The sequence below is a fragment of the Arcicella lustrica genome (genome assembly GCF_034930985.1).
GTDB lineage: Bacteria > Bacteroidota > Bacteroidia > Cytophagales > Spirosomataceae > Arcicella > Arcicella lustrica.
In genome coordinates this window covers 1-57671 of sequence record NZ_JAYGIM010000015.1, presented here as the reverse complement: position 1 = coordinate 57671, position 57671 = coordinate 1, and the positions used below count along the sequence as shown (strand labels likewise).

Sequence of the window (57671 nt, the reverse complement as noted above, 5' to 3'; positions counted from 1 at the left end):
AAAGAAGGTTGAAAAGCAGCGACAAATTGTATGAAAAAAGTAATGATTAAGAATTTTTTATCTTTAAAAAAATTAAAGCCGAAAAGTAAAGGCATTGCATAGATGAAAATATAATTGGCATAAGAACCAATTTGAATAATCATCATCAAACCAAAAATTACTATCCAGATTTTTGGTACAAATTGCTGAATATTTAAATTCTTACTTAAATACGTTTGCCATAAAGCAAAAGAAAGAATGACGAAAAGCCCAAGCCAATTCAGAAGTTTGATATTATTAGTAAGATTTAATGACCAAATAAAAGGATTAGCGATCGACCAGAAATTAGGCGCCATCGGTTCTTGAGCAAGGCGAATAGGCATCAAGAAAGAAGTACCACCATAGTAAAATAAAAAGATAAGTACTGGCAAACCAACGATGCAATTACCAATGATAAATTTTATTTTATTATTGACCTTCAGAAATACTAAAGGAATAAATAACACAAAAAAGGCTTTGGTGGTTAATAATCCTAAACCTGTGATGATGCCTAATATCAAATCAGATTTTTTTCTTTGCCAACAATAAATCATCAAACAAGCGAAGCCCCACATCCAAATATCTTCTTGCCCACCAATAATACAAAAAACAAAAGGAGCTGGCAAGAGTAAGTAAATTAATGCTTTAAATAAATCAGAAGCTTGGTTTTTGGAAGAGAAAGTATTTAACGTAAGCCATAGAGTCAATAATTCTACTAAAACCATTGTTAAAGTTACAGCTTCGGCAGTATCCCAAATATATAATAACAAAGCGGTAATATATGGAAAGAAAGGCGAGTACAAGGATTCAAAATCTCTGTAAACCAATTTGAATTTACTGGCTTCTTGTGCTGATTTCCAGAAAATATAAACATCAGATTGTGCCTTTAGATGAAGTACAATATAAATGATAACAAATGGAATTATCCTAAACAAGACTGATATTAGCAGGAAAGATTTTAATTTTCCCAGATTACTAAAAAGTTGTTCTAGCGTTGTTCTGAATCTGAACGATAAGAAAGCAAGAAAGCAAAGTCCTGAGGCGATTAGTACTTTAAGGTAAACAATTCCATAAGTAGAGATGTCCATCATATTTTAAATATTATTATTTATACCGATAGGGTTTCTTTTTAGGTTTTTGATTTATTTGAAGGAAATCAAAGATAATGAGTAAGGAAAGATTTTAAATAAATTACTTGTTTAAGCATAGACAAATTTAGGGCTGTTTTATTTAAAAATTGAATTTTAATAAGTTTCAAGTAATAAAAATACATTGACGGCTTTTATTGGAAGACTAAATAAAATAAATAAACATTGAAAAATGAAGACAAAATTATATTTTTTCAAGATAGCTTTTGAAAGCAAGTGTTTAGCCTTATTTTTGAATTCTAAATTGGTTGTGTAGTTGTTTTTATTAGTTTTTAGTTGTTGATTTACCCAAATTTTATCAGAGTTAATCACAATTTGGCAAATAGCTATTTAACCATTTACCAAAAACAGTAAATTTTCCTATAATAATAAAAATGGCAGAAATCATAACCATGCCCAAAATGAGCGACACCATGACAGAAGGTGTTGTTGCAGAATGGCTCAAAAAAGTTGGTGACCCTTTAAAGACTGGTGACGGCTTGATTGCAGAAATCGAAACAGATAAAGCGACTATGGAGCTTGATTTGGACGAAAGAATGGATTTGAGCAATTTCAAAGATTGCCGAATTTTATACATTGGTTTAGAGAAAGGTAAGGCCGTACCAGTAGATAGCATTATCGCTATTATCGGTGAAAACGGTGAAGCTTACGAACATCTTTTGACTGGCGGTACTCCTGCCAAAGCGGATGTTCCTGCTACTCCAGAAGCACCAGCGGCAGTGGCTGAAACAGCTGCTCCAGCTGTAGATACTTCTAATATTAAAGCAGAAGTAATTGGAATGCCTAAGATGTCGGACACGATGATGGAAGGTACTTTGGTTACTTGGTTAAAGAAAGTTGGTGACTCAATTAAAGCGGGAGATGCTCTTTTGGCTGAAGTTGAAACCGATAAAGCTACAATGGAATTTGATTTAGATAATTTCATTGATGTTACTAAATACAATCCTTGTACTTTATTGTACATCGGTATTGAAGAAGGTAAAACAGTAAATGTAGATGATGTTATTGCAGTAATCGGAGAACCTGGTGCTGATTTCCAAGCTTTATTAAGTGGTGGAAAAACAGCTTCTGCTCCAGCAGCTGTGGCTCCTGTTGCTTCAGCAACGCCTGCACCAGCAGCAAAAGTAGAAGAAACTGTAGTTGTATCTGATGCAGATGGAAGAGTAAAAGCTTCTCCATTAGCAAAAGCTTTAGCGAAAGATAAAGGTATTAATATTGCACAAGTAAAAGGAACTGGTGAAAACGGTAGAGTAGTTAAAGCTGATGTTGATAGCTTTGTTCCAGCTGCGGCTGCACCGAAAGCAGAAGCACCAGCAAAAGCTGCTGCGGCTAAACCAGCTTTTGTTCCAGTAGTTACTGGCGAAGAAAGTTATGAAGAATTCCCAGTGAATCAGATGCGTAAAACGATTGCACGTCGTTTGGCAGAATCTAAATTCTCTGCTCCAGAATTCTATTTAACCATGGAAATCAACATGGATAAAGCAATGGCTGCAAGAGTATCAATGAATGAAATTTCACCAGTAAAAATTTCATTTAACGATATGGTAATCAAAGCTGCTGCTGCTGCCTTGACTAAACATCCAAAAGTGAATTCTTATTGGTTAGGCGATAAAATCAGAATTAATCATCACGTACATATTGGTATGGCTGTGGCTGTTGAAGATGGTTTATTAGTGCCAGTAATTCGTTTTGCTAACACTAAATCACTTTCTCAGATTTCTGCTGAAGCGAAAGATTTAGGTGGAAAAGCTAAAAATAAACAATTACAACCTAAGGATTGGGAAGGAAATACTTTCACTGTAAGTAATTTGGGTATGTTCGGTATCGACGAGTTTACTTCTATCATTAACCAACCAGAATCTTGTATTTTGGCAGTTGGTGGTATCAAGGAAACTGTTGGTGTGAAAAACGGACAATTCTATGCTACTAACGTAATGAAAGTAACACTTACTTGCGACCACCGTACAGTTGATGGTGCAACAGGAGCTGCTTTCTTACAGACTTTCAAACAATTATTGGAAGATCCATACAAATTGTTAGTCTAGTCTTTAGATACAATATAGTAAAAGCGGGTGAAGATTTATTTCTTCACCCGCTTTGTTTTTAGGAGATTCTGTTACTTAAAATTCAGGAAAGTATAAAAATAATCTTTATCAGCTTTGGGAATTTGTTTTAATGCTGTGTTTTTATAAGTAGGATTGGTTGTTTCCCAAGCGTCTGGAGTGATGTGTATTTCTTGATAAACACCATCTACATTGGCTCTGAGCCATACTTCAGTTGGTTCGATACCTTCGGTTCTCCAACACATAGCCTCTAGTTTTTTCTTTCCTACTTTTGTACGGCAAGGTAGAATATTTGGTGAATCTGCCCATTCTACAGCCTTATGTTTAACCCAATGAACATGGTCGTAACTTTGTTCGGTTTCCCAATATTGAGGAACCATGTCAAGATAAGCATCAGTACCACCATTTGTCATTAACATTTTTATTCCTGCAAAAAAACCAATGTAAGTATCATGTACTTTATTATCAATAAATGAATTTTTATCCCATTGATGTAAATCAACATTATTCATGTAATTGATTGTAACAATATCAAAAGCATAGCGTCTTCCTGCCATTCTGCCTCTATGTTCCATTACTGCATCTGGAACAATATTCCCATTAGCCAGTTTTACATAAGGATTTAAGCCTATTGGACCTTTATCAGCAATCACTTTGGTTAACATCTTATTTCGGCGATTATTAAGTTTGTATCTACAGTACCAAGATTGCCATTCGAGCAAAGTCCCTGCTCTGGCTAAGAAATGCTCAGTATTTCTCGTTACTCCGTATTTATTAATAATGATGCTATTTCCATTGCCTAAATCAAAATTTTCACCCTGTCTTGAAAATTCATTCGAATAAAACGAAACTTCGTTACTTGGAATAATATTGGGGTAATCAATCGGTCTTTTATTGACAACTCCCTTTGAAGGAATTGAAATAGGAGGGGTGGATGCTTGCCAATCTTCAGAGAATTTAGCTTTTCTACTGGTATAATTGCCTTCACTATCTGGATAATAGAACATTGCATTTGCGCCAGTATCTCTATCGTGAATATACCCCAACGTATTAATCGGTCCTCCATAATCAGAAGAAATATCGCCTGTAGTATTTTCAGCCATGCCGATAAGTAATGCTCTGTGAAGTTCATCACCATAATCGGCTGTTCCATCTTCAACATCAATCGCCACCAATCCTCTGTGTGATTTTCCTTTGATATTATCTCCCCAACCCATAGTAGCATCCAAAACAGTAGAACGTCCAAAATCATAAGCACCTTCTATACCAATACTAGACAATTTTTTACCACCTTCTAAGCTTCCCTCAAAAAATCTATGCTGATAAGGAATTGTACTAATAAACTCTTGATAACTTTTGCCAACTACAGGGTCAATGTCTTTTTGCCAAGCTCTTCCATGTTCCAAGTCATAAGAGTGAATATATTCAAGACCTCTTTTACCATTTCCATGATAAAATTCTGGTACAATAGTGGCATTGCCCATCAAACCAACGTCCCAAGGATTAAGGTGATTATCCGTAAAAGGCTTTCCCCAAAAATTCCACCATACAGCCCATTTCGGTCTGATATAACCTTGGGCATTTGTATAACTAGGTATTTTAAAAGTACCAATTAGGTTCAATGGAAGTTCATTTACTTTTGTTTGGATGGCGATTTCCTTTGCTACATTACTAATTGATAAAGGAGTATTGGTGATTGTTTTTGTAGGAAGTGGCAGTGTCTTTTTTGAAACATCATTAATCTTTTTATCCGATTGTTGTGCACATGAAACAAAAGAAATGAGAAAGAATAGCGAGAATGTTTTTTTCATTTTTAAAGGAATTAGATTCAATTCATAACTAAAATAGTAAATAGCTTTGCAATGTAAGCTTAAATTTTATTGATAACGAACAAGAAGACAAACTAGCGCATTTTTATTAAATATTAGAAACTGATTTTCTAGAAATAAGATTTTTTAAGAGAGAAAAAAGACCGAAGGATTTGAAAACTGTAGTAAATAAAAATAAAACGACACTTTCAGGATGAAAGTGTCGTTTTATTTTGCTGAAATAGCTCTTGTAGTCCGTACGGGAATCGAACCCGTGTTTCATCCGTGAAAGGGACGTGTCCTAACCCCTAGACGAACGGACCATTGTGGGGTATAATAAAATTTACTTTTAATGAACTTCAAACAATGTTTACCATTGTTTTTGTAGTCCGTACGGGAATCGAACCCGTGTTTCATCCGTGAAAGGGACGTGTCCTAACCCCTAGACGAACGGACCATTGGGTTATAATAATTTTCACTTTACTATCACAAAACATTTTTTGTGATTAGAATTAAAAACCCTCCATATTGATATGAAGGGCTTGTTAACTTCTTGTAGTCCGTACGGGAATCGAACCCGTGTTTCATCCGTGAAAGGGACGTGTCCTAACCCCTAGACGAACGGACCATTGGGTTAAAACGTTTTTGATGATGTGAGTATCATTGTTCGTTTTTCGTGGTGCAAAGGTAGGAGTAATTTTTTGAATACACAACCTCAAAATAAAAAAAAATCAACAAATTGTTAAAGTTGTTGATTATCAAAAGATTGCAAGATGAAATATTGTAATCTTTTTTTTAATAGTTTAGAAAGTAATATTCTACTTTTTTTAAATATAAATATATTCTAAATTTAAACTCATAAAATGCCATTTTTATAAATCAAATTTCCTTCCTAAATAATGATTCAGTCAAAAATAAACTCACTAAACTCAAAAATTGCTTGGGAAAAAATCCGTGCAGATACTGAGCTTTTCGGTAATTTCGAGAAAAATGTTTTGCCAGCTTACATGAATACTTGTAGATGGTTTGCTGGAAAAGCCAGAATTCAAAAGGCTTTTAAAGTAACAACAGCTTTGGAAATTCCGATTGAAGAATCAATGGCATTGTTGATGATTGTGACTGTTTCTTATGAAGATGGTGAGGTTGAAAATTATTTATTACCTGTTTCATTCATTGATGCGAGTCATAATAAAGATATTGCTCCAAAAGGAATTATTACTTTGGCATACATCAATAATAAAAGAGGAATTATTGTAGATGCGATTTATGATGAACGTTTTCGACAAGCAATATTTTACCATTTAGCACATGCTGAAAATATCGGGCAAGCCAATGGAAAAATAGATTTCACCCGTGGAAAGGGTTTTTTAGGAGAAGATATTAATGCTCCAATTTCCTCAAGAGTTTTACCTGTTGATTCTTCCAATTCTGCGATTGTTTTTGGTGACAAGTATTTCTTGAAACTTTACAGGAAATTGTTTACAGAAACCAATCCTGAAGTAGATATGGTTGAATTCATTACCGAACACTCTAATTTTGCTTTTATTCCTGCTTTTGCTGGGAGTTTGGTATGGAAAGAAGAAAGTCAGCCAGATATTACGCTTGGCATGATGCAGCGAATGGTAGAAAATCAAGCAGACAGTTGGGTACAAACGGGCGAACAATTGGAAGATTTTGTTGACGCTTTTATGGCAAAATCATTTTCGATTAAAGAAGAAGTATTTCAACAAGTAGAATTACTGGCGCAACGAACCGCTGAAATGCACTTGGCTTTGTACAATACTGAAGCTGATAAAATGTTTGTTCCTGTAAATTTTGATGATACATATCGTAAGTTTTTGCACGATAGATTAACCAACCTTTTAGATAAAAGATATAATCTGCTCATTGATAATTATACAAAAATCACAGATGCCGTGACCCGAAAATTAGCTTGGGATTTTATGGAAGCCAGAGAATTGATTGATGAATTTGCAGATGGAATTTTAACTAAACCAATTCTTTCTCAAAGAATCAGAATTCATGGAGATTATCATTTAGGACAAGTATTAGCTACACAAAACGATTATATTATTATTGATTTTGAAGGAGAGCCAGAAAGCTCTATTACCGACAGGAAAATTAAACATTCTCCTTTAAAAGATGTAGCTGGAATGATTAGGAGCTACCATTATGCTATTTCAGCAAAAATGTTGAATGATGCTATTGCATTAAAATTTGAACCTCATCGAGTACAAACGGTAGCAGACCGCTGGTATAAATTGATTCAGCAAACTTTTATGGATAAGTATTTGGATACTTTTGGGCATCCACATCCATTGTTCAAGAATAATAATGAAATAAATTTTTTAATGTTGATTTACTTATTAGAAAAAGCCGTTTACGAATTAGGCTATGAAATTAATTATAGACCCGATTGGGTTAAAATACCGTTGAAAGGAATTGTGAATGTGATTCGTGAAATTGAGAAATTAAAAATGTAAGATATTTAATTGGAAAAAACCTAAGCCTCAAACAAGCTTAGGTTTTTTTAAGTGTTTTTGAAGACAAAGTACTTTGACTTTTGTTTCATAATTCTTTCAAACAAGGTTTGTAATTGTTGTTTTTTAAATAGTATTAAGTAAAAAAAAGATTAGATATGTAAGTTTTTTTGTTTTTTGACCACGAACAGATTAATATTGTCCACAAAATTTGCTTCTTCAGAAGATTAAGCAAATTTCTTTCTCCAATTAAACTTAGCACTTTTTAGAAAGAAAACTAAGATTTTTATAAATGACAAAGTCGCAGCTTTTTGAGCAAATTTTACAAAAACAATCATATCTGTGTATTGGTTTAGATACTGATATTCAGAAGATTCCCCGACATTTACTTCAAACAAAAGACCCAATTTTTGAGTTTAACAAACAAATTATTGATGCTACTCATCAATATGCGGTTTCATATAAACCCAATATCGCTTTCTATGAGGCTTTTGGTGCTAAAGGCTGGGAAAGTCTTCAAAAAACATTAGAATACATTCCAAAAGAATGCTTTACTATTGCTGATGCAAAAAGAGGTGACATTGGAAATACTTCAGGTTTATATGCTAGAGCATTTTTTGATGAACAATCATCGGGATTAAACTTTGATTCTGTTACTGTGGCACCATACATGGGCGAAGACTCTGTAAAACCTTTTCTTGAATTCGCTGATAAATGGGTTATCTTGCTAGCGCTTACGTCAAATGCTGGAAGTAAAGACTTTCAAACACTTTCGTTAACAAATGAAAAACAACTTTTTGAGGAAGTTCTTACAAAATCTCAGGAGTGGGGCAGTTCAGAACAATTAATGTATGTAGTGGGTGCTACTAAAGCAGCAATGTTACAGAAAATTAGGAGTATTGTTCCTGAACACTTTTTATTAGTACCGGGTGTTGGAGCACAAGGAGGAAGTTTAGAAGAAGTATCTAAATTTGGGATGAATAAACAATGCGGTTTATTAGTTAATTCATCAAGAGCAATTATTTATGCCTCATCTGGTGAAGATTTTGCTGAGAAGGCAGCTCAAGAAGCGAAAAAAGTACAAACAGAAATGCAAACGTATTTGGCTACTTATTTATAAAAAAATTGGACTTTAAACCCATCAATATGCAAAATCAAAGTGAAATAAAACTTCTTGCTGAAGCTCCTTGGCATTTAACAGGGAATGCTTACGCAATGATTTATAAGTTTCCGAAAGAGTTTGTTATGGAAAATGGATTTATGGAAGATTTTCAAAAAAGTAGATTTTTAGGATATTTTGGAACAGTAATGTTAGTTGATTACCAATCTTCAAATGTTGGTAAATATCAAGAATTACTTTTTATTCCAGGTATGTTTACTTTTGATTGGGCAAAGGTATTTTCAATCAGTAAAATATATGTTTCTTCTGATGAAAGTGTTTTAAACGGAAGAAAAAATTGGGGAATTCCAAAAGAAAAAGCTGATTTTGAATGGTCAAATGAAGCAGATGGTAAAACAAGTGTAAAGGTAAGGTTAGATAATAAAATTATTTTTGAGGCAAAATTTAATAAAAACTTTTTGTCTATTCCATTAAAAAATAACTGGTTCACTTTTAAATTGGCTCAAAAATCAGATAATAATTTAATGATTACTCCTTTTAGTTTTAATGGAAAAATTAAACTTTCAAAAGTTAATAAAGTATTTGTTGATGGAACTCACTTTCCTGATGTTTCACGGTTATCACCATTATTAACTATTCAAGTAAGTAATTTTAAGATGAACTTTGAGGCTGCAAAGATGAAAGAAAATTATTTTTGATAATACTTATTGGTTTTATCTAATAAATAATCCCTGAAATTTTTGTTGATTGTAAAATGAGTTATATATTTGTTAAAGAGATTATTAATAAAGTTATGGTTGACAATTAAGAGCAGTTAATATTCTCTATACTTGTACTTAATAACATTCCGCCAAGTGTTAGGATAAGATAAGAAAAAGCTTACATCATTTTGATAGCTTTATTGATTTCTTCTTTTATAGAATCCTCTCAACTTGCGGTCTCAATCTAACATTACGAACAATTAATTTTCTGTGATTTACTTATAAAGTATTTCATCTAAAAATACGAGAAAAAATATTGGGCTATGCCCTAAAGATTACTACTTAGGCGGATTGTGTAAAGACTCGGAGCAATGCATCGAGTCTTTATTTTTTTATAAATTTCACAACCAGTAATAGACTTATTGATGAATATTTGATTAAGAAATCTAAATTAAAAGACACTTAAATCATCATATTTTTTCGCTCAAACAACAAATTCTTAAAATTCACATCAAAATTTTAGGTTTGAATGGCTAAATTCTTACTTCGTGTAATTCTTGTAAAAATCATAGCATTTTAAATACAACATCGGTGGATTTGTGTTAATTTTACTTAATCAAATAACAAAATTATGGCGGTAATTTACTATTTGATTACTACAGTAATATTTTTAGATTCTATTTTATGGCGGTAAAAAAGAGTTCTAAAATATTATTTACAGACAAGTAAATTTATTTTATTTGTTGTATGATGATTTTGAAAAGACCCTTGAATTGGCGGATTCATAGGTCTTTTTTTTGTTTACACTCTATAAAAAAAGGGATGATACTTTCTTTAGTATCATCCCTTTTTAGGTTATTTAACTTTAAGAATACTTGCTCCGAGTGGAGGTATCGTTAAAGAAATGGAATAGGCTTTTCCTTGCCAAGCAATTTCTTCAGCCATAATTACTGATTTATTGGTTTTTCCGCTTCCTCCGAAATGGTGTTCATCGGAATTCAAAACTTCATTCCAAATTCCTTGCATTGGCACGCCAATTCTATAATTATCTCTAGGAACCGGCGTCATATTCAAGATAATGATAAGCTGTTCTTTATTGACATTTCCTTTTCTTGCATATACAACGACTGAGTTATCTCTATCAGAAGTGTCAATCCATTCAAAACCTTCATGTGAGAATTGCTTTTCGTATAAAGCAGGCTCTGTTTTGTATAAATTATTTAGTGCTTTCATTAGGTTTTGGATACCTATATGCGGGGCATGGTCTAATAACCACCAATCTAATCCTTTTTCAAAATTCCATTCAGATGTTTGTCCGAACTCTCCACCCATAAAAATCAGATTTGTACCTGGGTGAGTAAACATGTATGAAAAGAGAAGCCTTAAATTCGCAAATCTTTGCCATTCATCGCCTGGCATTTTTCCTATTAAAGATTTTTTGCCATAAACAATCTCATCATGAGAAAGCGGAAGCATAAAATTTTCGGTGAATGCGTAAACTGTAGAGAATGTTAATTGGTCTTGATGATGACGACGATACATTGGGTCTCTTTGGAAGTAATTTAATGTATCATTCATCCATCCCATCATCCATTTCTGACCAAAGCCTAAACCTCCAGCATAAATCGGTCTTGAAACGCCCGTAAATGAAGTAGATTCTTCTGCGATAATTTGAATATCTGGAAACTGAGAGTAAATCGTTTCATTCAATTCTTTGAAAAGAGAGATGGCTTCAAGGTTGTGATTTCCTCCAAAAATATTAGGTTCCCACTCACCATGTTTTCTAGAATAATCTAAATAAAGCATTGAGGCAACGGCATCAACTCTTAAACCATCAGCATGGTAGCGTTCTAACCAATAAATAGCATTAGAAATCAAAAAGCTACGCACTTCGTTTCTACCATAATTGAAAATATAAGATTTCCAATCTGGATGATACCCTCTACGCATATCTGGGTGTTCGAATAAATGAGTTCCATCGTATTCGTATAACCCGTGTGCATCGCCCGGAAAATGAGAAGGAACCCAGTCGAGTAATACTCCAATATCGTTTTTATGGCATTCTTCTACCAAATACATGAAATCCTGAGGAGTTCCAAAGCGAGACGAAGGAGCAAAATATCCAAGTACTTGGTAACCCCACGAAGGCTCATAAGGGTGTTCCATAATTGGCATGAATTCGATGTGCGTGAAGCCCATTTCTTTCACATAATTCACTAATTGGTCTGCTAATTCTACGAAGGTAAGTTTTTCATTTCCTTCTTTTCTTCTCCAAGAACCCACATGTACTTCATAAACAGACATCGGTGAAGTCAAAGAGTTTTTTGTATGACGCTTTGCCATCCAGTCTGAATCTGTCCATTCATACCAGTTGTCCCAAACTACTGAAGCGGTACGTGGAGGTGTTTCAAAGTGTTGGGCATAAGGGTCCATTTTTTCAATAAAACGGTTATCCTGAGTTTGGATACAGAATTTGTAGGTTTCACCTTTACCCATGTAAGGAATAAAGCCTTCCCAAATACCTGAAGCATCCCAACGTACAAATAAATGATGGCTACCTTTATCCCAATAGTTAAAATTCCCGATGACAGATACCGATTTTGCTGAAGGAGCCCAAACTGCAAAATAAACACCTTGTACGCCCTGATATTCTGTAATGTGTGAGCCAAATTTTTCAAACAATCGGTAATGTTTTCCAGCTTTAAAGAGATCAATGTCGAAATCAGAAAAACGACTGAATACTTCTACATTTTTAAGAATTACTGGAGCACTTGGAGTCTGGATTACTTCTGGTACTTCTACAACTTCTTTTTTACTTACTTTTTTCTTAGTTGTTTCGGTTGGTTGAGTAGTTGTTTTGGACGTTTTTGCCATTTTAATTATGGTTAATGGATTTTTTGCAAAGCAAATTGATGTCTTTTTGTAAATATAAAATTTCTTTTGAAATAGATTCGGTTAAGCTCATAGAATTTTATTTCATCATTAGTTAGTGAAGCGTAAAATACCGATAATAAAATTGAAATGAGTTTGATTGTCCTTTTTTGTTTACAATTTCGTGGAATAGTCTATTTTTTTATCAAATATACAATATTTTGCCTTTTTTAGAGCTTGAATGGTAATTTTATAAAAATAGAAAAAAAGAAATGAGAAAAGGAACAGGAAGAAAGAAGCTTACTCATAGCATTGTAGGAATACTATGAGTAAGAATAGAAATTAGTTTTGACCAGCCAATAAATAAAGCACTGCCATTCTTACAGCAACACCATTTTCAACTTGGTCAAGGATAATTGAATGATGAGAATCTGCGGCATCAGAAGTAAGTTCAACCCCACGGTTTATTGGTCCCGGGTGCATAATGACGATTTCTTTGTTTAAATCATCCAGCATTTTTTTGTTGATACCGAAGTATAAAGAGTATTCTCTAAGCGTAGGGAAATACTTTATTTGTTGTCTTTCTAATTGGATTCTTAGTACGTTGGCTACATCGCACCAGGCCAACGTTTCTTTTACATTATGCGAAACTTTTACGCCTAATTCATTCACATAACGTGGAATCAAGGTTGATGGTCCACAAAGTGTTACTTCTGCTCCTTGTTTGCGAAGTGCAAAAATATTTGATAAGGCCACTCTTGAATGTAAAATATCACCAATAATTGCGATTTTCTTTCCAGCTAAATCTGTTCCTAATTTTTCACGCATTGAAAAAGAATCTAACAATGCTTGTGTTGGGTGTTCGTGGGTTCCATCTCCAGCATTGACAATATTGGCAGCAATATGTTTTGAAAGAAAATGAGGAGCGCCAGGACTAGCATGACGCATCACAATCATATCTACTTTCATTGCCAAAATATTATTTACGGTATCAAGAAGTGTTTCTCCTTTTTTAACAGAACTACCAGAAGCAGAGAAATTGATAGTATCAGCAGATAAACGTTTTTCAGCCAGTTCAAAAGAAAGCCTAGTACGTGTTGAGTTTTCAAAAAATACGTTTGCAATTGTTACATCACGTAGGGAAGGTACTTTTTTGATGGGGCGATTAATTACTTCTTTGAACTCCTTGGCAGTAGCCATAATGAGTTCGATGTCGTCGGGTGTTAAATCCTTAATCCCCAAAAGATGTCGAGTACTTAGTTTTTGCATGCTATTTTGTGATTAACCAAATGTTATCGGCTTCATGCCCTTGTTCTTTCCATTCTACTAATACTTTTTCGGTAGCAAGGGTATTTACTTTTTTACCAACATAATCAGGATTTATGGGTAAATCTCGGTTGTAAATTCTGTCAATCAATACACATAATTCAACCTTACTTGGACGCCCAAAAGCTGTCATAGCATCAAGTGCTGCTCTTACCATTCGGCCAGTTGCCAAAACATCATCAACTAAAATTACTTGTTTGTTTTCAATGATGAAAGGTACTTTGGTAGCATTGGCTTTCACTAACTCACGGCGACGATAATCATCACGATAGAAAGTAGCGTCTAAATAACCAATAGGAATTTTAACACCAGTAATTGATTCTAGTTCTTGATGTATTCTTTCAGCAAAGAAAATACCTCTTGGTTGTAAGCCAATAATCACAGAATTTTCGAAATTCTGATGATTCTCAATCAATTCTTGACAGAGACGACTAATGGTAATACCTAGTAGAGGACTGGATAGGATGAGTTTGTGTTGCATTGAGTTTTTGTGATTAATTGACCTCGATGCCAGAGAATCGTGTCACAAAGATAGTATCCTTTGCGGATTGCTGAATGATGGAAGTAGAAATTTTTATTTTATGATACTTCTGAACAATCACTAGCCATCAATTTATTGTAAATTCGAAAAAGATTTTTAAGAATCAAGTATGAAACATATTGTCATTGTAGGAAATGGAATTGCGGGAATTACTGCGGCTAGGCATATCAGAAAACTAAGCGATTACAAAATCACGGTTATTTCATCAGAATCAACACATTTTTTTTCAAGAACAGCACTCATGTATATTTATATGGGACAAATGAAGTACGAACATACCAAACCTTATGAAGATTGGTTTTGGGAGAAAAATCGTATTGAATTAAAGTATGATAAAGTGGAATCAATCAATATTGAAAGAAAAAATCTTCAGTTAACTAAAGAATTACTTGAGTACGATCAATTGATTTTAGCAACAGGTTCAAATTATAATACTTTGCCCAATATTAATCCTGATATAAAAGGAGTGCAAGGACTTTATCATTTACAAGATTTAGAGAAGTTAGAAGAGAATACTAAAAACATTAAAAAAGCAGTAATTGTAGGAGGGGGTTTGATTGGAGTAGAGTTAGCCGAAATGTTGATTTCTAGAAATATTGAAGTTACTTTTCTAATCCGTGAAAATACTTTCTGGGGAAATGTACTGCCGATTGAAGAGGCTAATATTGTTACTCAACATCTAGCGAAAATGGGTGTTAAAGTATTAATAAATACTGAATTAAAGGAGGTTTATTGTTCTGTAAATCAGTGTGTTGTTAGTGTTTTGACGTCAAAAGATGAAAAGATAGATTGTGAATTTGTTGGATTGACAATAGGAGTAAGTCCAAATGTTGATTTAGTGAAAAATACTTCAATTGAAAGTCGAAAAGGTATTTTAGTGAATGAGTATTTAGAAACGAGCGAGCCAGATATTTTTGCCATCGGCGATTGTATAGAACACAAAAATCCTCCGAATGAAAGAAAGGCGATTGAGCAGATTTGGTATTCTGGAAAATTAATGGGTGAAACTGTTGCGAAGAATATTTGTGGAAATACAACGAAGTATGAACCAGATATTTTTTACAATTCTGCTAAGTTTTTTGAGATAGAATACCAAGTTTATGGTAAAATAGCACAGGTACTGCCTGCGAATGAACGAACATTCTATTGGAAAAATCCAGAGAATAATAATTGTTTAAGAATTAATTATGATGCTGAAAGTGAAAGGATTATTGGAATTCATGCTTTGGGCATTCGTTTGAGACAAGCAACTTGTGAAAAATGGATTCGAAATAAAAGTACAATCAAATATGTGCTAGAACATTTAGACGAAGCCAATTTTAATCCAGAGTTTTCAAAACCTTTTATTAATGCTATACTTGAAAAGTATAATCTGGAGCATCCTGAAAAGCCCATTTTGATAAAAAAGAAGAAAAATATCGCAAATCTTATTTCAAGGATTTTTAATTAGACGCAATGAATAATAATTATATTTTTCAAAACCCAGCAACAAATAAAGGATGGCTTGGAATGCTGATTGGTAGTCTGCTAATTATCTTCTATATACTTCTTTACTGGTTTCCTGCATCCATTCAAGGGCTTATTTCTTTGACAGACCCGATAAGTATAATGCTCAAAGGAAAAGTTGCTGACCAATGGTTTTTCTATGGCTTTATTTACACGATTGCTATTTTAGGAATGGGAATCAGAATGATTCGTAAATATCGCCACAACAATTATCAAAAAATAAGAACCATTTCGGTAATGTTCTTTCAAACCTGTTTTGCTTTTTTAATTCCAGAATTACTTGCTCGTTTGAATTTACCTTATCAAGACTTTAAAAATATTTTTCCTTTAGATTATGCCTTCTTTTTTGATTATAACATCGAAAAGAAAATAGCTGCTGGTACAATTGGTTACTTTATGTTGGCTTGGGGTATTTTTCTGTTTATTGTTGGCGTTCCAGTAATGACTTATTTTTTCGGAAAACGATGGTATTGTTCTTGGGTTTGCGGTTGCGGAGGATTAGCAGAAACTGTAGGAGACCCATTCAGACAATTATCAGATAAATCTTTAAAAGCATGGAAAATTGAACGCTATTCAATTTATGGAATACTAGCTTTTTCTTTAATCATGACTGTAGGAGTACTTTATACTTTTTTTACCAAAGAGAGTAAACTCTTCGGAATTATTGATACCAATTTTATCCGATACATTTATGGCTTTTTGATTGGAAGTATTTTTGCTGGAGTGGTCGGAACTGGCTTTTATCCATTAATGGGCAACCGTGTTTGGTGTCGATTTGGTTGCCCTTTGGCAGCTTATTTAGGAATCGTTCAGCGATATAAATCAAGATACAGAATCAGCGTAAATGCTGGTCAATGTATTTCTTGCGGAAATTGCTCTACTTTTTGCGAAATGGGAATTGATGTAAGAGCTTATGCGCAAAAAGGACAAGATATTGTTAGGGCTTCTTGTGTTGGTTGTGGAATTTGTTCTGAGGTTTGCCCACGTGGAGTCCTAAATTTGGAAAATATCTCAGTAAAATAACTTAAGACACTTCACTAATAATTCTTCTGTGATAGTTAATTTGTCCGAGATGATAAGTAAGATGTCCATGTAAATGAATCAAGAAATACTCAGTACTCATTTCATAACCCAATACATTTTCTGGATAAGTATTTGATAATTGTTCGTGGCTTAATTGAGCAAGCGTAATTGTTACAGCTTCTAATGTTTCATTGATGGCTTGGAGTACTTCTTGTCGTGGAATATTCTTTGCTGAAAATTCATGTTCACGATTTCGGATATATTCAATGTTCCCTAGATTTTTGCCGATATAAGTCTTTAAGTTTCCTACTAAGTGCAACGCTAAATTTCCACCAGCGTTATTTGTTCCTTTTACTGTTTGCCAAATAAGATTTTCGTAAGGATACTGTTCTATTTCTTTGATAAGAACTTTCAAATCTCTTTGGAATAATGTTAATATTGCTTCTTTCATGTTAGGATGATTTTAAAAGACCTTTTCTTCAGAAATAAGAAAAGGTCTTTTTGTTTTCTAAATATCTTCAATTCTAAATAAGTGCATTGGCATAATGTGTGGATCTAAATCAATGAAGTTGTATTCGCCACGCCAAACATATTTTGCGCCAGTAATCAAATCATGGACGATATACTCTTGATCAGGATGTTTATGAATTAAATGTAAAGGAATTCTCACATTTCCTCCTTGACGATTGTGCGGGTCAAGATTAACGGCGCATAAAATCTTATTTCCGTTTGAATGCGTTTTCAAATAAGCTATTACTTGGTCATTCTGAATATCACAGAAAGTAATATTATTGGTTCTTTGTAAAGCTGAATTTTCAATCCTCGCTTCGTTGGTTTTGCGGATAACATGGGTTAGTTTATTTTCCATTTGCCAATCCCAATGTCTTATTTCGTATTTCTCAGAATTTTTGTACTCTTCTTTATTAGGATTCCCTTCGTTAATCATGTATTCATAAACAGGTCCGAAAATTCCATAGTTAGCCGAAAGCGTAGCTGCCATGAAGTAACGAATAATAAACATTGGCTCAAGCCCTGTTTGTAAGCACCAAGGAAGAATATCATGCGTATTCGACCAGAAGTTTGGACGCATATATAAAGCTTGTTCGGTTTTGGTCAATTCATTCATGTAGCCAATTAATTCCGCCTTTGTATTTCGCCAAGTATAATAAGTATAAGAATGTGTATAGCCCAATTTAGCCAATTGTGCCATTACTTTAGGTTTTGTAAATGCCTCAGCCAAGAAAATCATGTCAGGATAAACAGTTTGTGCTTCGGCAATAACCCATTCCCAAAATCCAAAAGCTTTAGTGTGTGGATTATCAACACGAATAATTCTGATTCCCCATTCAGCCCAAGTCATAATTACCATTTTCAATTCTTCCCAAAGTCCTTGCCAATTTTCAGATTCAAAATTGATTGGATAAATATCTTGGTACTTTTTCGGAGGATTTTCAGCATACTGAATTGTTCCATCAGGGCGAATCTTGAACCATTCTGGATGTTCCTTTGCCCAAGGATGGTCGGGAGAACATTGAATCGCTAAATCCAAAGCCAATTCAATTCCCATTTCGTTACAAGTAGCAATTAAATGTTTTAGGTCATCTAATGTTCCTAATTCTGGTAAAATAGCGGTGTGTCCGCCTAGTTCTGAGCCAATTCCATAAGGTACTCCCGGTTCGCCCTCTTCACAAGTGGTACTGTTATTTTTCCCTTTTCTGAATTGTTTACCGATTGGATGAATTGGCGGAATATATAAAACATCAAAACCTAATGATTTTAAACGAGGAAGTACATTTTCTTCGACATCTTTAAATGTTCCGTGCTGTCCTTTTTTAGAGGAAGCAGAACGTGGAAACATAGAATACCAAGATGAGAATGCTGCTTTTTCTCTATCAACCCAGAGTTTTAGTTCTTTATGAGTAGCTATAAACTGTTTATCTGGATATTGTTCAATCCAATGGTGCATTTTTTTACTATGAGTAAATGCGATGGCTTCGTTGTAAGTATTTTTGTCTCTGAAAATTTTTGCAGTAGCTTTCAATTCAGTTTTATCTTCTTTTGAAGCTATTTTAGCCATTTTGTCAAGAATGTTAGCACCCATCAAAAGTTCAACATTGACTATTTGACCATCCTTGATTTTCATATCAATTTCATGTTCCCAAGTAGCAGCATGATCAACCCATGCTTCAATCGTATAAGTATAAAAACCATTTTTAGCAACTACAAAAGATGCTTCATATCGGTCATTATTGACGAAACTCATTTTTTTCTCAGTCCAAGCTTCATCAGTTGAAAACTTGTAAAGTAATCTTGCGCTTAATTGGTCATGTCCATCCAAGAAAATATCAGCTTCAACCTTGATGGTATCGCCTATAAATGCTTTTACAGCAAAGCGTCCTGCATCAAGTTGTGGACTAATATTTTCAATGATTACCCTTTGTTGTCCTTGAATTGTTTTTGAAATCATATTTGTATATCAAAATGGTTAAAAATGTAATTATAAAGTACTTAGAAGTACAATATTCTAAAATTAGACTAAAAAAATGAGATGTAATTACATCATTTTTTATGTAATTATAGTAAAAAGTAATTAATTTCACATGGTTGCCTGATTTAATAAGATAAGAGTATATGTTTTTTATTATCTGATGAAAAACTTGTACTTATTTGTGATATTCTAAGTAGTATATTGTTAGCTTTAAATTTATAAATTAAAAAACGCTGTGAAAAAGATCATCGCTTACTCAACCCTATTTTTATTGGTAAAAGCTTCCTCCTTTGCCTCTATCATTGAACAAATTCCTACAAAAAGCTTTGCCGAAGAAGGCATTGCTCGTTATTATGCGGCTCATCTCAAGGGTAAATATACCTCTTTTGGTGAAAAGTATGATGATACTCAGCTCACCGCTTCACATTCTAGGTATCCTCTGAATACTATTTTAAAAGTGGTTAATCTCGAAAATAATCATGCTGTAGAAGTAAGAGTAAATGATTATTGCGAATGCGAGAAAGAGGACAGAATTATTAATCTTTCCAAAGAAGCTGCTTCCAGGCTTGGTATGATGGCAAGTGGAAAAGCAAGAGTACGGATTGAAGTACTTTCGCCAATGACTTCGAATACTCATAAAAGAGCATCAGATAGAATTGCGGAAAGTATAATGCCTGAAAGGAGAGAGGTACTTTCAAAAGATAGTGGAAAGAGTTATGAAAACAATCTTTACATTAACTCAATAGCAACAAATCCTCCATTTTCAGCTGAAAGAACTTATGATATTGATGGTACAGAGAAATTCCCGAAAGGATATGCTGTGCAAGTTACTGCATTGACAAATTTAGGTTTTGTAAGAGATTTATATGATGAGTTACTAAAAATGGGAATACCTAAAGAAGAAATTTTTATACAAGTTGCTCTCAAAGAAAATGCTAAGTTATACAGACTACTCTTTGGAGAATATTATTCAAAAGAACTAGCGAATGAAAAAACCGTTTGGCTTTCACAACAAGGTTATACGGGCGTTGTGCGTTCTCATTATAATTTATAAAAAATGGATGTCAGAATTTACCTGACATCCATTTTTTCTGAAGACGAAGATTTTACTTTGTTTTAATCAGGCATAATCCTAAAAAAGTAATTGCTCCATTTAGCAATAATTTCTCAAATCCAAATTGATAACCATTTAACCATTCTTTCGAATTAACATCAATAACATAAGTTAGGATAGGAGCGGCGATACAAACAAATGGAACGAGTTTGTCTTTAATGGGCATTTTGGTGAAAAGTCCAAAAGAAAATAAACCTAAAAGTGGTCCGTAAGTATAACCAGCAATATTAAATACCGTTGAAATAATAGACTGACTACTTATTGCATTGAATATCAAAATGATGATAAAGAAAAGTGCAGAGAAACCGATATGAGTATAATGCTTGATACTATTTCTTTGTTTTTCTTCATATTTTTCGATGTGCATGAAATCTATACAGAAAGCGGTTGTGAGTGCTGTTAAAGCAGAATCAGAACTTGCATACGTTGCAGCTGTGATGCCTAATAAGAAAGTAACAGCAGCTAAAATGCCAAATTCGCCACCTAATGCTAATTTAGGATATAATAGATCTGTTCTTTCTGGAATTGGAAATCCAATTTTGTCTGCATAGATATAAAGTAAAGCTCCTAAACAAACAAACAGCAAAGTGGTTACAGCGAAAGTACAGCAAAACCAAAACATATTCTTTTGTGCTTCGCCGATATTTTTACAAGTAAGGTTTTTTTGCATCAAATCTTGGTCAAGCCCAGTCATGACAATAGCAATAAAAATACCTGCGATGAAATCTTTACTGAAATGATGTTTGTAAGAAAAATCATCAAAGAAGAACATTTTCGAGTATTTACTTTCTTGAATGGTAGAAACTAATCCACCTACACCTAAATCTAGTTTGTTCGCAATCAAGAAAATTGTTAATACCAATGCTGTTAAAAGGAAGAAAGTCTGTAAAGTATCTGTAACGATAATTGTTTTTACGCCGCCACGGTAAGTATAAACCCAAATCAATGCAATTGTTACCAAAGCTGAAATCCAGAAAGGAATATTCCAAGCATCGAAAATGGCTAATTGAAGTACTTGAACGGCCAAAAATAAACGAGCTGCGGAACCCAAAGTACGAGCTAACAAGAAAAAAGAAGAGCCAGTTTTATAAGACATCTTCCCTAATCGTTTATCTAAATACGTATAAATTGAAATTAAATTTAATCGGTAATATAAAGGAAGTAAAACCGTTGCAATTACAAAATAACCAACTAAATTGCCTAATATAATTTGATAATACGAAAGCGATACTTTACCAACATCACCCGGTACTGAAATGAACGTAACCCCAGAAATTGACGTTCCAATCATACCGAAAGCTACTAACCACCAAGGAGATTGTTTGTTTGCTGTAAAAAAAGTATTGGTGTCGGCTCCTTTAGAAGTGTAATGAGCAACAATTATAAGCATTAGAAAGTAAACGGCTAAAATCCCGAAAGCTAATCCTGTAGTCATAAATTTTTGGTATTCAGTTTTGTGAACATCAAATTTGATATTTTTTGTTAAATTTGCTATCATTTTAAAAGATAAATATTTTTACAAATGCAACCATTTGAACAATTCGAAGAAGAAGTTGATGTATTAGAAGAAGTTGTTGGTGTAGATCAATATGATCTTGTAGTGTTTAACGACGAAGTAAATACATTCGATTTTGTGATTGAAACACTTATAGATGTGTGTGGACATTCGGCTGAACAAGCAGAACAATGTACATTATTGATTCATTTCAAGGGTAAATGTGCTGTAAAAAAAGGTACTTTTGAAGAACTCGCTCCGATGAGAAATGATATTTGCCGTCGTGGCATTGCAGCGGAGGTTCAATAAGTGAACTTTTTCAGTATAATTATTCAATTACTTCAAAATCAACATTCCCAAAACCCTTGAATTATCCATCCAAACTCATAGAGAATGCTGTTGAAGAAATCTCAAAATTACCAGGCATTGGAAAAAAGACAGCATTGAGAATGGCTTTACATCTATTAAAAAGAGATGAAAAGCAGACACTCCATCTTTCTGAAGCCTTAACGGCTATGAGAACAAAAACACAGTATTGTCGCCAATGTCATAATATTTCAGATGATACCCTTTGTGGAATCTGTACCAATCCTAAAAGAGATGAATCTGTACTTTGTATAGTTGAAGATACCAGAGATGTACTAGCGATAGAAAACACTTCTCAATTCCGTGGACTCTATCATGTTTTAGGAGGAATCATTTCACCATTAGAAGGAATTGGCCCGGGAGATTTGAATATAGATTCATTACTTAATCGTATTGCAGAGAAACAAAATACCGATGCAGCGATAAAAGAAATTATTTTAGGACTTAGTCCTACAATGGAAGGAGATACTACAGCGTTCTATCTTACAAAGAGGCTTAAATCTCTTAATGTAAAAATTACAACGATTGCTAGAGGAATACCTATCGGTGGAGATTTGGAATATGCAGATGAAATAACGTTAGGAAGAAGCATCGTAAGCAGAATTGTATATGAGTAAAACTTAATGATAAAATTTGTAAAACCTGTTAATCATGAAAAAAATCTCAATTATTGTTCTTTTGGCTATTATCCCTACGTTTGTTAAAAGCCAAATCTTGTTAAAAGCACCGTCAGATTCATCTGCCTTATCGTTGTTATCTCCAATGATGAAAGATTACTTACATTCGTATCAGCAGAAGAACAACTTAAAACGATTTCCACAAAAGCCAATCGGTTTAGCTGAAATTAAAAAATCTGTAGAAAATATTGATAATTTAATTATTGTAAAGCCAGATTTGGCTCAAATGTCAAAAATGCCAGTTGTTCAGCCAACAACAGATATTAATCATCATTTAATAATTATTTCTCCAAAAGAACCGAATCGAATTACTCCTGAAAATAATCTTGAATTATTTAAAAAGGAAAATTAGATTTCATTAACATTTCAAACAAAATCTCCAATGAACCGTAAAAATTTCTTAAAGACAACTTTGGCATCGGCTTTTGCTTTGTCTGGTTTAAATTCATTTAGTTTTTCATTAAGAAGAAGTTATAACGATAAATTACCAAAGCTTACTTTGGATGAAGTTGTTTTAGAATCAGCTCCTTTTTCATTAGCAGCATTGCCTTATGCTCCTGAAAGCTTAGAACCAAGTATTGATAAATTGACGATGGAAATTCATCATGGGCGTCATCACAAGGCTTATGTAGATAACCTTAACAAAGCGATTGTAGGAACTCCTTACGAAAAATTGTCTTTATGGGATATTTTAAAAGAAGCAGGCAAAGCTCCAGCTGCTATTAGAAATAATGCAGGTGGACATTGGAACCATACTTTTTTCTGGAATGTGATGTCTCCTAAAGGCGGAGGAACACCTAAAGGAGAATTGTTAGAAGAAATCAACAAAACTTTTGGTTCGTTTGATAAATTCAAAGAAGAATTTGCGAAAGCTGGAACTACTCGTTTTGGTTCTGGTTGGGCTTGGTTAATTGTTCAAGACAAAAAGTTAGTGATTAGTTCAACTCCAAATCAAGACAACCCTTTGATGGATGTTGCTGAAAAGAAAGGTTCTCCAATTTTAGGATTAGATGTTTGGGAACACGCATATTACTTAAAATATCAAAACAAACGTGCGGATTACATTACTGCATTTTGGAATGTTGTAAATTGGGATGCGGTTTCAAAGAATTTTGAAAACATCATTAAATAATATTTTAGGTTCTGTGCATACTTTATGTACAGAACCTAATTTGAAAGCTTGAAAACGTTTATCATTTTTAAAAACCATCGTGAAATTTGATAAATAACATTTACTAACATGAATTCTGAAACACTTCTCGACACAATTCCATCACTTGATTTAGCAGATTTTCTTTCGGATAATCCCGAACGTAAAGAAAAATTTGTACAAGATTTAGGAGCTGCTTTTAATAATATTGGTTTTGTAGCCATTAAAAATCATGGTTTAACCAATGATGATACTGAAAAACTTTATGATAATGTTCAGAAGTTTTTCTTTTCTCCAGATGAATTAAAAATGCAATATGCCATTGAAGGAATTGCTGGACAAAGAGGTTATATTAGTAAAGGGAAAGAAACAGCTAAAGGTTCTAAAGTACCAGATTTAAAAGAATTTTATCACGTTGGTCAGCCAAAAATTGATGATGGTGACCCAATTTGGGAAGAATACCCAGATAATGTTTTTCCAAAAGAGCAACCAGATTTTGAAGAATATACACTTCATACCTACAAAACGTTAGAAAATGCGGGTAAGACCTTATTAAAGGCCATTGCTTTGTATTTAGAATTACCAGAAGATTATTTTGAAGAAAAAGTAAAACATGGGAACTCGATTTTAAGAGCGATTCATTATTTCCCGATTCTTAATCCTGAAGCATTACCAGAAGGAGCTGTGAGAGCTGCTGCACATGGAGATATTAATTTGATTACTTTACTGATGGGTGCTTCAGCGGAGGGACTAGAAGTTCTAAGAGCCGATGGTGTTTGGATTCCGATTACTTCTTTACCAGATTATGTTGTGGTAAACGTAGGTGATATGTTAGATAGGCTGACAAACCATAAATTAAAATCAACGATTCATCGTGTGGTAAACCCACCTAAAGAAAAATTGGGTACTTCACGTTTCTCTATTCCTTTCTTTATGCACCCTCGCTCAGAAATGAATCTTACTTGTCTGGAATCTTGTGTTGATGCAAATCATCCAAAAATGTATGTTGATATGACAGCAGGGGAGTTTTTGAATGAAAGACTAATTGAATTAGGCTTAAAGAAGTAATTTTGTTATTTATATAGAATCCATGAGATTATAGAATATCTCATGGATTTGTTTTTTAATTTATAAAAGCTATTTATTATCCAAATGAAAAAAATCAGAAGACTCATCTTTCTCCAAGACGTTCTGATTCTTGCTTGTACTTCTTTTGGAGGACCACAAGTACATTTGGCAATGTTTATTGACCGTTTTGTAAAGAAAAGAAATTATCTCACAGAAGCTGAATTACTTGAACTTCAAGCATTATGTGGATTTCTTCCCGGACCTACTTCTACACAAACAATTACTGCATTAGGTTACAAAATCGGTGGGCCAAATTTAGCATATCTGACTTTACTTGTTTGGATTACTCCAGCGGTTACAGTAATGACTGCCGCCGCTTTTGGAATGACTTATCTTCAGAATAGAAATATCATTAGGTTTATACAACCGATAGGAGTAGCCTTTATTATTCATGCAGGTTTTGTATTAGGACATAAAGTTATTAAAAATGTTTCTGGAATAATTTTGATGATACTTGCCGCTGGCTTTGCATTCTATTTTCAGTCGCCCTGGGTTTTTCCTATCTCATTGATAATTGGGGGGACATTTACAGCATTTAATTATAAAGATTATCCTCATCAAACAAAACATAAAATGGTTATTCCTTGGGCTAACTTTAATTTGTTTTGGATTTTTTTATTGTGTTTAGCATTACTTGGGCATTTTACAGATTATGAACCTATTCGATTGTTTGAAAACTTTTATCGAAATGGTAGTTTAGTTTTTGGCGGAGGACAAGTACTAGCACCAATTCTTTATACTGAATTTGTGGAATTTAAAGAATTAGTAAGAGCCGATGATTTTTTGACTGGGATGGCACTTTCCCAAGCCTTGCCCGGACCAGTCTTTGCATTTACTTCTTATTTAGGAACTTTAGTAATGAAAGAAGGTACTTGGTGGGAACAATTATTAGGAAGTGCTGTTGGAGCTGCAGGTATTTTTTTGCCCGGTACTTTTTTGATATTTTTTGTGTATAGAATCTGGGGACAACTAAAACAATACAGAGGAATCAGAGCCTCTTTGGACGGAATAAATGCCACTTCGATTGGATTGACTTTAGCAGCAGCCGTCACTTTCATTGTTCCAATGGTCAAGCAAGTAGACATTGTTGGTATGGTAACCGTAATTGCTACGTTTTTAATCTTACAATTTACTAAGATACCAAGCTTTTTTATTTTCTTAGGTGGGTTGATATTGGGATTTATCTTTTAAGAAAAAAGCCACTTCAGATATTACTCCAAAATGGCTTTTATTATTTTTATTTCAACAAACCTAAAAGATACTTACCATATCCACTTTTCACCAGTGGTTCTGCTACTTTTCTGAGTTGTTCTTCATTGATGAATCCCATTCTGTAAGCTACTTCTTCGATACAACCTACTTTTAATCCTTGTCTTTCTTCAATGACTTGTACAAATTGTCCTGCTTGCATTAATGACTCAAAAGTTCCAGTGTCTAACCAAGCTGTTCCTCTGTTCAATACTCCAACTTTTAGTTTCCCTTGTTTCAAATACTCCTTGTTAACATCTGTAATTTCATATTCTCCTCTTGGTGAAGGTGCTATGTTTTTAGCAATTTCAACCACTGAGTTATCATAGAAATATAAACCAGGTACTGCATAATTAGATTTTGGCTCAACTGGCTTTTCTTCAATGGAAAGTACATTGAAATCATCATCAAATTCTACTACTCCATATCTTTCTGGGTCATGGACTTGGTAGGCATACACTACGCCACCTTCTGGGTCGTTGTTGGCTTGAAGTAATTTACTTAATCCACTTCCGTAGAAAATATTATCTCCTAAAACTAAGGCTACTTTATCATCACCGATAAACTCTTCTCCAATTACAAAAGCCTGAGCTAATCCGTTTGGTAAAGGTTGTTCTGCATATTCAAATCTACAACCCACTTGCGAACCATCTCCCAAAAGCTTTTTGAAATGTGGTAAATCGTGAGGAGTAGAAATAATTAAGATTTCTTTGATGCCCGCCAACATCAGAATTGAAAGCGGATAATAAATCATTGGTTTGTCGTAAACAGGCATTAATTGTTTACTTACAGCTAAGGTTAGTGGATGAAGACGAGTCCCCGAACCACCAGCTAAAATAATTCCTTTCATTTTTTCTTGGTTTATCGGTTTGTGTACATTGAATCGTAATATTTCTGATAATTTCCCGAAGTAACATTATCAAGCCATTCTTGGTTGTTTAAAAACCAATCTACGGTTTTCTCAAGTCCTTCTTCAAATTGTAAAGATGGTTTCCAACCTAATTCGTTCATGATTTTTGTAGCATCAATGGCGTATCTCAAATCATGTCCAGCACGGTCAGTCACGTAAGTGATTAACTGTTCAGAAGTACCTTCTGGTCTTCCAAGTTTACTGTCCATCGTTTTACAAACCAACATAACGATGTCAATATTTTTCCATTCGTTAAAACCACCAATATTATACGTTTCGCCTAGTACTCCGTCATGGAAAACTGTATCAATTGCTCTAGCATGGTCAACAACAAACAACCAATCTCTTACATTTTCGCCTTTTCCATAAACAGGTAAAGGTTTATTGTTCAAGATATTGTGAATCATTAAAGGTAATAATTTCTCAGGGAAATGATTTGGCCCGTAGTTATTAGAGCAGTTTGTAATCACAACAGGTAATTTATAAGTATTACCATAAGCTCTTACAAAGTGGTCAGACGAAGCTTTTGAAGCAGAATAAGGAGAACGAGGGTCATAAGGAGTTGTTTCTGTAAAGAAATCTTCTGGATTGTGTAATTCTCCATAAACCTCATCCGTAGAAACATGGTAAAAACGCTTTCCTTCATAACCTAATGCTTTCCAAGTATTTTTTGCAGCGTTCAATAAATTACAAGTACCTACAACATTGGTCATGACAAAAGCCATTGGTTCAGAGATTGAACGGTCAACATGAGATTCAGCAGCTAAGTGAATAACCCCATCAAACTGATGTTCAGCAAATAAAGCGTCGATAAAACTAGCATCAACAATATCGCCTTTTACAAAAGTATAATTAGATTGATTTTCAATATCTCTTAAATTCTCCAAATTCCCAGCATAAGTCAATTTATCCAAATTGAAAATTTGATAATCGGGATATTTTGTAACAAATAGTCTGACAACATGTGAGCCAATAAAACCTGCTCCGCCCGTGATTAATAGTTTCTTCATAAACAAGTATTTTGTAAGTAAATGGTTATTCCTTATTTTTCAATTAGCTTTTTCTGCCAGTTCCAAGCATCGCCTAAGGCATCTGTTAACGTTTTTTCAGTTTTCCAACCTAAAATTTCATTAGATTTTGTGCAATCTGCATAAACAGCTACAACATCACCATCACGTCTTGGTTTGATACTATAATCAACTTTTAAACCAGTTGCAGCTTCAAAAGCATTGATTACATCCAAAACTGAACTGCCTGTTCCTGTTCCAATATTGAAGAAATCATAATATTGTCCTTCAGGTTGTTTCAACAATAAATCCAGTGCCGAAACGTGTGCTTTTGCTAAATCAACTACGTGAATATAGTCACGAACTGCAGTTCCATCTGGTGTTGGGTAATCATCGCCAAAAACTGCTAATGCTCCTCTTAATCCTGCAACACTTTGAGTTAAGAAAGGTACAAGATTAGCTGGAACGCCAAGTGGTAATTCACCAATCAAAACACTTTCGTGAGCCCCAATTGGATTAAAGTATCTTAGTGAAATAGCATGAAAGTTCTTTTCACTAATCACCGTATCTTTAATGATTTCTTCGCAAACTTGTTTGGTGTTTCCGTAAGGAGACATTGCTGGTTGTACGGCTGAATTTTCTGTTACTGGTAAAGTGTCGGGTTGTCCGTAAACTGTACATGAAGAAGAAAAAACTAAGTTTTGCACACCATATTCCAACATTTTTTGAAGCATCAGAACTGTTGCTGAAATATTGTTTTTGTAATATTTCAAAGGATTTGCTACCGATTCACCAACGGCTTTATTCGCAGCAAAGTGAATAATTCCATCAATTTTTTGTTCAGTGAATAATGTATCCCATGTAGCTGCTTCAGAAATATCTCCTTCATACAAAGTAACGGATTGACCGATGATTGTTTCGATGCCAGTAATGGCACTTTTTTCAGAGTTTGAAAAATTGTCAACGAGGACAGTTTCGTATCCAGCATTGTGAAGTTCAACTACTGTGTGAGACCCAATAAAGCCTGCACCACCTGTTACTAAAATTTTCATATTTTAAGTGAATCCAGAAAAAAGGAAGAGTTAAGTCAAGTTATTATCGCTTGTACAAAATATTCTGCACCAATTGATAATAAGTATGAGGTTGTGAAAAACAAATTTAGCATAAAGCCTTTCTAAAACAAAAAATATATAATTGCTTTTTAAATAAGAATTATCATTAAAAAAGAACCTGAAGCCCAAATTTGCACTTTTGAATAAGAAATGTTATTTTTAATCAATTTAAACGTGACAATATGAAGCAATCAGAAATTAAGGCTTTGGTTTCCTTATTAGAGGACGATGATAACGAAGTATTAAATCTTGTAGAAAATAAAATTAGATCTTTGGGTGGGTCGGTAATTCCGTTTTTAGAAGACCGTTGGGAGGAATCTTCTTTGAGCCCTTATACCCAGAAAAAAATTGAAGATTTAATTCATGATTTACAATATGAAGCCTTTTTTTCAAGATTAGTTACTTGGAAAGAAAATGGTGCGGAAGATTTATTAGAGGGAATGTGGGCAATCGCTACTTATCAATATCCTGAGCTTTCTATTGAAAAACTACGTCAAGATTTACAACAGATTTATTATGAGGTTTGGTTAGAAATTAGGGATAATATGCACCCGATGGATCAAATCAAAACGCTAAATTCTGTGATTTTTGGGAAGTTGAAATTTGGTGCCAATACCAAACATTTTCACTCAGCTTCCAATTCAATGTTGAATGTAGTGATGGAATCAAAAAAAGGAAATCCTATTTCACTCTGTGTGATTTATTTATTGATTGCCCAAAAACTAAGATTGCCTGTTTGGGGAGTAAATCTTCCTAATTTGTTTATTTTGACTTACAAATCTGAACAAATGCAATTTTATGTCAATGTTTTTAATAGAGGTTTAGTTTTTAGCAAAGTTGATATTGACAATTATATTTCTCAGCTAAATATAGCTCAAAATGATATTTTTTATCAACCTTGTAGCAATTTGGATATTATCAGACGAGTACTCAGAAACCTGACTTTGGCTTTTGAAAAAGTAGGAGATGACGATAAAGTACAAGAAATCGAAAAAGCACTGAAAGAAATGATGAAGTAAAAATTTGTTGCTCAAACATTGATTTGAGCAACAAATTAAGTATTCTATTTAAAATAAATGGTATTGTGTATGAATACAAGTGCAGTACGTTGATATTCAAATTCACAACTCACAATTAATCATTCTTTAAGTGACTGTCAACACATAATCATCGAAGTAAATCACAAAAAGCTGGTGTTCTGTTTTTAGTTGACCTTCAATAAAAATTTCGCCCTTTAACCTACTTGGCTTTTCTTCAAAAGGCTCAATATAAATATTTTCTTTGAGGGATAAATTCTTTTTCCCATACCATTTATATAAACTTTCCTTTGCACACCAGTAAATACAAAGTTTTAGTAAATCATTTTCTGAATGTTCAAGTTCTGAAGTGCTCAGAAATTTGTGTGCAACTCTACTTAGTTTATCTGAAATTCTTTCTAAATCAATTCCTACTTCTTCGTCTAAACTAATTACCACAGCAGCATACTCATTGGTATGTGTTAGCGAAATGTACGCAGTATGATTATTAATGAGATACGGGTTTTTGAATGAATCTTTACCAATGCCATGATAGTTTAAATCAAACAATTCCATTGTGTGTTTTGCACAAGTTCTGCTGGCTAACCATTCTAATTGTTTGGTAGGATGGCTCACATTTGAAAGACTGATTAAGTCTTTTTCATTAATCCCAAGATACTCCAAATAGAATGAGATTGTCTCTTCAATTTTCCAAAGAGTTAATATACTTTTTTCAGAAATATTTTTACAAAAAATTATTGCCATTTAACTATCCTGTAATTCAAAGCAATACAAACTCTTGAAGAGCTTAAGCAGCTTTGATTGTTGTCATTAGACGCAAAATAAACTATTTTTGCTTAAATAAAGATTTAAAATTTTAAACACTACTTATGCAAGTTGATAGAATAGATACATTTTCTGGTCATCGTGACTGTGTTTATACGCTTGAAGGTAGTGCAGATGCTACAGAGTTTTTTTCGGCGGGTGGCGACGGACTTGTGGTAAGATGGAATTTACAAAAGCCAGATTTAGGAGAATTAATCGCACAAGTTCCTGCTTCTGTTTATGCAATTTGTTTGGATAAACAGAGAAATCAACTTTGGGTAGGGCAAAATTTTGATGGCATTCATCTCATAGATGTTGTACACAAAAAAGAAATAAAATCTTTAAAAATTACTTCAGCTTCTATATTCGATATTAAAATACATGAAAACATAGCTTTAATCGGTTTATCTGATGGCATAATCGTTGTAATGGATGTCGATACTTTTAGTGTAAAAAAGCATTTAAAAGCTTCTGAGAAAAGTGTTAGAAGTATAGATATAAATGAAAAAACAAATGAATTTGCAGTAGGATACAGTGATTTTTCTGTAAAAATCTTTGATTTGCAGGATTTTTCATTGAAATTAGTGATAAATGAACATTCAAATTCAATCTTTTCCGTTTGTTATTCACCAGATAAAAAATATTTATTAACTACAGGAAGAGATGCTCATTTGAAGGTTTGGGATGTTGCTCAAAAATATCAATTAAAAGAGAATATTGTAGCACACCTTTTTGCAATTAACCATATTACCTACCACCCAACTGGTGATTTTTTTGCAACTTGTAGCATGGATAAATCCATTAAGATTTGGGATGCGATTAACTTTAAATTATTGAAAGTAATTGATAGAGCCAGACATGCTGGACATGGGACATCGGTAAATAAACTATTTTGGAGTACTTACGAAAATCAGTTGATTTCTGCCTCCGACGACAAACAAATAGCTGTTTGGGGATTGAAAAGCTAGAATGAGTCTTTTTTTAGAAGCCAAGCATTTTGCGACCAAATTAAACAATTAAGAAAATGAGAATTACTCCATTAGAAATAAGAAAACATACTTTTGATAAAAGCTTTAGAGGTTACGATACAGAATCAGTTGAAGCTTTTTTACTTTCGCTTTCGCAAGAATGGGAACGTGTTGGTGATGATATGCGCCAATCAAAACAAAAACTAGAAGTAGCTGAACGTGAAATTGTTAGAATGAAAGAGATTGAAAATAGTCTCTTTAAAACATTGAAAGCTGCTGAGGAAGCTCAAGACCAAATTAATGTTAAAGCTCAGAGTGAAGTAGAGCAACTTAAAGAAAATGCTAGAATTGAAGCAGAAGAAATATTGAATGAAGCACGGAAAAATGCTAAAATGATTGTTTCTGATGCAGAAAATAAAGCTAAGTTTTTGGTAGAAGAAGCCGTGAATGATTTAAAAAATTATGAACGTGACTTCAAAGCAATGGAAAAATACAAAGAGTTTTTAGTTGTTGAACTTAAACGTTTTGCTAATGATACTTTAGAAAAAGTTGCAAAATTTGAAGATAATCTAAGTTCAAGGACTACTTTTCAGAAAATTGAAAATGTTGTTGAAAAATCTGTTTCTTCTGTTTCGCCTTCAAATGAAGTAAAAAGTAGTGTTGTAGAAGAGCCAACAAAACAAATACCGACAATTCCAGTTAAGGAAGAAGTGTTTATAGAAAATGCACCTTTATTTGCTAAGGCTGAAGAATCAAAAAATGAAACAGAAATTCTTTTTGAACCTGCCAATGATTTTGATGATGAAAATGAAGAATTGCCTGAAGTACATAAAATATTAGAAAAGCAAGACCAAGTTATTTTTAATGCCAAAGCAGACGAATTGGTAAGAGAAATGAGAACCATAAAAGTAAAACCAAGAAAACCAGGTAAAGATGATGGACTCCCAACGGTTTCATCTGTCATGGAGGAATTTGGGAAAGATAATTCAAGTGGAATCTCAAACGGTGGCGGTTCTTTTTTTGATGATTTGTAGTTTTTTGAAATTAAATTAATACTTTAAGAAGTATTTTGAAATAAGAAAACAATGGGAATAATTGCCCTTGAAGGCATTGAGTTTTTTGCATATCATGGAGTATATGCTGAAGAACAAAAAATTGGGAATCGATATCAAATAGATATTGCTATTACAACTGATTTCTCTGAAGCTGCTGAAAATGATAAACTTAGCGATACAGTGAATTATGGAGATGTGTATGAAATCATTTCAGGAGTAATGAAAATAAAAGCAAAATTATTAGAACACATAGCCCAATTAATTATTAAAAGTGTTCGAAACCGCTATCCAAAAGTAGAATTAATAGAAGTTTCAGTATCAAAGTTTAATCCACCTATCGGAGGTGTTTGTACAAGAGCAAAAGTAACGCTGAAAGGATAAAATAAATTTATGGCACATCAAGTAACGATTAAAGATTTAGCTCGCCATTTGAATGTTTCAGTGGCAACAATTTCTCGTGCTTTGCGTGACATGCCAGAAATAAAACCAGAAACTCGTCAGGCAGTTTTGCAATTAGCAAAAGAGTGGGATTATCAGCCCAATATCTTGGCAACAAGTTTGGTAAAGAGTAGAACTAAAACCATTGGCGTAATTGTACCTGATTTGGCTTATCATTTTTTTGCTTCTGTAATAAAAGGTATTGAGGCTGAGGCGATTGCTCGTGGATATAGCTTACTTTTAACGCAAACAAGCGAGCTGTATGAAAGAGAACTCATCAATGTCCAAAATTTATCGAGAGGTCAAGTAGAAGGTTTTATCATTTCACTTTCTCAGGAAACTGTGGATTTAGATCATCTAAAACGCTTGCAAAGAAAAGGTATTCCTCTCGTTTTTTTTGATAGAGATGCTCAAGAACTTGATGTTTCTAAAGTGATGGTTGATAATGTTGGTGCCGCTTATGAAGCCACCAAACATTTAATTGATAATGGCTGTAAAAGAATTGCTTTTTTAGCTGGTCCACAGAGTGTTACTGTGAGTAATCAAAGATTGGAAGGTTACGGAAATGCTTTAAAAGATCATGGAATGCTAGTAGAAGATGAGCTGATTCTTCATGGGGAGTATGCTTTGTCTAAGGCAGTAGCAATTACGCATCATCTATTAAATCTTGAAAATAGACCAGACGGATTAATTGTTGTGAGTGACCGTTTGGCTGTAGGTGCAATTTCGGCTTTAAAAGCACGAAATATTAAAATTCCTGATGAAGTAGCGGTAGTAAGTTTTAACGACGAGCCAATTTGTACTGTTATCACACCGACTTTATCTAGTGTTGCTCAACCTACTTTGGATATCGGAAGAAACGCAACCTCTTTATTAATTGATGAAATAGAAGATGCTGCTGGTACTTTTAAGCCGGAAATACAAATATTGAAAACCCAATTAATTGTCAGAGAATCTTCTCAACGATTAAAATAGCATAAAAATAATTAAGCCCGAAGTAAATATTGATTTCTTCGGGCTTTGTTATTTTTAAAGCAATGTAGCATCCAAGCTGATTGTTGCGTTAAAAAGTTTTGAAATTGGACAATTCACTTTTGCATGATTTACCAATTCTTCAAATTTATCTTGCGTCAAACCTGCGGCTTTAACAGAAGTTGTTAATTTGATTTCGTTGATGGCGCCATTTTCTAAAATTACTTGTGAGCTTGTATCAATAACATCTGCCACAAAACCAGCACCTTGTAAATTGAACGCTAATTGCATAGAAAAACATCCTGCATGAGCTGCCGCAACTAATTCTTCTGGATTAGTACCAATTCCATCTTCAAAGCGAGTATTAAAAGAGTATTGTGTGTTACTCAAAACACCACTTGGACTTGTTAATGTACCTTTACCATCTTTACCTGCGCCAATCCATTGGGCAGTAGCACTTCTTTTGATTTGCATGATTTTTTTTATTTAAGTTTATGAGACAAATTTACTTCAATTCATTTACTGAGTAAATGTACATTTAGCTCTTTTTGTTGTACATTTTTCCCAAATACATTTTTCAGTCGATATAACTAATTCCTAAAGTTTCTAAATCGTCTTCCGCCAATTCAGAAGGTTCAATATAAATATTTAAAACCTTTGTGTTGTCGTTGCGTTTCCATTCTTCGGCAGCATCATCTAGCACTGTCAAGATAATTTCTCTAATCTCATCATTCTCTTCTTCCAGAAAGTTGTCATAATTTTTGAAAACAATACGAATATCATTTTCGTCAAGCCAATCTAAATCATTAATTAGCTCATCAAACGAATCCATATTATGATTGAAATAATCAGGAAAACGAAGAGCATCCCCCAGAATTTTATAGAAAGCTTCAGCAGTATCAGCTTTTTCACCATCTATAATAGCTACTAAAATATTGTTTTGAGATGTTTGAGTATATGTTTCTTTTAAAATGTAATAATTTGCCATTGCATTATTTTATTTCAACAAATGATTGATAATGATTTTTAGTATAATAGGCTTTTTTGTCGGAACCAGTTACTAATCTTTCGGCACCTCTGTTTTTACCTTCAATTTTCGGGTAAATATCCCACTCTTGATAATGAATATTTTGATCGTACTGATTTTTTTTAGGGAGTAAGCCTTCATAATTCCCAAATTTTCTACCTCCTACATAACCATTTAGCGGACGTCCATTTTCTCGAACAAATTTCAAAACTTTTATTGCTTGCGGGGGAATTTCTTGAGATGCTTGATTACTTTGCTGAAGTACTTCATAATAATAAGTTTTTTCACTCGTTTCAGCAATGTAGTTGTGATTATTAAGAATAACGTTTTTTGTAGGATAACAATTTGCTGAAAAACTAGTAAAAAGGCAAAGGACAACAAAAGTGAGAGTACGAAGTAATAGATTTTTCATAGTTGAGGATAGTTTTGGTAAAACTACAAAAGAAGTTTTGAATTTTATTTGACAATATTTTTTTTAATAAAAAAATCATCACAAAAGTATTTTATTGTCAACTTAGTCACGATTTTGATGGAATCAATTTGCAGTGAATTATAATTCAATCAAGTTTGGATAATCTTCTCATAAAGCTTGTATTCTCGTCCCTCTCAAATTTGCAAAACCATTAAAATTTCACGAAATTTGTATAAAATGGCATTTTAAGGGTACTTAAAATTATACCAATTGATTTTGTTATTGAGAAAAATCAAAAAAGGTACGTAAGTCCCTTCAACCAAACCTTATTTATATGTCAGAACAACATAGTAACATTATTTCGATTAACATTGAGGACGAAATGCGTGGTGCTTACATTGACTATTCAATGTCAGTTATTGTGTCTCGTGCCTTACCAGATGTCCGTGATGGATTAAAACCTGTTCACCGCCGAGTACTTTTTGGGATGGATGAATTAGGTGTGAATTACAACAAAGCTTATAAAAAGTCAGCTCGTATTGTTGGTGAGGTAATGGGGAAATTTCACCCACATGGTGACTCCTCAGTATATGACACCATGGTGAGAATGGCTCAGGAATGGTCGTTAAGGTATCCACTCGTTGATGGTCAAGGAAACTTTGGTTCTGTTGATGGCGATTCACCTGCGGCGATGCGTTATACTGAAGCTAGATTAAAAAGAATAGCTGAAGAGCTTTTAGGAGACCTCAATAAAGATACAGTCGATTTCCAAAATAACTTCGATGATTCTCTTCAAGAACCAACGGTACTTCCTTCAAAAATTCCTAATTTATTATTAAATGGTACTTCTGGTATTGCAGTAGGGATGGCCACCAACATGGCACCTCATAACTTAACAGAAGTAGTTGAAGGAATTATTGCCTACATTGATGATAGAGATATTACTATTGAAGGCTTGATGCAGTACATCAAAGCTCCAGATTTTCCAACCGGAGGTACTATTTATGGTGTTTCAGGTATTAAAAATGCTTTTGCTACGGGTAGAGGAAGAATCGTAGTGCGTGGAAATGCTACTTTTGAGACATCAAAAACTGGAAAAGAACAAATTATTGTTTCTGAAATTCCTTACATGGTCAATAAAGCATCATTGATTAAACAATGTGCTGATTTGGTGAATGAAAAGAAAATTGAAGGAATTTCTGAAATCAGAGATGAATCTGACCGTGACGGTATGCGTATCGTTTTTGATTTGAAAAGAGATGCTGTTCCAAATGTAATTTTGAACAATCTTTACAAACAAACGGCATTACAATCTTCGTTTTCAGTTAATAATGTTTGTTTGGTAAAAGGTCGTCCTTATACGCTTACATTAAAAGACTTAATTCATTATTTCGTAGAACACAGAAACGAAGTAGTGATTCGTCGTACTCAATACGATTTAAGAGAAGCCCAAAAAAGAGCACATATTTTAGAAGGCTTTATTATTGCCCTTGATAACTTAGATGCTGTTATTAAACTCATCCGTGAATCACGTGACCCACATACGGCTCAACTTGGTTTGATGGAACAGTTTAATCTTTCTGAGATTCAATCAAAAGCAATTCTTGAAATGCGTCTTCAACGCCTTACTGGTATGGAGCGTGACAAGATTTTGGCTGAATATGAAGAAATTAAACGTTTGATGGAAGATTTACAAGATATTTTGGATAGACCAGAACGTCAGTTGCAAATCATCAAAGACGAATTGATTGAAATTAAAGAACGTTACGGTGATGCTCGTCGCACGCAAATCAACATGACAGATGATGAATTCTCGATTGAAGATATGATTGCTGATGAGGAAATGTTAATTACTGTTTCGAATCAAGGTTATATCAAGCGTACTCCAATCAGCGAATACAAAGCGCAAGGAAGGGGAGGAGTAGGTTCTCGTGCAGTAGCTACAAAAGATAGCGATTATACAGAACATCTATTCACAGCAACCATGCACAATTGGTTACTCTTCTTTACTGAAAGTGGAAAATGTTTCTGGTTAAGAGTATATGCTGTTCCTGAAGGACAAAAAACTGCAAAAGGAAGACCAGTTCAAAATTTAATGAATATTGAAAGTGGTGATTCAATCCGTGCAGTAATCAATGTCAAATCGCTTACAGATCCAGATTACATCAATAATAACTTTATTGTAATGTGTACTGAGGATGGAACGATTAAGAAAACAACATTAGAAGCTTATTCTCGTCCACGTCAGAATGGTATCATTGCTATTACGATTAGAGAAAATGATAGATTATTAGATGTATCGTTAACAAACGGAAATAATCATATTATCATTGCAACAAACACTGGTCGTTCGGTTCGTTTTGAAGAATCACGTGTTCGTCCGATGGGTCGTTCTGCTGCCGGTGTTAAAGGTATTTGGCTTGACGAAGAGAAGCAAGACGAAAAAGCAATTGGTATGGTATGTATTGAAGACCCAGAAACACAACAGTTGTTGGTAGTCTCTGAAAAAGGTTTCGGTAAACGTTCTGATGTTGAAGATTATCGTTTAACAAACCGTGGCGGAAAAGGAGTGAAGGCACTCAATTTAACTGACAAAACAGGTAACTTGGTAGCAATTAAAGAAGTAACTGACAATAATGATTTAATGATTATTACAAAATCAGGTATTTTAATCCGAATTGCTGTAGCCGATTTACGTGTAATGGGCAGAAATACCCAAGGTGTTAAATTGATTCGTTTGAAAAATGAATCAGATGAAATCTCTTCTGTAACAAAAATTGTTAAAGATCCAGAAGAAGAAATCGTTACAGATATTACGCCAGAAGCAGATGTAGATACAGCATCTACTGAAGGTGAAGTAACCCAAGAATAGCTATTTTAAGAGAGTACCGTTTGTAAAATCGCAGTAAAATGCGATTTTACTTTTTCAATAATTTAATAAATAGAAACCATTTCCAAACAGAACAATGAAAAAAATCACACTTGCTCTTTTCGCAATACTGATGACAGCAGGAGCAGCCTCTGCTCAAATGGACAAACTTATGGTTGAGGCTAATCGTAAAACTATTTCCGATGCGGTAAAGAAAGCTGATGCGGCTGTTACTAAGAAAGATTCGGCAAAAGCTAAAACTTGGTTGACTCGTGGAGAAGCATATTTAGACCTTGCCAATTCTCAAGATTCAGTGTTGACAAAAGGAGAACCTTTAGCAGCTTACAAAGCTGTAGAGTATTTCAAAAAAGCAATCGCCTTAGAAAAAGATGGAGCAGCTGGTATTGCAGCTAAAAAATATCTTTTACTTACTTATGCAAAAGACGGAAAGCCAGAAATTGAAGGACAAAAAACATTTAGTGCTTTCATGAATGGTGGTATTGCTAAATATCAAGCTAAAAATTTTACTGGTGCTGTAAAAGATTTGCAAATGGCATCTGAAATTAGCCCTAAAGATACAACTGCAGCGATGTACACAGGTGTGATTGGTCAAATGGCGAAAGATGATGCAGCTGCCAAAGCAGGATTTGAAAAATTCCTAGAACTAGGAGGGAAGGACCCTGCAATGGTTTATGCTTTAGCTCAGATTTATAGAAACGAAAAAAATGAAGAAAAAGCAATTTCAACATTAGAAAAAGGGATTGCTCTTCATCCAAATAACAAAGATTTAAAGTCAGAGAAAATCAATTTACTTTTATCATTCAAAAAGATTGATTTAGCCATCAAAGAACTTGAAAGTTCAGTAGCTAAAGGAAATAGCAACCCACAAGAAGTATTAAACTTAGGGATTCTTTATGAAAACAAAGCTCAAGAATTTGCTCCAGAAATCCGCTCGTTAAGAGAAACTTTAGCTGATAATAATGTAGATGCTTTAAAGAAAAAAATTCAAGCACAAAAGGATAAAGTAGGAGCTTATGACGAAGAAATTAAGCGTTTGACTGACAAAATCAAAAAAGATCCTAAGAGTGCAGCGGCTTCAAAAAAACAAATTGCATCAGTAAAGGAAATGCAAAATGAACAAAAAGCTGAATTAACTAAGCTTAATGAAGAGGCTGCTAAACAAGCATCAAGTGGAGTAAATGTAGAAGAAGTAAATAAAAAATTAGCTGATTTAGAAGCAAAACAAAAAGAAGCGAAAGAATCTGCTTTAAACTTCTACAAGAAATCATTAGACTTAGATCCTAATAACTACGATGTTAACTTCAATTTAGGCGTAATGAGCTTTAATGAAGCTGTAGAGATTAAGAAAAAAGTTGATTTGTTAGATATGGCTGCTTATAAGACTGAAGGTAAGAAAATCGAAGAGCAAGCAGACAAGAAATTCAGAGAAGCTTTACCATATTTTGAGAAAGCGTATTCAATCAAACAAGAAGACGATTTGAAATCAAGTTTGAGAAGCTTATACCAAATTTTGAAAATGGAAGATAAGCTTAAAGCTTTAGGAGAATAGTAAAAGCTAATTTTGAAATAAATAAAAGGCCTCAGAAATCTGAGGCCTTTTATTTTGTCTTTATGAGTGGAAATATAAACCTTTTTCCTTTTAAATGTTTTATTTAACATAATGTAAATTATGTAACATTTAAATTTAATAAATTAATGCAGAATATTAAGGTGAATTATGATGAGTTACGAAAGAAAGCACTTTCCTTTCGTGTTGATAATAAGGAAGTTATACTTGTTCTGAGATTTGTAATTGTTTTTTGGTAAGCGCTGAGAATTCCATAAATATTTAAATGAATGCTTCTGTCTTGAATATTTAATTCTAAAGCGGCTATATATTCAAGACAGAAAGTTTAATTATGCTGTAATTATGCTCTCTAAATCTGCAGGAGAATATTTTACAGATTTGAGTACTTTATTATCTGAAATTCTATAGACTAAAAATTTATCGCCATCTTTAACGATTTCAGCCAAAGTACCGTCTTTTTCAAAATAGAATTTTACAGTTTCTTCAGCTTCTTCATAAGTATTACAAGCCTTAGACATATTAGATCTTTGTACTTCATTAAATAATTCAACAAATTTATTTCCAAGCCCAAATTCTAACACAGCTCCAGAAAGGACGTATTGAATATCACAGAGAGCATCAGCAATTTCTACAATGTCATTAGCTTCAATTGCTTCTTGTAATTCTTTTAGCTCTTCAGCGATAAGGCTTACTCTTAAATTACATCGTTCTATAGAAGGAATTTGTGGCGTATCAAGAATTGGAGCTTTGAATGTACGATGAAATTCAGCTACTTGATTAAGAGAATCGATACTTTGCATGTTTAAAATGATAATGTTTAATGAAAAATGAAATGATATTACTCCTCAATATGAGGCATTATTCCTTAGTTTTACTAATGAATTTATAAGTATCTAATTTTCAGGCACTTATAAATTCACGTGGAACACTTGGTCTTATTGTATTGATTATCAATTGATTATATGTTTTGTTTTATATTTCGTGAAACGATTTGCTACAGATAATAGATAAATATTTGTAGCAAAACAACGATGGTGTCGGATAGAAAATCGAAAATAAAAATTTCTATTCTGCTTTAATATATATCTTAAAAATAAAATCTGGTTTTAGAAAAATAGAAAACTTTTTTAATTTTTGAATTCTTTAGTTTGCGTTATTTTTGATTTTAAGAACCTATCTCTTTTAACTAAAACTATATCCTGATTTTTAGAAATTAACATAAAATAAAGCATAAAATTGAGCTCTATCCTATCTAATTATTAAAAGTTATATTTCAAAATGAAGTTGATATCTCCTATTTTTCGATAAATATTCATTTTATATATCTTAAAAAAATACAATTATGACCTATTTTAAACAGGCTTGCTTTCCATGAAAGTTCCATCAGTATAAAAGATTACAATCCTTTCAATTTGCTTCCCAGATGGAGCTGGTGCTTCAATCTCAGGACGCTCAGTTTTGCGCCTTTGTAGGGCGTTTACAGGTGTTTGTACATACAATTGCTCAGGAGTAACATTTTTAATTGATTCTGAGGGCTTTGCCTCTCTATTTGGATGCTGTCTAATCGGCTGAGAATTAGCTATTTGATTGCTATTTTGTATTGTATTGATATTGGGTAATTCATTGTCAAAAAGAAGCCAATCTCTATCTATATCAGGAAATACCTTTAAAATCCTTTGTACAATGTCTAAACTTGGCTTATTTCTTCCAGAAAGGATATGAGAAATACTGCTTCTTTGAATACCAATGGCATCAGCAAAATAGCTAGGAGACAAACCCTTGTCTATTATTATTTGTTCAATCTTTTTATTTAAATCCATGTTACATGTGTGAAATTTACATTTGTATGTATAATATTGTAAATTTATAATGTAAAACTGGTAAAAACAAATGTAAACTATATACAATTACTCAGATTGAATAATGTAAATTCCATTGTCTTGTATTGAAATCACTTTATCTTTGTATAAACCCCCAATCGCTTTCTTGAAATCCTTTTTTGACATTTGTAAATTGCTATAAATAACCTCAGCGTCAGTTTTATCGTTGTAAGGTAAAAAGCCTTTCTGTGCATGCAAGGATGATAAAATGACTTGTTTAAGATTGTCAATCCTATCAAATCCTATTTTTCCAAGGGCTAAATCTATCTTTCCATCATCTCTTATTTTCTTGATGTATCCAATTGTAAATTCACCAAGATTGACATTTCTAAATGCTTCGTTTTTGTATATTACCCCTATTTTACATTTGTTAATCAGAGCTTTTATTCCAAGTTCTGTATATTCATAAGGAAGTAATTCTACTTCATCTCTTTCATTAAATATTGGGTCAACTTCAGGAAGAAATTTATCAATTTTAGCAGATGCTACAATTCTTTGAGTCTCTTCATCAATGTATATATACACTAAATAAGACCTGCCTACTGCCATTTTAGAAAGCTGCTCGCCGAATGGAACGAATAAGTCTTTCATCAACCCCCAGTCAAGAAATACACCTAATTTACTCACATCTTTTACTTTCAAATAAGCAAATTCTCCTACCGTTACAAAAGGTTTTAAGGTAGTTGCAATAAGTCTATCTTCTGAATCTCTGTAAATAAAGACATCTAAAAATTGTCCTATTTCTGTACCTTCTGGAACATAGACTCTTGGTATTAAAATTTCTTCTCCTTCAAAGCCATCTAGGTATAAGCCGAAGTCTAATTCCTTGATGACTTGAAGTCTATTATATTTTCCTAATTGTAAAGGAGCTACATCGTTAATCATCTGATTTTATATTTATTTGTTTCGAATAGAATGAATATTCAGTTAATCGCTAATATCTCTGTTAAAACAACTCAAATGAAATATAAGTATATATTTCGATTTACTCTAATGTATGTTGATATAAGCAAAAAAGTCGTGAATTATCACGACTTTTTTGCTTATTAGTAAAGGTAATTTTAAACCACTACATTATTTTCTCTTAAAGCTTGGTTTAAAGACGTTTTAAGGTCTGTACTTTCTTTTCGTTTACCAATGATAAGTGCACAAGGAACATTGTATTCTCCAGCAGCAAATTTCTTAGTAAGACTTCCAGGAATTACCACGCTATTTTCTGGCACGAAACCAATATATTCAATTGGTTCTGGACCTGTAACATCTATGATTTTAGAGCTACCAGTAATAGTCACACCTGCACCTAATACAGCACGTTTACCAATTCTAGCACCTTCTACTACAATACAACGTGAGCCAATGAATGCACCATCCTCAATAATTACTGGAGATGCCTGAGGTGGCTCTAAAACGCCACCAATTCCAACGCCACCACTCAAGTGAACATCTTTACCGATTTGCGCACAACTACCTACTGTAGCCCAAGTATCAACCATTGTTCCAGAATCTACATAAGCACCGATGTTTACATAACACGGCATCATAATAACACCTTTTGCTAAAAAGGCTCCATATCTTGCTACTGCTGGTGGTACAACACGAACGCCTAAATTAGCATAATTGTTTTTTAATTTCATTTTGTCATGAAACTCAAAAATACCAACTTCTTGAACCTCCATTTGACGAATTGGGAAATACATTACTATCGCTTTCTTTACCCATTCATTAACTGTCCAAGTACCATCTTCGTTAGGATTAGCCGTTCTTAACTCTCCCTTATCTACTTTCTCAACTATTGATTCAATAGCTTTTTTGGTCTCATCAGAAGCTCTTAAACTAGGGTTTTCCCAAGCGTTTTCAATAATTTGTTTTAAATTTTCCATTTAAATATTTTGAATATCGTTACTTATAATTAGTGTGCAAAGATAAACTGTTTTTATACAAAGTCAGAAGGTTTCTACAGATTAGAGTGAATAAATAGGTTATTTATCCGATTAGATAATGTATTATAAAAGTTAGTCCTTTTTTATCGAACATTATCTTAAACTTTAGACTATACCATTTAAATTATTGATTATCATTTCTTTGTGTTTTGAATGTTTACGTTTAGGAATAGGTGTCAAAATATTATTTGGTGGTATTATTGCTTTATTTTATGACATTTTGTCACAAAGAAGTACTCGGTTTATTTTTATACTGCAATAGCTAATTTTATAATTTCTTCAAATGGTATTTGAATTACATCATCCAAAGAACAAAAATGTAACCATTTTATGATTATTAAAGTTTTTAATACTTTAAATAAGAAGTCTGCCCTACCCTTTTATTATTTATTGATTTAAAGGTATCTGAAGCAGATTCTTCATTGATTTTTAGATGCCAATGAAGAATTGAACCTCTCTTGATTTTGCTGGTCAAATGTTTATTTTTCTAGCTTTAATGTAATTACGAGAGAGTATAAAAGTGAGAGATTGAGCGAAATTATCTTTAGTAAACAGAGTTAAACAAACTATTATTTTTAGTAATTTACAAACACTCTAGAATGTTTTACTAAATTTATTAACATTAATTGCTAAACAATTTACTCCTATTATAAATTAAAAAGACTTGTATTATTATTCTTAAAACTCTACTTTTGTACTGTAGATTTAATCATTATCCCTTATTTAAAATGGCAAAGGTAAAAGTTGCAATCAACGGTTTCGGACGCATAGGACGCTTAGTCTATCGTCAAATTTATAACATGGAAGGCATTGACATCGTAGCAATCAATGATCTAACTAGTCCTAAAGTATTAGCTCATTTGTTAAAATATGACTCAGCTCAAGGACGTTTCAATGCAGAAGTTACTTCTACTGATAACACAATTACTGTTAATGGCGAAGAAGTAACAATTTACGCACAAAGAGATCCAGCACTTATTCCTTGGGGTAAACATGAAGTTGATGTTGTATTAGAATGTACAGGATTCTTTACTGACAAAGAAAAAGCTTCTGCTCATATCACTGCTGGTGCTAAAAAAGTAGTAATCTCTGCTCCTGCTACTGGAGATGCAAAAACAATTGTATTTAACGTAAATCACGATATTTTAGATGGTTCTGAAACAGTAATTAGTGGTGCTTCTTGTACAACGAACTGTTTAGCTCCAATGGCAAAAGTATTAGAAGAACAATTTGGTATTGTAAACGGTTTAATGACAACTGTTCATGCTTATACAAATGACCAAAATACTTTAGATGCTCCACATCCAAAAGGTGATTTAAGAAGAGCTAGAGCTGCTGCTGAAAACATCGTTCCAAACTCTACTGGTGCTGCAAAAGCAATTGGTTTAGTACTTCCTTCATTGAAAGGTAAATTAGATGGTTCAGCACAAAGAGTTCCAACTATTACAGGTTCATTAACTGAGCTTACTGTAATTTTAGCTAAAAAAGTTACTGCAAGCGAAATTAATGAGGCTATGAAAGCTGCTGCAAACGAAAGCTTTGGTTATACTGAAGATGAAATTGTAAGTAGCGATGTAATTGGTACTTCTTTCGGTTCATTATTTGATGCAACACAAACTAAAGTACAAAATGTAGGTGATTCTCAAATCGTTAGAACTGTATCTTGGTATGATAACGAAATGTCTTACGTTTCTCAATTAGTACGTACAGTAAACTATTTCGCTCAATTGATTAAATAATTTAATCTGCTGTTTCGCAAATAAAAAAGGTGATTCTATTCATAGAGTCACCTTTTTTATTTGCGAAGTTTTAACTAACGTTGTTTATGAGAAATAACAATATAAATAGTTTATATTAAAGCCTTTAGCAGTAAATATTTCCTCAAATCTGGTTTTAATATTATAATGCCTTACATTCAAATCAGAATTATAAAGGTCTTCAGTTTTAGTTAATTCTTTTACTCCAAAGTTTTGAAGCATTGATACAGAGTATTTAAAGAAAGATTCAGAGTCAGTTTTTAAATGTAAACAGCCTCCAGCAACTAAAATTTTAGCATAAATCTCCAAAAAACGAGGATTTGTAAGCCTTCTCCTTTCGCCACTCTGTAATACTTGCGGATCAGGAAAAGTTATCCAAATCTCAGCGACTTCATTTTCATTAAAAAATGATTCTAATTCATGTACTTTCGTCCTAAGAAAAGCAACATTATATAAATTTGCCTCAGTAGCCTTTATACTTCCAACTGCGATTCTATCCCCCTTAATATCTATTCCTATAAAATTTTTATCTGGAAATAATTTTGCGAGTCCCACAGTATATTCTCCTTTTCCACAACCTAATTCAAGAACAATTGGATTTGAATTTTTAAAAACTTCTTTATTCCACAAACCTTTTACTTTTTCATAAAGAGGTTTTCCTTCTTGTATTACATTTTCTTGAGTAATATTACTTTCAAATCTTATTGCCTTCTGTCTTCCCATTTAATATTCAATATTTTACTTTTTTATAATTCGTCAATATCCGCTACTACAAAAGTACTTCCGCCAACATAAATCAAATCGTCGTCAGAACATTTACCTTTTACAAAAGCAATTGCCTTATTAACTTCTTCAATAACCTCTCCTTTTAATGCGTAACTTTCTGCTTTTTCTTGCAACAATTTTGCTTCTAAGGCTCTAGGAACATTTGCTTGACAAAAAATATAATTTGCTTCTTTAGGAAGCATTGTTAGAATTCCATCAATATCCTTATCCGAAACAAATCCTAATATCATCCAAAGCTGATGATATTTAACCTTAGCAATGCTTGATAAAATCTCAGTAATTCCACTTAAATTATGTGCTGTATCACAAATCATCAACGGTTTTTCTGACAAAACTTGCCAACGACCTTTTAAGCCAGTAATTGATACAACTTTTTCAATTCCTTGATAAACAGCTTCTTCTGAAATATTAAAGCCTTGTTCATTTAAGATTTCTACCGATTTCAATACTCCAAGAATGTTTTTTAATTGATAGCTTCCTGTGAGTTGAGAAACCAATGTTTTTATTGTTCCAGTTCTTTTCTTTGAAATTTCTAATTCCAAAGAAGTACCATTATTCACAGAAGATTTGATTTCAAAATCTTCTTCTGCAAAATAAATTTTAGCATTTTCTTCTTGAGCTTTTAATAAAAAGACATCCTTTGTTTCTTTTTGAAATTCACTGATAACAACTGGTGTATTTTTTTTGATAATTCCAGCTTTTTCTCCTGCAATTTGAGGAAGAGTATCACCCAAAATATCGGTATGATCAAAACTAATATTAGTAATAACTGATAATTCTGGATTAATGACATTAGTAGAGTCTAATCGTCCACCCAAACCAACTTCAATTACGGCAATATCTACCTGCTGTTTAGCAAAATATTCAAAAGCCATACCTACACTCATTTCAAAAAAAGAAGGCTTTAAATCTTCTAAAAAAACCTGATTATCAGCAACATAAGAAATAACCTCTTCTTCAGGAATTGACTGTCCATTAATACGAATTCGTTCAGTAAAGGATTTTAAATGTGGCGAAGTATATAATCCAGTTTTATATCCCGCTGATTGTAAAATAGCTGCTAAAAAATGAGAAGTACTTCCTTTTCCGTTGGTTCCGGCAATGTGAATAGACTTAAATTTTTCCTGAGGATTTCCTAAATGATTACAAATAGCAAGTGTATTATGAAGATTTGCCTTGAAAGCTTTTTTACCAATTCGATGAAATACTGGTAATTGCTGATATAAATAATTGATTGTTTCTTGATAAGTCATTTTTTCAAAAATCGGAAGTAATCCAAACTGGATAAGCATCCAGATTATTTATCTTTATTGAATGATAAACAAAGATAATTGATGAACTGCCTTAAAAGAAAAAAAGTGTAAATCTTTCGACTTACACTTTTGAATTAATTATCTTGGACTCAACTTAAATGTTACTGTTCCTGATGAGTACTCAGGCCTATCTCCATCGCTCGTTGGTCTAAATTTTGTTCTCTGAACTGTCTTTTTGTACTTCTGCATCACTGTTGGGCTTACCGTACTTTCTAAAACACTAATATCTACTACGTCTCCATCTGAATCAACTTTGATTTTAAATCGGATAATTCCAGTATCGTTTGAGTCATCATCAACAACTGGTTTGCTAAACCAAGTCCAACCAGTTAAACTTAATGAACTTCCACCACCAGCGTTCCCTCCTGTTCCACCATTTCCATCTCCTAGCGGTCTTTTAGAATATTCACCTCCTTGAACTATTTGTCCATTTGGTTGGCCTTGATTACCTTTTCCACTAGTATTTCCATCTGAAGCTCCACCTGCTCTTGAATCAGAGCCTGTTGTTCCATTTGAAGCTGAAGTACCTTTTTTTGTTGGTAATAAAGCTGAGTTATTAATTTTTTCAACGGGTTTAGCAGGAGTTGGAGTTGGCTTGACTTCAGTTGGTTTTGCTGATAGAATCTTTTTATCAACTTTAGTATTTAAACTCTCTTTTACTTTAACTGGACTGCTAAGTTTACTACTTACAAGTGGCGCTTCCTTTAGTGATTTTACAACTTTTTTTATTTTTTCTACTTCTGGAGCAACTACAGCTGGCTTAGTAATTACCTTTTCTACAGGAGCAGCTTTAGATTCGTTTGCTTCTTTTAAATCACTGGCCTTGTTTCTAGTATAAACATTACCACTTCCAGATTTATCTGTTCCAAAATTTAGTACAAAACCGCCACCACCTGCTAATTCTTCTTTTTTATTCTCCTCGCCTGTCCATACTGTAATGTACCAAAACAAGTAGAACATTATGGCATTGACGACAATAGTAATAATTAGCGCTCTTTGCCTATTCTTACTTTCTTCTTGTTCGAGATGATAGGAGTTCATTGTAATTAATTTTTATAGATTCACAGAATTTACTTTTTAAAAATCCAGGCATTTTGATTGATTGCTTTGGCAACTTTTACAGCTTCCTCATTAGCACTTTGTTCGTCTGTAAAACCACCTGCTGAAACCTTTATTAATCTACCTCTTTTACTAGGTTTTAAAATTGAAGCTTTTGAAAAACCTTTACTTTTTAAAACATATAATTGATTTTCAGCATTCTCTCTTTCACCAAAGCTACCTGTTATTACAAAAAAACGATTCTCATCATCATTTATTATCGGCTTTACAATGTTCACTAAAGTATCTTTTTTAATTAATACTGTAGCTACCTTAATTGGCTCAGCTTTAGGAATTACTTTTTCAATCGGTTCTGCGTAGGCTTCCTGAGCTTGTTTTTGAGAAAAATGAAAAGGATTGAATGAGCTTAAGCTGTTTTTCTCATTATCGTATAAATAAATAGCTGAAACAAATAAAGCCGCTGAAAACATTCCTAATAAAAATTTCAATACTGCTGTTCCTCTTCTACGATTATTTCGAATTTTACTCTTGCCAACCAACTTAACTTCTTCAGCAGAAGTTTCACGGTCATTACTTGCAAAAACTTGTTGAACAGTTTTCTGAGAAACCTTAGTATTGATTTTTTCTACTTGAATAATTGGTTTAATAAAAGTAGATTTTTTTATTACAATTTTTTCTAATCCGAAGCTTTCACCAAGAAAATTACTGTTCTCAGAAGGATTGAATTGAATTTTACCTTCTTCATTTTCAGTAAAAGTACCTACTCCACTAATATCAAAACGCTGATCAAAACGTATTCCTTTTTTAGCTGTTTCTACAAAAGATTTAATTCTCAGGTTTGCTTCATCTCTACTAATTCCCTCATTCTTGGCAATATAGTTACTCAACAAACCATCATCATTTTTCAATAAACCATTGAATGCCAACCATTTTTGAGCAGGCTTGATGTATTCTTCAGATTTATCAACCTTAGCACAATCAAAATTGGTAACGAATCCACCGAAATCTGGGATTACAACACAATCTTGTTCAAAGAGTAATTCTCTAATATGATTTTGTACCGTTGTCATAAATTTTAAAATAATTCAAATAATTGTTTTTATGTTCTATTTACGAATTTAGAAAGAATATGACAGACCACCAAGAAAATTCACCCCTTGTGTAGGATAATATAAGTAACGCTGATAGCTTTTATTCAATATATTATTCACAGAAATAAACAAATTCAAATGATCTGAAAGTAAATAAGTAGCTTTGAAATTTAAGTCGATAATTGATTTAAGTTTCACTTCACGGTCTGTTACGTAATTTTTACCTTTCAATCCAGTCATCATATAAAAATCAGATGCTAACAACAATTTGTTTTTAACAGTAAAGGTATTCGTCCAAATTGCATTGAAAGCCGGACGATGCCATGCGCCCTCAAGATTACCTAAACCACTATAAACATTTACGTCAAATTTGAAATTTGATTTCCAAATATCTTGAATTTGATAACTTGCCTGACCTGAGAAAGTAGTTACTTTTACAATCGTTGTATCATTTGAATACATCACATCAAAACGAGTACTATCAGTTGAATTACTATTAAATACATAGAAATCTTTGTAACGAGCATAACTTACTTTGGCTTCTACCGAAAGTCCATTAGATAAAGTAGCTTTTCCTCCAACAAAATAATCAGCCGTTTTTCTTGTATTTCTTAATTGAGTAAATCTACCAAGCCATTGATTTTCTGTTAATAAAGATGTAAGATTATTCGCATAAACATCTCCTTCATAACCAGCAAATACTTTTACACCTTCCAAAGGTTGAACATCAAGCTTAACAACAGGATATAAATAACTGCGATTGAAAGTATTTTTTTCTCGGTCATTAATAATATTTAAACCAGCTGAAATCGAAAACAAATCATTCTTGTATTGGAAAGTTGGTTTTAGCTTGTATAGATTTCGATATAAAGTAAGCGAATCTTGACGCTGTGCTATTACAATATTACCCTCCATCAAAGCTGATAATTCTTCTGTTAATGGATAAACGCCTTTCAAACTTGCATTCCAAACTAATTCATTAGCTTTAAGATGAGTGAATAAATAAGATAGATTTGAATTAAGGACATAATCTACTTTCGCATCTTTTTTATTATTACTGATTGCTCCTGTGAAATTAAATTTATTCCAAGAATTAAAAATTTGAGATTCTGGGAAATTAAAATTGCTCTGACTATAAGCATAAAAATCAAAACCTCTCCTTTCCCACCCTAATGAACCTGCTAATTTTATAGCACTTAATGAAGTACGGCTATGTACTTTAATTAAATTTTGAGATTGACCAGAATAGTTTGCACCAATCGGACCTAATCTGAAAGCATTATGTTTTATATAAATGCCATGATAATTATCTTCTCCAGTAGAAATCCCTGCGTGTCCTTCTAAAAAAGTATGTCCATAATTACCGAAACCTGCTCTGATGATATTATTATATTTTTCAGCATTTTCGTCTTCCTTAGTACTCCCTTTGTCAGGCATTGTAACAACTGGACTAAATTCTGGTGTTTCTACAGGCAATCTTCTTTCAGTAAATTCATATCGAATTGGCTTTTTACTATTATCAATTTTTGCCGTTGAAATCTTTTCGAAAATTCTGTTGGCTTGTGGCAAATTTACTTTTGCTTCTTTCCAAACTTCAATTTCATCTGTTTTTACTTCTCCTTCTTTTTTCTGAGCATTCATTTTTAATGAAAAACCTAGTGCCATGATTAAAAGAGGAACTCGTGTATATATGGTATTGAATGAGCTATTTTGCATTTTAAGAAAGGTTTTAATGACCTAATCAATTCTGTCTGTTTGAATACTATGTAGTCAATGAAAAATAAACGATGCTTTTATATGAATTAAATAAATGAATATCAATATTTTATATTCTTAATTAATCTCTCATAATTCATCTTTATTACTTATCTTCTTTCGATAGCTTTTAATTTTGCTTTTGCTTCAGTGACGATTTCTTGATCTGGAAGATTTTCAATAATAGAGTTTAAAGTAGCACGAGCCTGAACGATATTATCCAAACCTACAAAATCATCAGAAAGTAATAAATAAGCTTTTCCAACAATGTTATCAGAAGCATCAGCAAAATCATTTCTGAATTTACTGATAATCATTTCAGACGACTCTTTGTACTTTCTTTGAGTGTAAAGAATTCTCGCAATTAAATACTGTGCTTCAGCACCATAATTATCTTTGGCAATCGCAATTGTTTGATTGAAGAAATCTGTAGCCTTTACATAATCGTTTCTATCCAAATAAATTTTACCTGTGTAAAGTTTAGCTTTACTTTTTGCACCTAATACTAAATCAGGAGTATTGGCTACTTCATTGGCATAATAAATAGTAGAATCTGTTCTTGATATTTTATAATACGATTCCATCAAACCAATTAAAGCTGATTGTTGGTCTTTTTTATCAGCAACTAATCTTAAAATGTTTTTGTAATTCGTAATGGCTCTATTAAAATTGTTTGCATTATATTCAATTTCTGCTGCTTTTACCAAGGCTTTATTGACTGATTTATATTTATTATCAGCAATTACTTGGTAATAATAATTCAATGCTTGGTTTTTGTCATTTAACTTATTGTAAGATTCAGCAATCAAATATTTCGCTTCATACGATTCAACACTTGTTGGATTTTTACGAATGTATTCTGTTAAAGCAGGAATGGCTTTATCGAACTTATCAGCATAAAAAAGACGTTTCGCTGTTTCGTATTCTAAACCAACGACCGAATTATCCGTTGGATTAGTTCTTTGATATTCCATTAAAATCATTGAAAAATCATCTGGGCGACCTACTTCATTCAATGCTTCTTGAACGCCAGTTAAAGCATCTTTACTTTGTGGAAGCGTTGGGAAATTCTTCAAAATATTTTTATAATCTAAAATCGCCGCTTCATGATTCGCTGTATTCGAGAAAGCCGCAGCTCTTTTCAATAAAGCATTAGGAATCAATCTACTTTGCGGTTTATTATTAATCAATTGCGTGAATCTTGTAATAGCAGGAATGTATCTACCCGCTACAAATTCAAGATTTGCTTCTTGATAAAGCGCATTATCAAAATAAAGTGATTGAGGAAAATCTGATTGTACTTTTTGGAAAGCAGCTTTTGCACCCGCTTCATTTCCTTTCAATGCTAAAACCAAACCTTTTTGGAAAGTAGCATAATCACGGTCAGAACGATTACCAGCAATGGCTTGGTCATAATAAGAAATCGCTTGGTCGTAATTTTTAGAAGCAAAATAAGTATCTCCTAAACGCACCAAAGCATCTTGAAATGACTGAGAATCACCAGAGGATTTCATTAAATCAGCATACTCTTTGAAAATTCGATTCGCTTTATCATATTCTTTATTATTGTAATAGCAATAAGCTAAAGAATATCTACTTTTTCCTTGTAATTCAGCCAAAGTACTTACAGATGGGTCTGAAGTTCCAATAAGCAATTGATATAAAGGAATTGCTTCAGCATAACGTTTCTCTGCTGATAAAGCTTCTGCTTTCCAGAAAATAGCTGAGTATTTAGTTTCAGCACTTTCTGGTGTTAATAAAGATTTCTCAAAATAAGGAAGTGCATCAACATAACGCTCATCGTTGTAAAATTTCACTGCTTGGTTGAATGAAATTCTTTGATAAGCTCCATTTGTTCTTGGAGTACGTTTTCTTAATCCTTCAATATAAGCTAAAGCGGCTTGATAATTATTTGAATATAAATAAGCTTCGCTCACCAATTCATTGGCTTCGTCTTCATATTTTGAATTTGGATACTTTGCCAGAAAACCTTCAAAAGATTTGATTGACTCCGCTCCTCTTTGCAAATCCAATAATACTTTGGCATAATTGAAATCTGCATCCTCAGTAACCGTTTTATTGAAACTTGTTTTTCTAGCTTGGTCAAATGCCCCTAAAGCATAATTTGGATTATTGGCTTTCAAATAACTAATGCCTAAAATATAAGCAGCGTACTGTCCTAAAGTATCTCCTTTGGCTGCTACATTTTTTAATTGTTCACTGGCAAGCGCAAATTGGTCTGTTTTATACAAACTATAACCATAACGATAGGCAATCGTTGGTGGCATTCCTTGCGACTTATAGTTTTTATAAATGGTGTAATAATTTTCAGCTTTTACGTAATTAGCTTGTTGAAAATATACTTCTGCACTTAATAAAGCTACATCGTCTAATTTCTTTCCTGAATTTTTCTCTCTTAATAAAGGCTCAGTATAGGCCAACATTTCAGTATATTTTCCTTGACGGTAATAACTATGGGCTAACCAACTTGGAATTTCTGAGAAATATGCCGTAGAAAGTTCTGCTTGTTTAAAATCAAAAATGGCTTCTTCATATTTTTTATCACGGAAATTGATAATTCCTGAATAGTAAGAAGCTGAGGAAGCATAAGCCCCTTGTCCGCCTTTAATAGCACTAAAAATATTTAATGCTTCTCTGTAATTTTGAAGCGTGAAATGTGAAATTCCTAAACGATATTGTGCTTCTTCATTTGATTTCGGACTTTTCGATAAATAATCTACTGCACGTGCATAATCTCCTTGATCATAAAAGTAATTACCAATCTCAGTAAAAAGTGTTGCCGCAATCGGATGTTCAGGATAATTTCTAACAAATCTGCTGGCCAATAATTCTGTATCAGAATAATTCAAATACAAACTGCATTTCACTAAATAATATTCTGCCCATACTTTGTTGGCATCTTCTTTTTCCAAAAAGGTTCTGTCTGCTTCGAGGTATTGTGCTAGTTCTGCTCTACAGGCTTCATAATTCTTCGATTCAAAATGTTCTTGTCCATTTCTAAAATGCACAGAAATATCTGAATAACTTAAAGTGCTTTGTGCCAAAGTTGTTGTCTGGAAAGCAATTGTTGAAGTAAGAAGTGTTGAGATTACTAACGAAGTTAATCTTTTCATTAGAGATGATTTTTAGGGTGTTTAATCTATCAAAAAATGTAAATGTGATTATTTTTAGATAGAAAATAATTTGTTAAACAAGCTATGGATTGTTACTTTTGACATTTGTGAAAAGTCTTTAATGCTTGCTTATTCTGAATTGGAACGCAAATTTAGAAAGACACCAAGCATTTTTCACAGCAAAGTATTATTTAATTTTAAAACGTTCATAACAAACATTAAATTATGAAAAAAAAATCAATATTAGCCGTATTTCTACTCATTTGCCAATTTCTGAGGGCACAGAACCCCATAAGTCAGCCTAAAATTGAGTACACACTTTCAATGGAACAACCTCAAACGCATTACTTTGATGTAAACCTGAAAGTATCTAATCTTGACATCAAAACAAAAACTCAAGGTTATGTTGATTTCAAAATGGCTGTTTGGACGCCCGGCTCTTACCTTGTTCGTGAATATGCCAAAAATGTTGAAAGTGTAAAGGCTTCTAACAAAACAAATCCTTTAAAATCAGATAAAATCAATAAAAATACTTGGCGAGTTCAAATTGATAAAAACACGAATGAAGTAAATATTTCCTATAAAGTATATGCTTATGAGTTATCTGTTAGAACATCTTTCTTAGATGATTCTCATGGTTATTTGAATCCAGCAAGTGTATTCTTATACGCTAATGCTTGGAAACAAGTTCCTTCAACTCTTACAATCAAGCCTTATCAAGGTTGGACTACCGTTTCTACGGGCTTAAAAAACATTGGTACTTTTACTTATCAAGCTGAAAACCTTGATATTTTGATTGATTCTCCTATCGAAATTGGTACGCAGAAAGTATTATCATTTGATTTGAATGGAATTCCTCATAAAATTGCGATGTATGGCGAAGCAAAATTTGATGATGCCAAAGTAACCGCTGATTTCAAAAAAGTATGCGAAGCTGCTTTGTCAGTAGTGGGCGAACATCCATGTAAAGATTATACTTTCTTGATTCATAATTTAGCTGCGGGTGGTGGTGGCTTAGAACACTTAAACTCAACTACTTGCCAAACTTCAAGAAGTAGTTATGCTGACCCAAGACGTTACCAAAGTTTATTAAGCTTAGTGGCTCACGAATATTTCCACTTATGGAATGTAAAACGTATTCGTCCAAAAGCACTTGGTCCGTTCGATTACGAGAACGAAAACTATACCCACATGTTGTGGTTCTCGGAAGGTTGTACAAGTTTTTACCAAAGTTATATTTTGCGCAGAGCGAATATTCAAAGTGTAGAAGATTATATTAATACTTATGCGTCTGAAATTAACACGATTGAAAATCAACCAGGAAATAAAACACAATCTGTAACAGAATCTAGCTGGGATGCTTGGATAAAATATTATCGCCCGAACGAAAATTCAAAGAATAGTACCGTTTCCTATTATGACAAAGGTGCTGTGCTAGGCGGAGTATTGAACCTTATTATTTTACAATCGACAAAAGGTGGAAAAAACCTCGATGACGTAATGAGAGCTTTGTACAATGAATATTACAAAAAACAAGGTAGAGGTTTTACGGATGAAGAATTCCAGAAAACAGTGGAAACAATTGCTGGAAAAAGTATGAATGATTTCTTCCAAAAATATATTTTCGGAACAGAAACAATTCCATATAATACTTATTTAGAAGCAGTTGGAATGAATTTAGTGGATAAAAATGCAGATAAAAACGAGCCTTTCTTGGGTGCAGAATTAAGCAAAACTACTAATTTAAAAATCACGGGTGTAATCAAAGATTCACCTGCTTATATTAACGGTTTGAATGTAAATGATGATATTTTACAAATCGACGGACAAGCTGTTACTAAAAATGAGGATGTTCTGAAAGCAGTAAGCAACAAGAAAATTGGAGATGTATTAATAGTTAAAGTAAAACGAGATGGTTTAGAAAAAACATATCCGATTACTATTCTGAGAAATCCTACCAAAAATTTCGTGATTGAGCCTTTGGCAAATCAAAGCCCAGAACAACAAGTACTTTATAAAAAATGGTTATTTTTATAAGATAATTTAATAGTATTTCCCCACAAAAAAGGCTTCTTGTTCAAAACAGGAAGCCTTTTTTGTGGAAATAATCATTTAAGATCCCGAATCACAAAATATCTCTTCGATGACACTTTTCATCTCTTCGGAATCACAAATTAAGTCTTCGATGACGCTTTACATCTCTTCGGAATCACAAAATAGGTCTCCGATGACACTTTATATCTCTTCGGAATCACAAATTATGTCTTCGATGACGCTTTTTATCTCTTCGGAATCACAAATTATGTCTTCGATGACACTTTTCATCTCATTGGAATCACAAATGATGTCTCCGATGACACTTTTCATGGGACTTTTCATTAAACTGTGTCAATCTGATTTAGAACTTAAAAAGGTTTACTTTTACTTAGACACAATTTTATGGACACTCCTGACACATTTGATTTTGAGACTTTTAAGCAAGAAGC

At 33.1% G+C, this 57671-nt stretch carries 47 protein-coding genes, 3 tRNA genes and 1 pseudogene (1 of these 51 running past the window's edge); 23 read left to right on the top strand and 28 right to left on the bottom strand.

What is annotated here, in order from left to right; translation table 11 throughout:
* A protein-coding gene (locus tag VB798_RS18835; RefSeq protein WP_323261182.1) for a hypothetical protein crosses the window boundary here: on the bottom strand, window positions 1–1109 show its 5' portion. The gene continues 157 nt to the left of window position 1, outside the view; only the first 1109 of its 1266 coding nucleotides appear in the window; the start codon lies at window positions 1107–1109; its stop codon lies beyond the left edge, outside the window.
* Between the two features lie 431 nt (window positions 1110–1540).
* Between VB798_RS18835 and VB798_RS18830 the strand changes: the two genes are divergently transcribed.
* On the top strand, window positions 1541–3211 hold the full coding sequence (locus VB798_RS18830; protein WP_323261180.1) for a 2-oxo acid dehydrogenase subunit E2: 1671 nt from the start codon (window positions 1541–1543) through the stop codon (window positions 3209–3211).
* A 71-nt stretch (window positions 3212–3282) separates the two neighbouring features.
* On the opposite strand, the gene VB798_RS18825 is transcribed toward VB798_RS18830, so the two are convergent.
* From VB798_RS18825 to VB798_RS18810, 4 genes are all read right to left on the bottom strand, one after another.
* Window positions 3283–5040: a hypothetical protein gene (locus tag VB798_RS18825; RefSeq protein ID WP_323261178.1), complete on the bottom strand. Its 1758-nt coding sequence runs from the start codon at window positions 5038–5040 to the stop codon at window positions 3283–3285.
* 248 nt (window positions 5041–5288) lie between these two features.
* Window positions 5289–5360 (bottom strand) — tRNA-Glu (locus VB798_RS18820).
* A 62-nt stretch (window positions 5361–5422) separates the two neighbouring features.
* A tRNA-Glu gene (locus tag VB798_RS18815) sits at window positions 5423–5494 on the bottom strand.
* A gap of 99 nt (window positions 5495–5593) precedes the next feature.
* A tRNA-Glu gene (locus tag VB798_RS18810) sits at window positions 5594–5665 on the bottom strand.
* 271 nt (window positions 5666–5936) lie between these two features.
* On the opposite strand from VB798_RS18810, the gene VB798_RS18805 reads away from it, so the two are divergent.
* The 3 genes from VB798_RS18805 (at window position 5937) to VB798_RS18795 (ending at window position 9335) form a co-directional block, all read left to right on the top strand.
* Window positions 5937–7520: a putative maltokinase gene (locus tag VB798_RS18805; protein ID WP_323261176.1), complete on the top strand. Its 1584-nt coding sequence runs from the start codon at window positions 5937–5939 to the stop codon at window positions 7518–7520.
* A gap of 289 nt (window positions 7521–7809) precedes the next feature.
* Window positions 7810–8637 carry an orotidine-5'-phosphate decarboxylase gene (gene pyrF / locus VB798_RS18800; RefSeq protein ID WP_323261174.1) on the top strand — a complete coding sequence of 276 codons (828 nt, stop codon included), beginning with the start codon at window positions 7810–7812 and terminating at the stop codon, window positions 8635–8637.
* A gap of 26 nt (window positions 8638–8663) precedes the next feature.
* Window positions 8664–9335, top strand: a complete 672-nt coding sequence (locus VB798_RS18795) for an acetoacetate decarboxylase family protein (protein ID WP_323261172.1) — start codon at window positions 8664–8666, stop codon at window positions 9333–9335.
* 858 nt (window positions 9336–10193) lie between these two features.
* Here VB798_RS18795 and glgB read toward each other — a convergent pair.
* The 3 genes from glgB to pyrR all read right to left on the bottom strand — a co-directional run bounded on the left by glgB (window position 10194) and on the right by pyrR (window position 14016).
* Entirely contained in the window at window positions 10194–12212 is a 2019-nt protein-coding gene (gene glgB, locus VB798_RS18790; protein ID WP_323261170.1) for a 1,4-alpha-glucan branching protein GlgB, read from the bottom strand.
* Window positions 12213–12551: 339 nt separating this feature from the next.
* Entirely contained in the window at window positions 12552–13478 is a 927-nt protein-coding gene (locus VB798_RS18785; RefSeq protein ID WP_323261168.1) for an aspartate carbamoyltransferase catalytic subunit, read from the bottom strand.
* A gap of 1 nt (window position 13479) precedes the next feature.
* Window positions 13480–14016, bottom strand: a complete 537-nt coding sequence (pyrR, locus tag VB798_RS18780; RefSeq protein ID WP_184135852.1) for a bifunctional pyr operon transcriptional regulator/uracil phosphoribosyltransferase PyrR — start codon at window positions 14014–14016, stop codon at window positions 13480–13482.
* Window positions 14017–14185: 169 nt separating this feature from the next.
* Between pyrR and VB798_RS18775 the strand changes: the two genes are divergently transcribed.
* Together VB798_RS18775 and VB798_RS18770 are read left to right on the top strand one after the other, a co-directional pair.
* A complete protein-coding gene (locus VB798_RS18775; RefSeq protein WP_323261164.1) occupies window positions 14186–15526 on the top strand; it encodes an NAD(P)/FAD-dependent oxidoreductase in 1341 nt (446 codons plus the stop codon).
* Window positions 15527–15531: 5 nt separating this feature from the next.
* Window positions 15532–16605, top strand: a pseudogene (locus tag VB798_RS18770) (4Fe-4S binding protein); the annotation flags it as partial.
* Between the two features lies 1 nt (window position 16606).
* Here VB798_RS18770 and VB798_RS18765 read toward each other — a convergent pair.
* Window positions 16607–17056: a DinB family protein gene (locus VB798_RS18765; RefSeq protein ID WP_323261162.1), complete on the bottom strand. Its 450-nt coding sequence runs from the start codon at window positions 17054–17056 to the stop codon at window positions 16607–16609.
* Window positions 17057–17113: 57 nt separating this feature from the next.
* Complete coding sequence (locus VB798_RS18760; RefSeq protein ID WP_323261161.1) at window positions 17114–19072, bottom strand: alpha-1,4-glucan--maltose-1-phosphate maltosyltransferase; 1959 nt, start codon at window positions 19070–19072, stop codon at window positions 17114–17116.
* A gap of 256 nt (window positions 19073–19328) precedes the next feature.
* Between VB798_RS18760 and VB798_RS18755 the strand changes: the two genes are divergently transcribed.
* Window positions 19329–20147: a septal ring lytic transglycosylase RlpA family protein gene (locus VB798_RS18755; protein ID WP_323261159.1), complete on the top strand. Its 819-nt coding sequence runs from the start codon at window positions 19329–19331 to the stop codon at window positions 20145–20147.
* 52 nt (window positions 20148–20199) lie between these two features.
* Here the strand turns inward: VB798_RS18755 and VB798_RS18750 are convergent, their stop codons facing one another.
* The gene (locus tag VB798_RS18750) at window positions 20200–21642 is read right to left on the bottom strand and encodes a sodium:solute symporter (RefSeq protein ID WP_323261157.1); all 1443 of its coding nucleotides are present in this window, start codon (window positions 21640–21642) and stop codon (window positions 20200–20202) included.
* Between the two features lie 87 nt (window positions 21643–21729).
* On the opposite strand from VB798_RS18750, the gene VB798_RS18745 reads away from it, so the two are divergent.
* The 6 genes from VB798_RS18745 (at window position 21730) to chrA (ending at window position 26214) form a co-directional block, all read left to right on the top strand.
* On the top strand, window positions 21730–22011 hold the full coding sequence (locus VB798_RS18745) for an ATP-dependent Clp protease adaptor ClpS (protein ID WP_323261155.1): 282 nt from the start codon (window positions 21730–21732) through the stop codon (window positions 22009–22011).
* Window positions 22012–22067: 56 nt separating this feature from the next.
* Window positions 22068–22685 (top strand): recombination mediator RecR, encoded by a 618-nt coding sequence (recR, locus tag VB798_RS18740; protein WP_323261153.1) that lies wholly within the window; start codon window positions 22068–22070, stop codon window positions 22683–22685.
* A gap of 34 nt (window positions 22686–22719) precedes the next feature.
* Complete coding sequence (locus VB798_RS18735; RefSeq protein WP_323261151.1) at window positions 22720–23097, top strand: hypothetical protein; 378 nt, start codon at window positions 22720–22722, stop codon at window positions 23095–23097.
* Between the two features lie 30 nt (window positions 23098–23127).
* Window positions 23128–23877 (top strand): superoxide dismutase, encoded by a 750-nt coding sequence (locus VB798_RS18730; protein WP_323261149.1) that lies wholly within the window; start codon window positions 23128–23130, stop codon window positions 23875–23877.
* A gap of 108 nt (window positions 23878–23985) precedes the next feature.
* Window positions 23986–24963: an isopenicillin N synthase family dioxygenase gene (locus tag VB798_RS18725; RefSeq protein WP_323261147.1), complete on the top strand. Its 978-nt coding sequence runs from the start codon at window positions 23986–23988 to the stop codon at window positions 24961–24963.
* An 84-nt stretch (window positions 24964–25047) separates the two neighbouring features.
* Window positions 25048–26214 carry a chromate efflux transporter gene (gene chrA, locus VB798_RS18720; protein WP_323261145.1) on the top strand — a complete coding sequence of 389 codons (1167 nt, stop codon included), beginning with the start codon at window positions 25048–25050 and terminating at the stop codon, window positions 26212–26214.
* A gap of 46 nt (window positions 26215–26260) precedes the next feature.
* On the opposite strand, the gene rfbA is transcribed toward chrA, so the two are convergent.
* The 3 genes from rfbA to galE are packed head-to-tail and all read right to left on the bottom strand — an operon-like array spanning window position 26261 to window position 29240.
* Entirely contained in the window at window positions 26261–27121 is an 861-nt protein-coding gene (rfbA, locus tag VB798_RS18715) for a glucose-1-phosphate thymidylyltransferase RfbA (protein WP_323261143.1), read from the bottom strand.
* Between the two features lie 11 nt (window positions 27122–27132).
* Window positions 27133–28191 carry a dTDP-glucose 4,6-dehydratase gene (gene rfbB, locus VB798_RS18710; protein ID WP_323261141.1) on the bottom strand — a complete coding sequence of 353 codons (1059 nt, stop codon included), beginning with the start codon at window positions 28189–28191 and terminating at the stop codon, window positions 27133–27135.
* A gap of 32 nt (window positions 28192–28223) precedes the next feature.
* Window positions 28224–29240 carry a UDP-glucose 4-epimerase GalE gene (gene galE, locus VB798_RS18705; RefSeq protein ID WP_323261139.1) on the bottom strand — a complete coding sequence of 339 codons (1017 nt, stop codon included), beginning with the start codon at window positions 29238–29240 and terminating at the stop codon, window positions 28224–28226.
* 242 nt (window positions 29241–29482) lie between these two features.
* Here galE and VB798_RS18700 point away from each other — a divergent pair, with 242 nt between their 5' ends.
* Window positions 29483–30319 carry a transglutaminase-like domain-containing protein gene (locus VB798_RS18700; RefSeq protein ID WP_323261137.1) on the top strand — a complete coding sequence of 279 codons (837 nt, stop codon included), beginning with the start codon at window positions 29483–29485 and terminating at the stop codon, window positions 30317–30319.
* Between the two features lie 126 nt (window positions 30320–30445).
* On the opposite strand, the gene VB798_RS18695 is transcribed toward VB798_RS18700, so the two are convergent.
* Window positions 30446–31081: a 4'-phosphopantetheinyl transferase family protein gene (locus tag VB798_RS18695; RefSeq protein ID WP_323261135.1), complete on the bottom strand. Its 636-nt coding sequence runs from the start codon at window positions 31079–31081 to the stop codon at window positions 30446–30448.
* A gap of 125 nt (window positions 31082–31206) precedes the next feature.
* On the opposite strand from VB798_RS18695, the gene VB798_RS18690 reads away from it, so the two are divergent.
* From VB798_RS18690 to VB798_RS18675, 4 genes are read left to right on the top strand one after another with little or no spacing between them, the layout of a single operon-like run.
* Complete coding sequence (locus VB798_RS18690; RefSeq protein WP_323261133.1) at window positions 31207–32109, top strand: WD40 repeat domain-containing protein; 903 nt, start codon at window positions 31207–31209, stop codon at window positions 32107–32109.
* A gap of 56 nt (window positions 32110–32165) precedes the next feature.
* Entirely contained in the window at window positions 32166–33143 is a 978-nt protein-coding gene (locus VB798_RS18685) for a DivIVA domain-containing protein (protein WP_323261131.1), read from the top strand.
* Window positions 33144–33194: 51 nt separating this feature from the next.
* Entirely contained in the window at window positions 33195–33545 is a 351-nt protein-coding gene (gene folB, locus VB798_RS18680; RefSeq protein WP_184135812.1) for a dihydroneopterin aldolase, read from the top strand.
* A gap of 9 nt (window positions 33546–33554) precedes the next feature.
* Window positions 33555–34577: a LacI family DNA-binding transcriptional regulator gene (locus tag VB798_RS18675; RefSeq protein ID WP_323261129.1), complete on the top strand. Its 1023-nt coding sequence runs from the start codon at window positions 33555–33557 to the stop codon at window positions 34575–34577.
* Window positions 34578–34631: 54 nt separating this feature from the next.
* Here VB798_RS18675 and VB798_RS18670 read toward each other — a convergent pair whose 3' ends face one another.
* From VB798_RS18670 to VB798_RS18660, 3 genes are all read right to left on the bottom strand, one after another.
* Window positions 34632–35048 carry an OsmC family protein gene (locus VB798_RS18670; protein ID WP_323261126.1) on the bottom strand — a complete coding sequence of 139 codons (417 nt, stop codon included), beginning with the start codon at window positions 35046–35048 and terminating at the stop codon, window positions 34632–34634.
* 103 nt (window positions 35049–35151) lie between these two features.
* On the bottom strand, window positions 35152–35562 hold the full coding sequence (locus VB798_RS18665) for a barstar family protein (RefSeq protein WP_323261124.1): 411 nt from the start codon (window positions 35560–35562) through the stop codon (window positions 35152–35154).
* Between the two features lie 4 nt (window positions 35563–35566).
* Window positions 35567–36013 (bottom strand): ribonuclease domain-containing protein, encoded by a 447-nt coding sequence (locus tag VB798_RS18660; protein ID WP_323261122.1) that lies wholly within the window; start codon window positions 36011–36013, stop codon window positions 35567–35569.
* A 334-nt stretch (window positions 36014–36347) separates the two neighbouring features.
* Here VB798_RS18660 and gyrA point away from each other — a divergent pair, with 334 nt between their 5' ends.
* Both gyrA and VB798_RS18650 read left to right on the top strand, forming a co-directional pair.
* The gene (gyrA, locus tag VB798_RS18655; RefSeq protein ID WP_323261120.1) at window positions 36348–38885 is read left to right on the top strand and encodes a DNA gyrase subunit A; all 2538 of its coding nucleotides are present in this window, start codon (window positions 36348–36350) and stop codon (window positions 38883–38885) included.
* 94 nt (window positions 38886–38979) lie between these two features.
* Window positions 38980–40452 (top strand): tetratricopeptide repeat protein, encoded by a 1473-nt coding sequence (locus tag VB798_RS18650; RefSeq protein WP_323261118.1) that lies wholly within the window; start codon window positions 38980–38982, stop codon window positions 40450–40452.
* Between the two features lie 347 nt (window positions 40453–40799).
* Here the strand turns inward: VB798_RS18650 and VB798_RS18645 are convergent, their stop codons facing one another.
* The 4 genes from VB798_RS18645 to VB798_RS18630 all read right to left on the bottom strand — a co-directional run bounded on the left by VB798_RS18645 (window position 40800) and on the right by VB798_RS18630 (window position 44230).
* On the bottom strand, window positions 40800–41270 hold the full coding sequence (locus VB798_RS18645) for a nucleoside triphosphate pyrophosphohydrolase family protein (protein ID WP_323261116.1): 471 nt from the start codon (window positions 41268–41270) through the stop codon (window positions 40800–40802).
* Window positions 41271–41822: 552 nt separating this feature from the next.
* Complete coding sequence (locus VB798_RS18640) at window positions 41823–42290, bottom strand: helix-turn-helix transcriptional regulator (protein WP_323261114.1); 468 nt, start codon at window positions 42288–42290, stop codon at window positions 41823–41825.
* A gap of 87 nt (window positions 42291–42377) precedes the next feature.
* On the bottom strand, window positions 42378–43235 hold the full coding sequence (locus VB798_RS18635) for a CvfB family protein (RefSeq protein ID WP_323261112.1): 858 nt from the start codon (window positions 43233–43235) through the stop codon (window positions 42378–42380).
* A gap of 176 nt (window positions 43236–43411) precedes the next feature.
* Entirely contained in the window at window positions 43412–44230 is an 819-nt protein-coding gene (locus VB798_RS18630; RefSeq protein WP_323261110.1) for a 2,3,4,5-tetrahydropyridine-2,6-dicarboxylate N-succinyltransferase, read from the bottom strand.
* Between the two features lie 788 nt (window positions 44231–45018).
* On the opposite strand from VB798_RS18630, the gene gap reads away from it, so the two are divergent.
* Entirely contained in the window at window positions 45019–46029 is a 1011-nt protein-coding gene (gap, locus tag VB798_RS18625) for a type I glyceraldehyde-3-phosphate dehydrogenase (protein ID WP_323261108.1), read from the top strand.
* An 84-nt stretch (window positions 46030–46113) separates the two neighbouring features.
* Here gap and trmB read toward each other — a convergent pair whose 3' ends face one another.
* The 6 genes from trmB to VB798_RS18595 all read right to left on the bottom strand — a co-directional run bounded on the left by trmB (window position 46114) and on the right by VB798_RS18595 (window position 55185).
* The gene (trmB, locus tag VB798_RS18620; RefSeq protein WP_323261106.1) at window positions 46114–46770 is read right to left on the bottom strand and encodes a tRNA (guanosine(46)-N7)-methyltransferase TrmB; all 657 of its coding nucleotides are present in this window, start codon (window positions 46768–46770) and stop codon (window positions 46114–46116) included.
* Between the two features lie 23 nt (window positions 46771–46793).
* Window positions 46794–48086 (bottom strand): bifunctional folylpolyglutamate synthase/dihydrofolate synthase, encoded by a 1293-nt coding sequence (locus VB798_RS18615; RefSeq protein ID WP_323261104.1) that lies wholly within the window; start codon window positions 48084–48086, stop codon window positions 46794–46796.
* Between the two features lie 138 nt (window positions 48087–48224).
* The gene (locus VB798_RS18610; protein ID WP_323261103.1) at window positions 48225–49187 is read right to left on the bottom strand and encodes an energy transducer TonB; all 963 of its coding nucleotides are present in this window, start codon (window positions 49185–49187) and stop codon (window positions 48225–48227) included.
* 29 nt (window positions 49188–49216) lie between these two features.
* Window positions 49217–50275, bottom strand: a complete 1059-nt coding sequence (locus VB798_RS18605; RefSeq protein ID WP_323261100.1) for an HU domain-containing protein — start codon at window positions 50273–50275, stop codon at window positions 49217–49219.
* A 48-nt stretch (window positions 50276–50323) separates the two neighbouring features.
* Window positions 50324–52012: a TonB-dependent receptor gene (locus VB798_RS18600; protein ID WP_323261098.1), complete on the bottom strand. Its 1689-nt coding sequence runs from the start codon at window positions 52010–52012 to the stop codon at window positions 50324–50326.
* Between the two features lie 149 nt (window positions 52013–52161).
* Complete coding sequence (locus tag VB798_RS18595) at window positions 52162–55185, bottom strand: tetratricopeptide repeat protein (protein ID WP_323261096.1); 3024 nt, start codon at window positions 55183–55185, stop codon at window positions 52162–52164.
* Between the two features lie 225 nt (window positions 55186–55410).
* Between VB798_RS18595 and VB798_RS18590 the strand changes: the two genes are divergently transcribed.
* Complete coding sequence (locus VB798_RS18590) at window positions 55411–57222, top strand: M61 family metallopeptidase (RefSeq protein ID WP_323261094.1); 1812 nt, start codon at window positions 55411–55413, stop codon at window positions 57220–57222.
* Window positions 57223–57328: 106 nt separating this feature from the next.
* Window positions 57329–57671: hypothetical protein (locus tag VB798_RS18585; RefSeq protein WP_323261092.1), on the top strand; the 343-nt coding region annotated here is incomplete at its 3' end.

Bases quoted from the DNA above. Each gene is read 5' to 3' on its own strand.
- VB798_RS18830 (WP_323261180.1), top strand. From the start codon at position 1,541: ATGGCAGAAATCATAACCATGCCCAAAATGAGCGACACCATGACAGAA.
- VB798_RS18825 (WP_323261178.1), bottom strand. From the start codon at position 5,040: ATGAAAAAAACATTCTCGCTATTCTTTCTCATTTCTTTTGTTTCATGT.
- VB798_RS18805 (WP_323261176.1), top strand. From the start codon at position 5,937: ATGATTCAGTCAAAAATAAACTCACTAAACTCAAAAATTGCTTGGGAA.
- pyrF (WP_323261174.1), top strand. From the start codon at position 7,810: ATGACAAAGTCGCAGCTTTTTGAGCAAATTTTACAAAAACAATCATAT.
- VB798_RS18795 (WP_323261172.1), top strand. From the start codon at position 8,664: ATGCAAAATCAAAGTGAAATAAAACTTCTTGCTGAAGCTCCTTGGCAT.
- glgB (WP_323261170.1), bottom strand. From the start codon at position 12,212: ATGGCAAAAACGTCCAAAACAACTACTCAACCAACCGAAACAACTAAG.
- VB798_RS18785 (WP_323261168.1), bottom strand. From the start codon at position 13,478: ATGCAAAAACTAAGTACTCGACATCTTTTGGGGATTAAGGATTTAACA.
- pyrR (WP_184135852.1), bottom strand. From the start codon at position 14,016: ATGCAACACAAACTCATCCTATCCAGTCCTCTACTAGGTATTACCATT.
- VB798_RS18775 (WP_323261164.1), top strand. From the start codon at position 14,186: ATGAAACATATTGTCATTGTAGGAAATGGAATTGCGGGAATTACTGCG.
- VB798_RS18765 (WP_323261162.1), bottom strand. From the start codon at position 17,056: ATGAAAGAAGCAATATTAACATTATTCCAAAGAGATTTGAAAGTTCTT.
- VB798_RS18760 (WP_323261161.1), bottom strand. From the start codon at position 19,072: ATGATTTCAAAAACAATTCAAGGACAACAAAGGGTAATCATTGAAAAT.
- VB798_RS18750 (WP_323261157.1), bottom strand. From the start codon at position 21,642: ATGACTACAGGATTAGCTTTCGGGATTTTAGCCGTTTACTTTCTAATG.
- VB798_RS18745 (WP_323261155.1), top strand. From the start codon at position 21,730: ATGCAACCATTTGAACAATTCGAAGAAGAAGTTGATGTATTAGAAGAA.
- VB798_RS18735 (WP_323261151.1), top strand. From the start codon at position 22,720: ATGAAAAAAATCTCAATTATTGTTCTTTTGGCTATTATCCCTACGTTT.
- VB798_RS18730 (WP_323261149.1), top strand. From the start codon at position 23,128: ATGAACCGTAAAAATTTCTTAAAGACAACTTTGGCATCGGCTTTTGCT.
- VB798_RS18725 (WP_323261147.1), top strand. From the start codon at position 23,986: ATGAATTCTGAAACACTTCTCGACACAATTCCATCACTTGATTTAGCA.
- chrA (WP_323261145.1), top strand. From the start codon at position 25,048: ATGAAAAAAATCAGAAGACTCATCTTTCTCCAAGACGTTCTGATTCTT.
- rfbA (WP_323261143.1), bottom strand. From the start codon at position 27,121: ATGAAAGGAATTATTTTAGCTGGTGGTTCGGGGACTCGTCTTCATCCA.
- rfbB (WP_323261141.1), bottom strand. From the start codon at position 28,191: ATGAAGAAACTATTAATCACGGGCGGAGCAGGTTTTATTGGCTCACAT.
- galE (WP_323261139.1), bottom strand. From the start codon at position 29,240: ATGAAAATTTTAGTAACAGGTGGTGCAGGCTTTATTGGGTCTCACACA.
- VB798_RS18700 (WP_323261137.1), top strand. From the start codon at position 29,483: ATGAAGCAATCAGAAATTAAGGCTTTGGTTTCCTTATTAGAGGACGAT.
- VB798_RS18695 (WP_323261135.1), bottom strand. From the start codon at position 31,081: ATGGCAATAATTTTTTGTAAAAATATTTCTGAAAAAAGTATATTAACT.
- VB798_RS18690 (WP_323261133.1), top strand. From the start codon at position 31,207: ATGCAAGTTGATAGAATAGATACATTTTCTGGTCATCGTGACTGTGTT.
- VB798_RS18685 (WP_323261131.1), top strand. From the start codon at position 32,166: ATGAGAATTACTCCATTAGAAATAAGAAAACATACTTTTGATAAAAGC.
- folB (WP_184135812.1), top strand. From the start codon at position 33,195: ATGGGAATAATTGCCCTTGAAGGCATTGAGTTTTTTGCATATCATGGA.
- VB798_RS18675 (WP_323261129.1), top strand. From the start codon at position 33,555: ATGGCACATCAAGTAACGATTAAAGATTTAGCTCGCCATTTGAATGTT.
- VB798_RS18670 (WP_323261126.1), bottom strand. From the start codon at position 35,048: ATGCAAATCAAAAGAAGTGCTACTGCCCAATGGATTGGCGCAGGTAAA.
- VB798_RS18665 (WP_323261124.1), bottom strand. From the start codon at position 35,562: ATGGCAAATTATTACATTTTAAAAGAAACATATACTCAAACATCTCAA.
- VB798_RS18660 (WP_323261122.1), bottom strand. From the start codon at position 36,013: ATGAAAAATCTATTACTTCGTACTCTCACTTTTGTTGTCCTTTGCCTT.
- gyrA (WP_323261120.1), top strand. From the start codon at position 36,348: ATGTCAGAACAACATAGTAACATTATTTCGATTAACATTGAGGACGAA.
- VB798_RS18650 (WP_323261118.1), top strand. From the start codon at position 38,980: ATGAAAAAAATCACACTTGCTCTTTTCGCAATACTGATGACAGCAGGA.
- VB798_RS18645 (WP_323261116.1), bottom strand. From the start codon at position 41,270: ATGCAAAGTATCGATTCTCTTAATCAAGTAGCTGAATTTCATCGTACA.
- VB798_RS18640 (WP_323261114.1), bottom strand. From the start codon at position 42,290: ATGGATTTAAATAAAAAGATTGAACAAATAATAATAGACAAGGGTTTG.
- VB798_RS18635 (WP_323261112.1), bottom strand. From the start codon at position 43,235: ATGATTAACGATGTAGCTCCTTTACAATTAGGAAAATATAATAGACTT.
- VB798_RS18630 (WP_323261110.1), bottom strand. From the start codon at position 44,230: ATGGAAAATTTAAAACAAATTATTGAAAACGCTTGGGAAAACCCTAGT.
- gap (WP_323261108.1), top strand. From the start codon at position 45,019: ATGGCAAAGGTAAAAGTTGCAATCAACGGTTTCGGACGCATAGGACGC.
- trmB (WP_323261106.1), bottom strand. From the start codon at position 46,770: ATGGGAAGACAGAAGGCAATAAGATTTGAAAGTAATATTACTCAAGAA.
- VB798_RS18615 (WP_323261104.1), bottom strand. From the start codon at position 48,086: ATGACTTATCAAGAAACAATCAATTATTTATATCAGCAATTACCAGTA.
- VB798_RS18610 (WP_323261103.1), bottom strand. From the start codon at position 49,187: ATGAACTCCTATCATCTCGAACAAGAAGAAAGTAAGAATAGGCAAAGA.
- VB798_RS18605 (WP_323261100.1), bottom strand. From the start codon at position 50,275: ATGACAACGGTACAAAATCATATTAGAGAATTACTCTTTGAACAAGAT.
- VB798_RS18600 (WP_323261098.1), bottom strand. From the start codon at position 52,012: ATGCAAAATAGCTCATTCAATACCATATATACACGAGTTCCTCTTTTA.
- VB798_RS18595 (WP_323261096.1), bottom strand. From the start codon at position 55,185: ATGAAAAGATTAACTTCGTTAGTAATCTCAACACTTCTTACTTCAACA.
- VB798_RS18590 (WP_323261094.1), top strand. From the start codon at position 55,411: ATGAAAAAAAAATCAATATTAGCCGTATTTCTACTCATTTGCCAATTT.